At 37.7% G+C, this 52,252-nt stretch carries 47 protein-coding genes; 29 read left to right on the plus strand and 18 right to left on the minus strand.

Annotated features, from left to right (window positions below):
* The 5 genes from ACXAGS_RS15155 to ACXAGS_RS15175 all read left to right on the plus strand — a co-directional run.
* On the plus strand, nucleotides 1-2,875 hold a 2,875-nt coding region (locus tag ACXAGS_RS15155; RefSeq protein WP_474907949.1), incomplete at its 5' end, for a beta strand repeat-containing protein.
* Nucleotides 2,875-4,023: a gliding motility-associated C-terminal domain-containing protein gene (locus ACXAGS_RS15160; RefSeq protein ID WP_474907951.1), complete on the plus strand. Its 1,149-nt coding sequence runs from the start codon at nucleotides 2,875-2,877 to the stop codon at nucleotides 4,021-4,023. The genes ACXAGS_RS15155 and ACXAGS_RS15160, both read left to right, overlap by 1 nt.
* Nucleotides 4,024-4,093: 70 nt before the next feature.
* Nucleotides 4,094-4,825, plus strand: coding sequence for a M15 family metallopeptidase (locus ACXAGS_RS15165; protein ID WP_474907952.1), 732 nt, complete (start codon nucleotides 4,094-4,096; stop codon nucleotides 4,823-4,825).
* A gap of 40 nt (nucleotides 4,826-4,865) precedes the next feature.
* Nucleotides 4,866-5,633 carry a M48 family metalloprotease gene (locus tag ACXAGS_RS15170; RefSeq protein ID WP_474907953.1) on the plus strand — a complete coding sequence of 256 codons (768 nt, stop codon included), beginning with the start codon at nucleotides 4,866-4,868 and terminating at the stop codon, nucleotides 5,631-5,633.
* A 168-nt stretch (nucleotides 5,634-5,801) separates the two neighbouring features.
* Entirely contained in the window at nucleotides 5,802-5,969 is a 168-nt protein-coding gene (locus ACXAGS_RS15175) for a DUF6747 family protein (protein ID WP_176465448.1), read from the plus strand.
* Nucleotides 5,970-6,059: 90 nt separating this feature from the next.
* On the opposite strand, the gene ACXAGS_RS15180 is transcribed toward ACXAGS_RS15175, so the two are convergent.
* Complete coding sequence (locus ACXAGS_RS15180) at nucleotides 6,060-6,443, minus strand: ankyrin repeat domain-containing protein (RefSeq protein ID WP_474907954.1); 384 nt, start codon at nucleotides 6,441-6,443, stop codon at nucleotides 6,060-6,062.
* 211 nt (nucleotides 6,444-6,654) lie between these two features.
* Between ACXAGS_RS15180 and gpmI the strand changes: the two genes are divergently transcribed.
* Genes gpmI through ACXAGS_RS15200 form a run of 4 tightly spaced genes read left to right on the plus strand, consistent with a single transcriptional unit; the run spans nucleotide 6,655 to nucleotide 11,931 of the window.
* Nucleotides 6,655-8,157, plus strand: a complete 1,503-nt coding sequence (gpmI, locus tag ACXAGS_RS15185) for a 2,3-bisphosphoglycerate-independent phosphoglycerate mutase (RefSeq protein WP_474907955.1) — start codon at nucleotides 6,655-6,657, stop codon at nucleotides 8,155-8,157.
* 1 nt (nucleotide 8,158) lies between these two features.
* Nucleotides 8,159-10,291 carry a glycoside hydrolase family 97 protein gene (locus ACXAGS_RS15190; protein WP_474907956.1) on the plus strand — a complete coding sequence of 711 codons (2,133 nt, stop codon included), beginning with the start codon at nucleotides 8,159-8,161 and terminating at the stop codon, nucleotides 10,289-10,291.
* Between the two features lie 52 nt (nucleotides 10,292-10,343).
* Nucleotides 10,344-11,159 (plus strand): type I methionyl aminopeptidase, encoded by an 816-nt coding sequence (map, locus tag ACXAGS_RS15195; protein ID WP_474907958.1) that lies wholly within the window; start codon nucleotides 10,344-10,346, stop codon nucleotides 11,157-11,159.
* A 28-nt stretch (nucleotides 11,160-11,187) separates the two neighbouring features.
* A complete protein-coding gene (locus ACXAGS_RS15200) occupies nucleotides 11,188-11,931 on the plus strand; it encodes a class I SAM-dependent methyltransferase (RefSeq protein ID WP_474907959.1) in 744 nt (247 codons plus the stop codon).
* 7 nt (nucleotides 11,932-11,938) lie between these two features.
* Here the strand turns inward: ACXAGS_RS15200 and ACXAGS_RS15205 are convergent, their stop codons facing one another.
* The 8 genes from ACXAGS_RS15205 to ACXAGS_RS15240 form a co-directional block, all read right to left on the minus strand.
* On the minus strand, nucleotides 11,939-12,949 hold the full coding sequence (locus tag ACXAGS_RS15205; RefSeq protein ID WP_474907960.1) for an FAD:protein FMN transferase: 1,011 nt from the start codon (nucleotides 12,947-12,949) through the stop codon (nucleotides 11,939-11,941).
* Nucleotides 12,946-13,308, minus strand: a complete 363-nt coding sequence (locus tag ACXAGS_RS15210; protein WP_474907961.1) for a Na(+)-translocating NADH-quinone reductase subunit F — start codon at nucleotides 13,306-13,308, stop codon at nucleotides 12,946-12,948. The genes ACXAGS_RS15205 and ACXAGS_RS15210 overlap by 4 nt, the downstream gene beginning before the upstream one ends.
* Before the next feature lie 97 nt (nucleotides 13,309-13,405).
* Nucleotides 13,406-14,713 carry an NADH:ubiquinone reductase (Na(+)-transporting) subunit F gene (nqrF, locus tag ACXAGS_RS15215; RefSeq protein ID WP_474907962.1) on the minus strand — a complete coding sequence of 436 codons (1,308 nt, stop codon included), beginning with the start codon at nucleotides 14,711-14,713 and terminating at the stop codon, nucleotides 13,406-13,408.
* 2 nt (nucleotides 14,714-14,715) lie between these two features.
* Nucleotides 14,716-15,462 (minus strand): NADH:ubiquinone reductase (Na(+)-transporting) subunit E, encoded by a 747-nt coding sequence (nqrE, locus tag ACXAGS_RS15220; protein WP_474907963.1) that lies wholly within the window; start codon nucleotides 15,460-15,462, stop codon nucleotides 14,716-14,718.
* Nucleotides 15,463-15,474: 12 nt separating this feature from the next.
* Nucleotides 15,475-16,122: an NADH:ubiquinone reductase (Na(+)-transporting) subunit D gene (locus tag ACXAGS_RS15225; RefSeq protein WP_010519188.1), complete on the minus strand. Its 648-nt coding sequence runs from the start codon at nucleotides 16,120-16,122 to the stop codon at nucleotides 15,475-15,477.
* A 4-nt stretch (nucleotides 16,123-16,126) separates the two neighbouring features.
* Nucleotides 16,127-16,870 (minus strand): Na(+)-translocating NADH-quinone reductase subunit C, encoded by a 744-nt coding sequence (locus ACXAGS_RS15230; protein WP_474907964.1) that lies wholly within the window; start codon nucleotides 16,868-16,870, stop codon nucleotides 16,127-16,129.
* Nucleotides 16,871-16,872: 2 nt separating this feature from the next.
* Entirely contained in the window at nucleotides 16,873-18,144 is a 1,272-nt protein-coding gene (locus ACXAGS_RS15235; RefSeq protein ID WP_474907965.1) for an NADH:ubiquinone reductase (Na(+)-transporting) subunit B, read from the minus strand.
* Nucleotides 18,145-18,147: 3 nt separating this feature from the next.
* The gene (locus tag ACXAGS_RS15240) at nucleotides 18,148-19,500 is read right to left on the minus strand and encodes a Na(+)-translocating NADH-quinone reductase subunit A (protein ID WP_474907966.1); all 1,353 of its coding nucleotides are present in this window, start codon (nucleotides 19,498-19,500) and stop codon (nucleotides 18,148-18,150) included.
* A 146-nt stretch (nucleotides 19,501-19,646) separates the two neighbouring features.
* Here ACXAGS_RS15240 and ACXAGS_RS15245 point away from each other — a divergent pair, with 146 nt between their 5' ends.
* The 6 genes from ACXAGS_RS15245 (at nucleotide 19,647) to ACXAGS_RS15270 (ending at nucleotide 26,227) form a co-directional block, all read left to right on the plus strand.
* Nucleotides 19,647-20,891, plus strand: coding sequence for a type IX secretion system plug protein (locus ACXAGS_RS15245; protein ID WP_474907967.1), 1,245 nt, complete (start codon nucleotides 19,647-19,649; stop codon nucleotides 20,889-20,891).
* Nucleotides 20,892-20,921: 30 nt separating this feature from the next.
* The gene (locus tag ACXAGS_RS15250; RefSeq protein ID WP_474907969.1) at nucleotides 20,922-22,112 is read left to right on the plus strand and encodes a DUF3667 domain-containing protein; all 1,191 of its coding nucleotides are present in this window, start codon (nucleotides 20,922-20,924) and stop codon (nucleotides 22,110-22,112) included.
* A gap of 3 nt (nucleotides 22,113-22,115) precedes the next feature.
* Complete coding sequence (apaG, locus tag ACXAGS_RS15255; protein WP_474907970.1) at nucleotides 22,116-22,502, plus strand: Co2+/Mg2+ efflux protein ApaG; 387 nt, start codon at nucleotides 22,116-22,118, stop codon at nucleotides 22,500-22,502.
* 73 nt (nucleotides 22,503-22,575) lie between these two features.
* Nucleotides 22,576-24,204 carry an L-glutamate gamma-semialdehyde dehydrogenase gene (gene pruA, locus ACXAGS_RS15260; RefSeq protein ID WP_474907972.1) on the plus strand — a complete coding sequence of 543 codons (1,629 nt, stop codon included), beginning with the start codon at nucleotides 22,576-22,578 and terminating at the stop codon, nucleotides 24,202-24,204.
* Between the two features lie 369 nt (nucleotides 24,205-24,573).
* A complete protein-coding gene (locus ACXAGS_RS15265) occupies nucleotides 24,574-25,137 on the plus strand; it encodes a DinB family protein (RefSeq protein ID WP_474907973.1) in 564 nt (187 codons plus the stop codon).
* An 85-nt stretch (nucleotides 25,138-25,222) separates the two neighbouring features.
* Nucleotides 25,223-26,227 carry a DKNYY domain-containing protein gene (locus ACXAGS_RS15270; RefSeq protein WP_474907974.1) on the plus strand — a complete coding sequence of 335 codons (1,005 nt, stop codon included), beginning with the start codon at nucleotides 25,223-25,225 and terminating at the stop codon, nucleotides 26,225-26,227.
* Nucleotide 26,228: 1 nt separating this feature from the next.
* On the opposite strand, the gene rsmG is transcribed toward ACXAGS_RS15270, so the two are convergent.
* Complete coding sequence (rsmG, locus tag ACXAGS_RS15275) at nucleotides 26,229-26,867, minus strand: 16S rRNA (guanine(527)-N(7))-methyltransferase RsmG (RefSeq protein WP_474907975.1); 639 nt, start codon at nucleotides 26,865-26,867, stop codon at nucleotides 26,229-26,231.
* Nucleotides 26,868-26,971: 104 nt separating this feature from the next.
* Here rsmG and ACXAGS_RS15280 point away from each other — a divergent pair, with 104 nt between their 5' ends.
* Both ACXAGS_RS15280 and ACXAGS_RS15285 read left to right on the plus strand, forming a co-directional pair.
* Entirely contained in the window at nucleotides 26,972-28,072 is a 1,101-nt protein-coding gene (locus ACXAGS_RS15280) for a fatty acid desaturase family protein (protein WP_474907976.1), read from the plus strand.
* Nucleotides 28,073-28,087: 15 nt separating this feature from the next.
* Nucleotides 28,088-29,278, plus strand: a complete 1,191-nt coding sequence (locus ACXAGS_RS15285) for a pyridoxal phosphate-dependent aminotransferase (protein WP_474907978.1) — start codon at nucleotides 28,088-28,090, stop codon at nucleotides 29,276-29,278.
* A 2-nt stretch (nucleotides 29,279-29,280) separates the two neighbouring features.
* On the opposite strand, the gene ACXAGS_RS15290 is transcribed toward ACXAGS_RS15285, so the two are convergent.
* Nucleotides 29,281-30,771: a TrkH family potassium uptake protein gene (locus tag ACXAGS_RS15290; RefSeq protein ID WP_474907979.1), complete on the minus strand. Its 1,491-nt coding sequence runs from the start codon at nucleotides 30,769-30,771 to the stop codon at nucleotides 29,281-29,283.
* Nucleotides 30,771-32,120 (minus strand): Trk system potassium transporter TrkA, encoded by a 1,350-nt coding sequence (gene trkA / locus ACXAGS_RS15295; RefSeq protein ID WP_474907981.1) that lies wholly within the window; start codon nucleotides 32,118-32,120, stop codon nucleotides 30,771-30,773. The genes ACXAGS_RS15290 and trkA overlap by 1 nt, the downstream gene beginning before the upstream one ends.
* A gap of 181 nt (nucleotides 32,121-32,301) precedes the next feature.
* Here trkA and ubiE point away from each other — a divergent pair, with 181 nt between their 5' ends.
* Together ubiE and porT are read left to right on the plus strand one after the other, a co-directional pair.
* Entirely contained in the window at nucleotides 32,302-33,030 is a 729-nt protein-coding gene (gene ubiE, locus ACXAGS_RS15300; RefSeq protein WP_474907982.1) for a bifunctional demethylmenaquinone methyltransferase/2-methoxy-6-polyprenyl-1,4-benzoquinol methylase UbiE, read from the plus strand.
* 4 nt (nucleotides 33,031-33,034) lie between these two features.
* Nucleotides 33,035-33,733, plus strand: a complete 699-nt coding sequence (gene porT, locus ACXAGS_RS15305) for a type IX secretion/gliding motility protein PorT/SprT (RefSeq protein ID WP_474907984.1) — start codon at nucleotides 33,035-33,037, stop codon at nucleotides 33,731-33,733.
* 6 nt (nucleotides 33,734-33,739) lie between these two features.
* Here the strand turns inward: porT and ACXAGS_RS15310 are convergent, their stop codons facing one another.
* Nucleotides 33,740-34,462, minus strand: coding sequence for a TrmH family RNA methyltransferase (locus ACXAGS_RS15310; RefSeq protein ID WP_474907985.1), 723 nt, complete (start codon nucleotides 34,460-34,462; stop codon nucleotides 33,740-33,742).
* 40 nt (nucleotides 34,463-34,502) lie between these two features.
* Here ACXAGS_RS15310 and tamL point away from each other — a divergent pair, with 40 nt between their 5' ends.
* The 3 genes from tamL to accD are packed head-to-tail and all read left to right on the plus strand — an operon-like array spanning nucleotide 34,503 to nucleotide 39,100.
* Nucleotides 34,503-37,076: a translocation and assembly module lipoprotein TamL gene (gene tamL, locus ACXAGS_RS15315; protein WP_474907986.1), complete on the plus strand. Its 2,574-nt coding sequence runs from the start codon at nucleotides 34,503-34,505 to the stop codon at nucleotides 37,074-37,076.
* Nucleotides 37,077-37,129: 53 nt separating this feature from the next.
* Nucleotides 37,130-38,197: a class II fructose-bisphosphate aldolase gene (gene fbaA / locus ACXAGS_RS15320; RefSeq protein ID WP_474907988.1), complete on the plus strand. Its 1,068-nt coding sequence runs from the start codon at nucleotides 37,130-37,132 to the stop codon at nucleotides 38,195-38,197.
* Between the two features lie 24 nt (nucleotides 38,198-38,221).
* Nucleotides 38,222-39,100 (plus strand): acetyl-CoA carboxylase, carboxyltransferase subunit beta, encoded by an 879-nt coding sequence (gene accD / locus ACXAGS_RS15325; RefSeq protein ID WP_474907990.1) that lies wholly within the window; start codon nucleotides 38,222-38,224, stop codon nucleotides 39,098-39,100.
* On the opposite strand, the gene ACXAGS_RS15330 is transcribed toward accD, so the two are convergent.
* The gene (locus ACXAGS_RS15330; protein WP_474907991.1) at nucleotides 39,093-39,851 is read right to left on the minus strand and encodes a hypothetical protein; all 759 of its coding nucleotides are present in this window, start codon (nucleotides 39,849-39,851) and stop codon (nucleotides 39,093-39,095) included. The two genes, accD and ACXAGS_RS15330, sit on opposite strands and share 8 nt — an antisense overlap.
* A 205-nt stretch (nucleotides 39,852-40,056) precedes the next feature.
* Between ACXAGS_RS15330 and rpsO the strand changes: the two genes are divergently transcribed.
* From rpsO to ACXAGS_RS15350, 4 genes are all read left to right on the plus strand, one after another.
* Nucleotides 40,057-40,326, plus strand: a complete 270-nt coding sequence (rpsO, locus tag ACXAGS_RS15335; protein ID WP_010519166.1) for a 30S ribosomal protein S15 — start codon at nucleotides 40,057-40,059, stop codon at nucleotides 40,324-40,326.
* Between the two features lie 183 nt (nucleotides 40,327-40,509).
* Nucleotides 40,510-42,726, plus strand: a complete 2,217-nt coding sequence (locus tag ACXAGS_RS15340) for a polyribonucleotide nucleotidyltransferase (protein ID WP_474907993.1) — start codon at nucleotides 40,510-40,512, stop codon at nucleotides 42,724-42,726.
* Between the two features lie 163 nt (nucleotides 42,727-42,889).
* Nucleotides 42,890-43,753: a sigma-70 family RNA polymerase sigma factor gene (locus tag ACXAGS_RS15345; protein WP_010519164.1), complete on the plus strand. Its 864-nt coding sequence runs from the start codon at nucleotides 42,890-42,892 to the stop codon at nucleotides 43,751-43,753.
* Between the two features lie 246 nt (nucleotides 43,754-43,999).
* The gene (locus ACXAGS_RS15350) at nucleotides 44,000-46,198 is read left to right on the plus strand and encodes a DUF7133 domain-containing protein (RefSeq protein WP_474907995.1); all 2,199 of its coding nucleotides are present in this window, start codon (nucleotides 44,000-44,002) and stop codon (nucleotides 46,196-46,198) included.
* Nucleotides 46,199-46,286: 88 nt separating this feature from the next.
* Here ACXAGS_RS15350 and ACXAGS_RS15355 read toward each other — a convergent pair whose 3' ends face one another.
* A complete protein-coding gene (locus tag ACXAGS_RS15355) occupies nucleotides 46,287-46,520 on the minus strand; it encodes a hypothetical protein (protein WP_474907996.1) in 234 nt (77 codons plus the stop codon).
* 163 nt (nucleotides 46,521-46,683) lie between these two features.
* Here ACXAGS_RS15355 and rpe point away from each other — a divergent pair, with 163 nt between their 5' ends.
* On the plus strand, nucleotides 46,684-47,343 hold the full coding sequence (gene rpe, locus ACXAGS_RS15360; protein WP_474907998.1) for a ribulose-phosphate 3-epimerase: 660 nt from the start codon (nucleotides 46,684-46,686) through the stop codon (nucleotides 47,341-47,343).
* Nucleotides 47,343-48,302: a YpdA family putative bacillithiol disulfide reductase gene (locus ACXAGS_RS15365; RefSeq protein WP_474907999.1), complete on the plus strand. Its 960-nt coding sequence runs from the start codon at nucleotides 47,343-47,345 to the stop codon at nucleotides 48,300-48,302. Before rpe ends, ACXAGS_RS15365 begins: the two co-directional genes overlap by 1 nt.
* Nucleotides 48,303-48,319: 17 nt before the next feature.
* Here ACXAGS_RS15365 and ACXAGS_RS15370 read toward each other — a convergent pair whose 3' ends face one another.
* A complete protein-coding gene (locus tag ACXAGS_RS15370) occupies nucleotides 48,320-48,745 on the minus strand; it encodes a hypothetical protein (protein ID WP_474908000.1) in 426 nt (141 codons plus the stop codon).
* 143 nt (nucleotides 48,746-48,888) lie between these two features.
* Here ACXAGS_RS15370 and ACXAGS_RS15375 point away from each other — a divergent pair, with 143 nt between their 5' ends.
* Nucleotides 48,889-50,052: an MFS transporter gene (locus tag ACXAGS_RS15375; protein WP_474908001.1), complete on the plus strand. Its 1,164-nt coding sequence runs from the start codon at nucleotides 48,889-48,891 to the stop codon at nucleotides 50,050-50,052.
* 143 nt (nucleotides 50,053-50,195) lie between these two features.
* On the opposite strand, the gene ACXAGS_RS15380 is transcribed toward ACXAGS_RS15375, so the two are convergent.
* Both ACXAGS_RS15380 and ACXAGS_RS15385 read right to left on the minus strand, forming a co-directional pair.
* Complete coding sequence (locus tag ACXAGS_RS15380) at nucleotides 50,196-50,855, minus strand: DMP19 family protein (protein ID WP_474908002.1); 660 nt, start codon at nucleotides 50,853-50,855, stop codon at nucleotides 50,196-50,198.
* 213 nt (nucleotides 50,856-51,068) lie between these two features.
* Nucleotides 51,069-52,010, minus strand: coding sequence for an NADP-dependent oxidoreductase (locus ACXAGS_RS15385; protein WP_474908004.1), 942 nt, complete (start codon nucleotides 52,008-52,010; stop codon nucleotides 51,069-51,071).
* Nucleotides 52,011-52,252: the final 242 nt, after the last annotated feature.

Consider the following 52,252-nt stretch of genomic DNA (forward strand, 5'->3'; position numbering starts at 1 on the left):
TTTTTCTGGTGCTTGGGCCGATTTGACAGGTGTTCCGGCCAACTTAGACTTGGACGCTACAGATGACTTTTCTGGAGACTTTGGAGACCTGACCAACATTCCTGTTGGACTTGCCGATGGTGACGATGATACCACCTACTCCGCTGGAGCGGGAATTACCATTACAGGTACAACCATTGCAGCAGATAATTCTACCATTGCGCCTGCATGGGCTAATATTACTGGTATTCCAGCCAACTTAGATTTGGACAGTACTGATGACTTTTCTGGGGCGTGGGCCGATTTGACTGGCGTTCCAGCCAACTTAGATTTGGACAGTACCGATGATTTTTCTGGTGCTTGGGCCGATTTGACAGGTGTTCCGGCCAACTTAGACTTGGACGCTACAGATGACTTTTCTGGAGACTTTGGAGACCTGGCCAACATCCCTGTTGGTCTAGCCGATGGTGATGATGATACCACCTACTCCGCTGGAGCGGGCTTAAGCTTAACGGGAACCGCATTTACAGTGGACAACAGCACTATTGCACCGGTTTGGAGCAACATTACTGGTCTACCGGCTAATCTGGATACCGACTCCTCCGATGATTTTTCTGGTGCTTGGGCTGATTTGACAGGTGTTCCGGCCAACTTAGATTTAGATAGTACTGATGATTTCTCAGGTGACTTTGGTGACTTGACCAACATCCCTGCTGGTCTTACCGATGGTGATGACGATACTACATACTCTGCTGGAGCGGGAATTACCATTACAGGCACAACGATTGCCACGGATAATTCTACCATTGCGCCTGCATGGGCTAATATTACTGGCATTCCAGCCAACTTAGATTTGGACAGTACTGATGATTTCTCGGGTGACTTTGGAGACTTAACCAATGTTCCTGCTGGTCTAGCCGATGGTGATGACGATACCACTTACTCGGCTGGAGCGGGCTTAAGCTTAACGGGAACCGCATTTGCAGTGGACAATAGCACTATTGCACCGGTTTGGAGCAACATTACTGGTTTACCGACTAATTTGGATACCGACTCCACCGATGACTTTTCTGGAGCATGGGCTGATTTGACAGGTGTTCCGGCTAACTTAGATTTGGATAGCACCGATGATTTCTCGGGTGACTTTGGAGACTTAACCAATGTTCCTGCTGGTCTAGCCGATGGTGATGACGATACTACCTACTCCGCTGGAGCGGGAATTACAATTACAGGAACAACCATCGCTACGGATAATTCTACCATTGCGCCTGCATGGGCAAACATAACAGGAATTCCGGCCAATCTAGATACCGATGCCACCGATGATTTTTCTGGAGCATGGAGTGATTTGACAGGTGTTCCGGCCAACTTAGACGTGGACGCTACAGATGATTTCTCAGGTGACTTTGGTGACTTGGCCAACATTCCTGCTGGTCTTGCCGATGGTGATGATGATACCACCTATTCCGCCGGAGCGGGAATTACCATTACAGGTACAACCATCGCTACGGATAATTCTACAATTGCGCCTGCATGGGCAAATATTACTGGCATCCCAACTAATTTGGATACCGATGCTACCGATGACTTTTCTGGTGCGTGGGCCGATTTGACAGGTATTCCAGCCAACTTAGATTTGGACAGTACCGATGACTTTTCTGGTGATTTTGGTGACTTGGCCAACATCCCTGTGGGACTTGCTGATGGAGATGACGATACCACTTACTCCGCTGGAGCGGGAATTACCATTACAGGAACAACCATCGCAGCAGATAATTCCACCATTGCGCCTGCATGGGCAAACATAACAGGAATTCCGGCCAATCTAGATACCGATGCCACCGATGATTTTTCTGGAGCATGGAGTGATTTGACAGGTGTTCCGGCCAACTTAGACGTGGACGCTACAGATGATTTCTCAGGTGACTTTGGTGACTTGGCCAACATTCCTGCTGGTCTTGCCGATGGTGATGATGATACCACCTATTCCGCCGGAGCGGGAATTACCATTACAGGTACAACCATCGCTACGGATAATTCTACAATTGCGCCTGCATGGGCAAATATTACTGGCATCCCAACTAATTTGGATACCGATGCTACCGATGACTTTTCTGGTGCGTGGGCCGATTTGACAGGTATTCCAGCCAACTTAGATTTGGACAGTACCGATGACTTTTCTGGTGCTTGGGCCGACTTGACAGGGGTTCCTGCTAACTTAGACTTGGATTCTACAGATGACTTTTCTGGGGCGTGGGCTGATTTGACTGGCGTTCCAGCCAACTTAGATTTGGACAGTACTGATGATTTCTCAGGTGATTTTGGTGATTTGGCCAATATTCCTCTTGGTCTAGCCGATGGTGACGATGATACCACCTACTCTGCTGGAGCGGGAATTACCATTACGGGAACAACTATTGCGACGGATAATTCAACTTTAGCCAACCTTGCCAATGCAAACTTAACTTTACCGGCTGCTGTTGTACGAACCGTGAATCAAAATGGAAGCGATATTGCTTTTACCGGAACTGGAAATATAGGCATCGGAGACGGGGCAAATCCCCCAACAAGTAAATTAGATGTTGCTGGCGAAATAAAGGCAGAAGGCATAAATATTAGTGGGGCACTGGCAACACCAATAGACGTTACCACCGGAAATTTAACTTTAGACGAAACCCACCACACTATAATCATTGGAGGTAACCATACCATTACCCTTCCCGCCGCTTCTAGCTGCAAGGGTAGAATGTATATTATAAAAAACCCAACTGCCTTAGCCGTAAGCATAAGTCTTTATAAAAATCTTTTAGGAGTAGATATTACACTTGTTCCCTTACAGAAAGTAATTTGGATTCAGAGTGATGGAACTAATTGGCAACTTATAAGTCAGATATAATGAGAACTATTCTTTTAATATTCTTGTTAGGCCTTTATTCAATCAGCGCTCAAGAAGTGCTAAGGCATGATGGTGGCTTACAACTTTTTGAAGAAGCTCAAATTGGTATATTTTCAAATCTTGATAATAATGCCACTTTAGAGCTTAACCAAGGGCTAATTGGTTTTTATGGAAACAACAATCAGACAATCAACGGTTCGTTACCCGTAGATTTTTATGATATGGAAGTTTTCAATCCAGATGGCATTACTTTAAATACATTGTCAACAATTGAAAACAATTTAAATTTTGTTTCTGGAAATATTAATTCAATTGGAACCATTGAGGCGCCTTTACTAACTTTTAATGAAAGTGCCTTTCATACTGGAGCTTCAGACCAATCCAAAGCTATTACTCCCATTCAAAGCCTAGCCAAGTCACAATTTGTACTGCCTTTGGGAACATCAGACTATTACCGGCCAATTGAAGTAGCTTTTTCAGAAACGAGCTTTGATTTAAAAAGTATGTACAAATGGGTTGAAAACGACGATTCTTTTCAGTCTAATTATTCAATAAATCAGAAAGAATCATCCATCAGAACAATAGAAAACCAAGAAATATGGGAAATAGAAAATGCAATGGGTGCATTACAAGTAACATTGCATTGGGATAACAGAACAACTTCTAGCGAGACCATTGAAGATATTGATAATATAATAGTTGTAGGATGGCATCGAGTGGAGCAAGAATGGCATTATTTAGGCAAATCGGGAACCACCGGCACTATGGAAAATGGCACAATAACTTCCTATATATTTGATGGCCCGGATTATACGGCTGTAACTTTTGGCACTATTGCCAATTCAAACCCTAAATTTGAAATTAGCAGTCAATTAATTAGTCCTAACGGAGATGGAATTCATGATGCGCTAACTTTTGAAAACATTGATGAAATGCCCAACAATATTTTAGAAGTATACAATAGATATGGCATTTTGGTCTACAAAATAAAAAATTACACTTCGGACTTTGTTGGGTATGCCAATGTGGAGAACGCCATAACCCGTTCTAAAGGTTTGGCCTCTGGAATTTATTATTATATACTAACCAATAAGGATGATGGAGAAATGTATCAAGGGTTTTTCTATCTAACTCCTATCAATAATTAAAGTTAATTAGCTAAAATATTATCAAAGCATTTAACGTTATTGCTATACCTTCACCGTAAACAAACGATTAATGCAGAGAAGAAGCTTTATAAAACGTAGTTCTATGGCCGGCATGGCACTTACAACCCTACCGACCTTTTTTAACAAACAAGATACGTTTTACACAACAAAAGAGCTTTTAGGACAAGCAGATATAGAATTGTTTGGAAAAGGCATTAACCTCCGCAAAGAGGCGCACGATGCTTTTGTTTTAATGAAAAAGGCAGCCTACCAAGATGGGTTCGATTTAAAGACGGTCTCTAGCTATCGTAGTTATGACCGGCAAAAGGCCATTTGGGAACGCAAGTACATCAAATACACCCAACAAGGCATGAAACCTTTAGATGCCATGGCAAAGATCATAGAATATTCTACAATACCTGGTACCAGTAGGCACCATTGGGGTACGGATATGGATATTATAGATGGCTATGCAAAAGTAACCGGCGATGTTTTGGTTCCTTCCAAATTTGAAGCTGGCGGCCCATTTGAAAAATTTAAATTGTGGTTAGATGAACATGCTCAAAGCTTTGGCTTTCATCTGGTTTATACGGATAGTTATTTTAGAAAAGGTTTTAAATACGAACCTTGGCATTATAGCTACGCTCCCTTATCCAAACCCATGTTAAAGCAATACCGAAAATTAAATATACTAAAGTTACTCTCACAAGCCGAAATGGAAGGCTCCGAGCATTTTACCAGAGGTTTTTTAATGGAATACATACACAATAATATTTTGGATATTAACCCCGATTTGTTGTAACCTGCTTTTTTGTAACTTTCCTTCGCTAAACATTAACATTATGAGAGGTAGAGGAAATTGGAAAATCCGAATCTTAATCGGTCTGGCTATTGTAGCCTTTGCATACTTTAACAAATGCAGTAACACAGAAACCAATCCGTATACGGGTAGGGAACAACACATAACCATGGAACCGGAGCAAGAAATTGCCATTGGTCTGCAAAGTGCTCCCGAAATGGCACAGCAACATGGTGGTTTGTATCCAGATGAGCAATTACAAGCCTTTGTAGATGCCGTGGGCAATAAACTGGTTAGAAACAGCATAGCCAAGGACACACCTTATAAATACGATTTTCATTTGTTGGCAGATGACCAAACCATAAATGCATTTGCACTACCTGGTGGCCAATGTTTTATAACCTATGCTTTGTTTAAGCAATTGAACGAAGCACAATTGGCCGGTGTTATGGGGCATGAAATTGGTCATGTTATTGGTAGGCATTCTGCCGAACGTATTGCGGAGAGCCAATATTGGCAGAATATTGCCATGGGTGCCTCTGTTGGTGCAGATGCAGGTAGCATTGTTGGGGCTATTGGCCAAAATACCTTGTTAAAAAATGGTCGTGGAGATGAATTGGAAAGTGATGATTTAGGCGTTTTGTTAATGATTAAATCTGGATACGATCCATATGAAATGATTGAAGTAATGAAAATTTTAAAGCAAGCTGCCGGTCCTAACCGAGTTCCTGAATTTCAAAGCACCCACCCAGACCCTGCTAACAGAATAGAAAAAATAAAAGAAAGTATTAAAAAATACCAAGGCGCTTAAACAAACGTGACCAACGTCGTTTTTAATAAAATATTATGGTTACAATCGAAGAAAAGTAACATTTCACCGATCATTTGATTTGTTCTATCGAAAATGCGTATCTTTATGTGACCAAATCTTATCGACAGTGACTTAGCCCCTTGTAGCTCAACTAAAAAAAACTACAACATGGGGACACTATTAGACTTTAAAAACGTATACTTCAGGGCATTTGAGAACTGCAAGCCAGAATTTTTGGTAGTGCTTTTAAAAGCATATTCCATATTCTGCGCAGGAATGATTTTTGTTGCAATGTACGCATTCATGTACAGGGCAATAACCGGTTTTAGATTTTAACACGCACATTTCCTTTTACGAGAACACTATAGGAAATAAAAAAACCCGTTGCTTGGCAACGGGTTTTATATTTTTTGATTTTATAAGCTTTTAAGAAGCATTATTCAAAATAGCAATAACCTTGGAGGCATTTGCCATTTCTGCATATTTTTTTACGGTAAACCCTTGATCACAACGCTTTTTAAGATTTGCGCCTTTTTTAATTAATAGTTTCAGAATTTCTGGTCTGTTGTATCGTGCCGCATAATGTAAGGGCGTTTTACCTAAATATTTCTTATCTAAATTTTCCCCTGCATCTATCATTTCTTGAACCCTATTGATATCGCCTTTTATTATCGCTTTACAAAAAGATGCTGCTGCAGCGGAATGTAACGTTACACCTTCAACATTTTTAGAATTTTCGTTTGCGATTGCTGATGGAACTGTGCATAAAAATGCCATGGCCATCCCTAGAGATAGAACTGTTTTTTTCATGATGTTTGTTTTTTATTGATGAATTAATTGATATAACAAAGAGACGGTATAAATCAGTAATTGTTACCGGATTAACAGTTATATAACTAAACTTTAACAAGTTGGCAATTTTAGCACTAGATTATTGTAAATAATGTAGTTAGGAAATACAAGCAATTCCTAGCACTTATAAATACAATGCCCTATTTTTGAAACTCAATTTTTTTTAGACATGAACAACAAAGCAATCTTGATGATATTAGATGGCTGGGGAAAGTCTCCAGACCCTAAAGTTTCTGCAATAGATAAAGCCAATACACCCTTTATTGATTCCCTGTATACCAAATATGCAAACGCTAATCTATTAACAGATGGTACGAACGTTGGTTTACCAGAAGGACAAATGGGGAATAGTGAAGTAGGCCACATGAACCTTGGTGCGGGTAGAATAGTTTATCAAGATTTGGCTAAAATCAATAAAGCGGTAGCAGAGAATACCCTAAAAGACGAGGTTGTCTTACAGGATGCTTTTGCGTATGCTAAAGAAAACAATAAGAAAGTACATTTTTTAGGCTTGTTAAGTGATGGTGGCGTTCATAGTCACATCAATCATTTGAAAGCCTTAGTAACTGCAGCAAATAACGCTGGGGTATCAAAGTCCTATATACATGCCTTTACAGACGGTAGGGATGTAGACCCAAAAAGTGGTAAAGCATTCTTGGAAGACCTTACGTCTTTTATACAAGATAAAAATAGCGCGATTGCTACAGTTGTAGGTCGTTATTTTGCAATGGACCGTGACAAAAGATGGGAACGTGTTAAGAAGGCTTATGACGCATTAGTTAAAGGTATTGGTACCACTTCAGGTGCTATTGGCACTGCCATGCAGCAGTCTTATGACAACAATGTTACCGATGAATTTATAGAGCCCATAATTCTAGATAAGAATGGTTTGGTAGAAAAGGACGACGTAATTATCTTCTTCAATTTTAGAACAGATAGGGGAAGGGAATTGACTATGGCACTGAACCAGCAAGATTTTCCTGAGCAAGACATGCACAAATTAGACCTGTATTACGTTACGCTTACCAATTATGACGAATCTTTTAAGGGCGTTAAAGTTGTTTATGATAAAGACAACATAAAGGACACCCTTGGAGAAACCTTGGCAAACGCGGGTAAAAAGCAAATTAGAATAGCAGAAACCGAGAAATACCCGCATGTTACCTTTTTCTTTAATGGTGGCAGGGAAGAACCTTTTGAGGGCGAAGAACGCATTTTGTGTCCGTCCCCTAAAGTGGCTACCTATGATTTACAACCAGAAATGAGCGCATACGACATTAGAGACGCCATTATACCGGAATTAAAAAAGGGAGAAGCAGATTTTGTATGTTTAAACTTTGCCAACCCAGATATGGTAGGGCATACCGGAGTTATGGAAGCTGCCGTTAAAGCCTGTGAATCCGTAGACGACTGTGCAAGGGATGTTATTACCGCAGCTCTAGAAAATGGGTATAGCACCTTAGTTATTGCAGACCATGGTAATTGTGACACCATGATTAATCCAGACGGAAGCCCAAACACGGCGCACACAACCAACCCTGTGCCGTTAATTTTGGTAGATCCAGATAGAAAATCTATTAAAGACGGAGTACTTGGAGACTTGGCGCCTACAATTTTAAAAATAATTGGTGTGGAGCAACCTGCTGCCATGACACAAAAACCATTAATTTAAAATGAGATTACTTAGTAGCCTTCTATTTTTAGGGATTACATTGTTTGGTTATAGTCAAGAATTAAAGTCGCCAAATGGCGACTTTAAATTTGTTTTTGAACTTGTGGATGGTGTTCCTACCTATGAACTATATCTGGAAAATCAGCACATAATCAAAAAAAGCAAATTAGGTTTTGAGCTAAAAGACCAAGAAGCGCTTTTAGAAAATTTTGAACAAATAGCCGTTGAAACAGCTACTGAAGATAGTAGTTGGGAACCGGTTTGGGGCGAACAAAAATCGATTAGAAATCATTATAACGAAATGTTGGTGGCTCTTAACCAAACTACCACCAACCGTAAAATGAATATCCGGTTTAGGTTGTTCGATGATGGATTAGGTTTCCGATATGAATTTCCTGCTCAAGATAATCTTACCTACTTTGTAATTAAAGAAGAGAAGACCCAATTTGCTATGACCGGAGACCATACCGCATTTTGGATTCCGGGAGATTATGATACACAAGAGTATGATTATACCACCTCCAAACTATCTGAAATTCCTAGTTTAATGCAAACGGCAATTACACCAAATGCCTCTCAGTCTCCATTTTCCGTACCGGGTGTTCAAACTGCGCTAATGCTTAAAACGGCCAATGGCGTTTACATTAATTTACACGAAGCGGCCTTGGTAGAATACCCTTGTATGCATTTACAATTAAATGTGGATGATTATATATTCGAATCGCATTTAACTCCTGATGCCCTAGGCAACAAAGGCTACATGCAAGCGCCAAGAAATACACCATGGCGAACAGTGATAGCCAGCAAAAATGCAGGAGACATTCTATTATCCAACATCACCCTAAATCTTAACGAACCTTCTAAATACACAGATACATCATGGATTAAACCCGTAAAATATATTGGTGTTTGGTGGGAAATGATTACCGGAAAAAGTTCTTGGGCATATACGGATATTCCAAGTGTAAAATTAGGAGAGACGGACTTTACTGCTTTACCGCCCAATGGCAAACATGCCGCAAACACAAAAAAAGTAAAAGAATATATTGATTTTGCCGCTAAACATGGATTTGAGCAGGTATTGGTAGAAGGTTGGAACCAAGGTTGGGAAGATTGGTTTGGCAAATCAAAAGATTTCGTCTTTGATTTTTTAACTCCTTATCCAGATTTTGATATTGTTGCGTTAAGAGAATATGGAAAAAGCAAAGGGGTACGATTAATGATGCACCATGAAACCTCAGGTTCCGTAAGAAATTATGAACGCTTTATGGATAAAGCCTACCAATTTATGGAAGACAATAATTATAATGCGGTCAAAAGTGGTTATGTAGGAGACATTATACCAAGAGGGGAGCATCATTATGGCCAATGGATGGTTAACCATTACCTATACGCTGTTGAAAAGGCCGCGGAGCATAAAATTATGGTTAATGCCCACGAGGCCGTTAGACCTACTGGTTTAAGTAGAACTTACCCCAACCTAATTGGGAATGAATCTGCCCGTGGAACAGAGTATGAAGCATTCGGGGGCAATAAACCAGACCATACCACTATCTTGCCCTTTACACGTTTAGTAGGTGGCCCAATGGATTATACCCCTGGTATTTTTGAGCCAGATGTAAGCCAATACAATCCCAATAATAATTCTTGGGTAAATACCACTATTGCTAGGCAATTGGCCCTATATGTTACCATGTACAGTCCATTACAAATGGCAGCAGATTTACCAGAAACATATAACAAACATTTGGATGCCTTTCAATTTATAAAAGATGTGGCATTAGATTGGGACAAGACTTTGGTTCTAGAAGCAGAACCAAGTGATTTTATTACCTATGCGAGAAAAGAAAAAGGAAGCAACAATTGGTTTGTTGGTCGTACAAATGATGAAGAAGCACGCACATCTTCAATCAACTTTAATTTTTTAGATACGGACAAAACCTATGTTGCTACTCTTTACAGTGATGCAAAAGATGCGCATTATAAAAAGAATCCCAAGGCCTATAACATTACAAAATTTAGGGTCACGCATAAATCGAAATTACAACAAACCTGTGCACCAGGAGGGGGTTATGCAATTAGTATTATTGAAGCAACACAGAAGCAAGACATAAAAGGATTAAAGCGATTGTAATTGCAGATTTGCCTTGATTGAAAAATGCATTAAACCGTGTATCTTTGCGGCTATGGTTAAAATTAAGACAGCAGAAGAAATTGAAATAATGCGCGAAAGTGCATTAGTGGTATCCAAAACGTTGGGTATGTTGGCTTCAGAAATTAAGCCCGGTGCCAACCCGCTTAAATTGGATAAAATGGCAGAGGAATTTATTAGGGAACAAGGTGCCGAACCCGGTTTTCTAGGCATGTACGATTTCCCAAACACACTTAATTGGAGCCCAAATGCGCAGGTAGTTCACGGCATTCCGGATAATACAGAACTTAAAGATGGGGACATTATTTCCGTAGATTGTGGCGCTCTTAAAAATGGGTACTATGGCGATCATGCCTATACCTTTGAAGTTGGTGAAGTGGCACCTGATACCCGAAAATTACTAAAGATTACCAAGGAATCTTTATATGTTGGTATAAGCGAATTTAAAAACGGTAACCGCGTAGGAGACGTTGGCTATGCTATTCAAAAATACTGCGAAGACCAAGGTTACGGCGTGGTAAGGGAGTTGGTTGGCCATGGTTTGGGCACCAAATTACATGAAGATCCGCAGATGCCCAACTACGGTAAACGTGGTAGGGGCAAGAAATTTGCAGATGGTATGGTAGTTGCCATTGAACCTATGATTAATATGGGTACCAAACGTATTAAGCAATTAAAAGATGGCTGGACAATCTTGACCGCAGACGGCCAACCTAGTGCTCATTTTGAGCACAATGTGGCGCTAATTGATGGAAAACCAGAATTGCTTTCTACATTTCAATACATTTATGATGCTTTAGGAATACAATCCGATGAAGAAGCACCTTTTAGATCTGTAAACGTGTCATAAGTTGTTATCTCGGTTATTTAAATTTTTTTTGAATCTGATTCCAAGGCCTTGGCTTATTAAACTGAGCTATTACATTAGGCCTTTGGTTGCCCTAGGTCTTAAGGGCAAAAAATACACAGACCCCATAGATGGTAAGCGTTTTAGAAAATTTTTACCCTATGGGTACGAAAATCCAAGGGAAAACGTCCTATCGCCCTCTACCCTATCCTTGGAAAGACATCGCTTATTATGGCTATTTCTAAAAGAAAAAACGAATTTTTTTTCGGCTCCTCTTAAGGTGCTCCATTTTGCACCTGAACAAGCCTTTTATCATCGTTTTAAAAAATTAGAAAATATAACCTACATCACAACTGATTTGAATTCGCCTTTGGCAGATGTAAAAGCAGATATTTGCAATCTCCCGTTTGAAAATAATGAGTTCGATGTAATTCTTTGCAACCATGTTTTAGAGCATATTCCAGACGATAAAAAGGCGATGAACGAATTATACCGGGTAATGAAAAACGGTGGTTGGGGAATTTTTCAAATACCACAAGACCTTTCTAGACCTACAACTTTTGAAGATGACACCATTACAGACAAGAAAGAAAGGGCAAAAATTTTTGGACAATATGACCATGTTAGAATTTATGGCATAGATTATTTTTCCACACTTGAATCTGTAGGATTCCAAGTTAACCCTGTTGACTTTACCGCTGAATTGGAAGAAGAACTTATAGATCGCTACAGGCTAGCTAAAGGAGAAATAATACCTTTTGTTCGTAAACCCTAAAAACCAATTATTTATCGATTACAGCCTTTGCAAAACCTGTGGTCATAAATTCTTGAGTTTTCCCTTCTTCGTCTAGATAAATAATATAAGCTTCCAATTCTGAATCCTTTAAAAAAGCTTTAGTTTCTTCTAGCTCCATTACCATAAAGGCTGTTGCAAAGGCGTCTGCCGTGGCACAATCTTTAGCTAAGACAGAGGTTGCTAGAATAGCACTATTTTTAGGATAACCTGTTTTAGGATCTAAGGTGTGTACATATTTTTCACCCGTCTTTTCATCAATCCAGAATTTTCTATAATTACCAGAAGATGCCATAGCCTTATCTTTTAGGTATACCGCCTTTTTTATTACCCGAACCTCCAAGCTTTGCGGGTCATCAATTCCAATGGCCCAATTCCTGTTCGTAAGTTTATTATTTCCTTTGGCTAATACCTCACCTCCTACTTCAATTAAATAATTAGCAATACCATGGTTATCCAATACTACTCCTAAACGATCAATAGTATACCCTTTGGCAATACTGTTAAAATCAAACGCAATACCATTTATATGCTTTGATATAGTGCCATCACTATTTAAAGTAACCTTATCAAAGCCAACATAATTTTTAAGACTATCTACCCTTATGCTGTCCATTTTCAACTGTTCTCCGGGACCAAAACCCCATGCATTGGCCAATACTCCCACAGTAGGATCAAAAGCCCCATCGGTAGCTTCAAAAACTTGTTTGCTCAACTTAAAAACATCACGGAACATATGATCCACTACCAATGTACTATCGTCCGCCTGATTAATCTTAGAAATATCAGAATCCGATTGATACGTAGACATGGACTTATTTATAACCAAGAAAACGGAGTCTATTTCTTTGCTCAAATCCATTTCTTCTTGAGATAGGTATGTTATGGCATAAGTGGTGCCCAAAGCACCGCCATTGGTTACATTTCTTACCCACTTATCTTTTGGAGTACAAAAGGTAAATAACAAACCTAATACTGCTAACCCAAAATATTTTTTCATTCGATTTCAATTAATCCCTGATATTCTACAATATATTCTTCATTTAACAACAGCGGATAATCCGCGCCCCGTGCACTAGCAAAACCCACACCCGCATAGTATGTCTTTGCTTCAAACTTTACGGCATGATCTTTAACTTTATGTACCATTTCTTGTTCGTAGAGACTTGGATTATCCGGTAGCAGTGTGTGCCGAACTATGATAAAATGTAGGTTCTTATTTTTTAAACATACAAATTGCGGATTCTTTTTTGGTTTACTATTTATAGCCATAAATTCAAAACCATCTTTTTCTAGCTGCTTACCAACCCAATTCATGGCCATATTATGTAATTCTTGCTCCGTTAATGCTCTACTCATACTACAATAAATTTAGAAATAAAAAAACCGATGCCAGCGCATCGGTTTTTACATATTCTATTCCTCTGTGCTGTACAGGAAGAGGATCATCTTCTAATTATCCACCAAAATCATCAAAACGGATGTTTTCATCTGGGATACCAAAATCCTCACCCATTTTTTGTACCGCTTTATTCATTAATGGTGGACCACAGAAATACAATTCTATATCCTCAGGAGCTTCATGATGGTTTAAGTAATTATCTATTACACAGTTGTGGATAAACCCAACAAAACCATCTCCTTCTTCGTCATTAATATCCTTTTTAACCTTCCAGTTATCCTCTTCTAATGGTTCTGAAAGTGCCAAATAGAATTTAAAGTTAGGGAATTCCTTTTCTAAAGCTCTAAAATGCTCTAGGTAGAATAATTCTCTTTTAGATCTACCACCGTACCAATAAGTAACCTTTCTGTTGGTTTTTAAGGTTTTGAACAAGTGGTATAAGTGTGATCGCATGGGTGCCATACCTGCACCTCCACCAACGTATAACATTTCCGCATCTGATTCGTTGATGAAGAACTCACCGAACGGACCAGAAATAGTTACAGGGTCTCCTGGTTTTAAGTTAAAGATGTATGACGATGCAACACCTGGGTTTACATCCATCCATCCGTTCTTAGAACGATCCCATGGTGGGGTAGCAATACGTACATTAAGCATGATTTCTCTACCTTCTGCAGGATAAGAAGCCATAGAGTAAGCACGCTCTACCAATTCTGGGTTCTTCATGGTCAATGGCCATAAATTAAACTTATCCCATTCTGCTTGGAACTTATCTGGGGTTTCGTGCTCTTCTGGGTGTGCGGTAATATCCATATCTGCATATTTTACCTCACAAGGTGGCACCTCAATTTGAATATACCCACCAGCCTTATAGTTCATTTCCTCAGGAATTTCTACAACAAATTCCTTAATAAAAGAGGCAACATTATAGTTACGAACTACTTTAGCATCCCATTTTTTGATACCAAAAACTTCTTCTGGAATGGTAATTTCCATGTCTTGCTTAACCTTTACTTGGCAAGCTAAACGTGCACCATGGTTTAATTCTTTTTTAGAGAAGTGCGGTGTTTCTGTTGGTAAAGCCTCGCCACCTCCAGATAACACATGGCATTCACATTGAATACAAGTACCACCACCTCCACAGGCAGATGGCAAAAAGATTTTCTTATTACCTAAAGTTGATAACAAAGAACCTCCGGATTCAACTTCCAATTCTTTTTCTCCATTAATTTTGATGGTCACCGGACCAGATGGGGACAATTTTTCTTTTGTGAACAAGAGTAACGCTACCAAAATCAAGGTAAGCGCCAAAAATGCAATAACGGTAATTAAAATTGTACCTCCAGTTGTTGCTAATATCATGTCTACTTGTTTAAAACCTCGTTATAAGAAACTGCTTTATCATCCTCTGCAAGCTCCTTCTTTATATCTTTTTCTTCCTTCTGCTTTACTTCTGCAGTAGTAGGTGCGGATTCTTCTGGCGGTTCGTTATCTCCTGTTAACATACCACCAAAACTTTGGAATCCAATACCCATTAGGCCTGTAATAATAAAAGTAATACCAAGACCTCTTAATGGTGCAGGTACATTGCTATATCTTATTTTCTCACGTATAGCGGCAATAGCCAAAATAGCTAAGAACCATCCAATACCTGAACTAATACCATAATTAAAGGCTAATCCAATATTTGGAATATCTCTAGTTTGCATAAACAAAGAACCTCCTAAAATAGCACAGTTTACCGCAATCAATGGTAAGAAAATACCTAGTGAGTTATACAAAGATGGAGAGAACTTTTCTACTACAATCTCTACTAATTGTACCATTGTTGCAATGGTAGCAATGAATAAGATGAAAGATAAAAAACCTAAATTATAATCTGCATATTCTGGACCCAACCAAGCCAAAGCGCCGTCTCTTAATAAATACTGATCTAATAACCAGTTTAAGGGTACGGTAACACCTAATACAAAGATAACCGCGGCACCTAAACCAACAGCTGTACTAACCTTTTTAGAAACTGCTAAGTATGAACACATCCCCAAGAATACGGCGAATACCATATTATCTATAAAGATGGATTTGAAAAATAATTCTAAATGCTCTAACATAATACTATTCTTTTATGCTTCTTCTATTAAAGCTCTGTTTCTAGAGCGTTGTACCCAAATTATGATACCCACGACAATAAGTGCCGCCGGAGGTATAATCATAAAACCATTGTTTTCGTAACCTAAGGCATAAAGTCCGGTTTTTTCAATAGGATCGCCCAATACAGGATATCCAAACAACGTACCAGAACCTAAAAGTTCTCTAAAGAACCCTACGATTACTAAAATAATACCGTAACCCAAAGAGTTACCAATACCATCCAAGAAAGATCGCCAAGGTCCGTTCCCCAAAGCAAAAGCTTCAAAACGCCCCATGATGATACAGTTGGTAATAATTAACCCAACAAATACACTTAATGTTTTACTTAGTTCATATGCAAATGCCTTTAGCACTTGGTCTACTATAATTACCAAAGTTGCCACAACAATAAGCTGAACAATAATTCTAATCTTAGAAGGAATTACATTACGCATTAAAGAGATAACTACGTTACCTACCCCCAATACGAACATTACACTAATTGCCATTACTACGGAAGCCTTAAGCTCTGCCGTAATTGCCAATGCAGAACATATACCCAATACCTGTATGGTAATAGGATTATTATCTGCTAATGGGTCAGAAATAAGACTAGCATCCTTTTTTGAAAGTAGTGCCATAATATTATTTTAATGTAGTTAAATAAGGTTTGTATAAGGTTAACGCCTCTTTAATCATTGCAGAAACCCCATTACCCGTAATGGTAGCACCTGCCAAGGCATCTACTTGATTATCTTCTTTATCTTGGTTTAAAGGATCGTTATTACCTTTAGCAACCTCAATACCCGCTAAACGTGTTCCATCTTCAATGGATTCACCTTTAAAGTCGTCCATGAAGAAACGTAATTTAATGTTGGCCCCAAGACCAGGAGTTTCTCCTTTATGATCAAAATACACGCCTTGCACTATAAGGTTCTTATCTAAAGAAATATACCCCCAGATAGCATCCCAAAGACCTTTACCATACATAGGAATGATGTAGAATTCCTTACCATCTTTTTCTCCGATGAACAAGGGTAATTTTCCTTCACCTCCTTTTTTGATGATATCTAACTCCTTTTTCATTTCAATTAAATAAGCCTCTTGATCCTCAGTAGTTTTATCGCCTTCAAGGATAATTTGCTTTTTAATGTATTTTGAAAAGGTTTCTTCTACTTTATCCGTAGGAATAAAGGATACGTCTCCATCTCCTTCATTTTCGTTAACACCCATTGCATAAAGGATGTTTTGTTGCTTTTCAAAACGTTCGTTCTCATTAATTCTAGACCTTAACCCTGTAGATAAAAAAGCCAAGATAGAACCTACCACAACCACCATGATAACGGCGAATATAACGGTATACGAATTTTTGTCTGTATTCATTGCCATGACTAAACCGTTTCTGCTTTTAATTGTTCTGCTTCCTCCCCTACATTTGGTAGGATAGTAGCATTTTTCATTCTTTTTAATCGTCTCTTTACATTACCCTGAACCACATAATGGTCAATAGTTGGCGCAAAAACATTCATCAACAAAATTGCCAAGAATACACCTTCTGGGTAACCTGGATTAAAGACACGTATCATTACAGATATAAACCCGATTAAAAAGCCGTAAATCCACTTCCCTTTATTGGTTTGTGAGCCGGTTACAGGGTCTGTAGCCATATAAACAATACCAAAGGCCAAACCACCAACAATTAAATGTTGCCAGAAATCAAAGCTCATTAGACCATAAAACTTACTATACTCAGGTATCCATCCAAATTCTACAACACCATTAAAAATGAGTCCCATTGCCAAGGAACCTAGAACAGCACTTAACATGATTCTCCAACTAGCAATTTTGGTAAAAATCAAAAACAAGCCTCCTAATAAGATTAAGAACGTAGAAGTTTCGCCCACGGATCCAGGAATAAAACCAAAGAACATTTCACTTAAATCATATTTAGCATACATGCCCTCTGTATTACCTTGAGCCAAATACCCCAATACCGTTTCACCAGAAATGGCATCTGTAGAACCGGCCTGTGTAACACCTGCCTTAGCACCATGTACCCAAACCTTGTCCCCACTCATCCAAGTAGGATAAGCAAAGAATAAGAAAGCCCTAATAGTTAATGCCGGATTAAGAATGTTCATTCCCGTACCACCAAAAACTTCTTTGCCAATAACTACACCAAAGATTACCGCCACAGCTAACATCCAAAGTGGTGTATCTACAGGAACAATAAGCGGAACCAACATCCCAGTCACCAAATAGCCTTCTTCTACCTCGTGTCCTTTGATTACCGCAAAAATAAATTCAACAATCAGTCCTACCCCATAAGAAACAATAACCAGCGGTAAGATGGTGGTAACACCAAGAATAAAATTATCCCAATTAATAAAATGCTCAAATAATGAGAATTCCGCAGGAAAACCATTAATTGCTGAATAGTGCTGATAACCCGCATTGAAAATACCAAAAATTAAACATGGCACTAATGCCAAGATTACGGTATTCATGGTTCTTTTTAAATCGTCTACAGCCCTAATGTGACCACCAGAGTGCGTTGTCTCGTTTGGAGCGTATAAAAAAGTATGAAAGGCATTGAAGGCAGGCGCCATTTTTTTGCCTTGATACTTTAATTTTAACTCATGCATCTTTTCTTTTAAACCCATAACCTATCCAATTTCTTGATGTAATAAATCTAATCCTTCGCGTATTATTTGTTGGTGCGGTTGCTTAGAAATACAGATAAACTCTGTTAATGAGAAATCCTCCGGGGCTACCTCATAAAGACCAAGTTGCTCCATTTCATCTAAATCTTTTACCATACAAGCTTTTAGCAACTGTAGTGGATAAATGTCTAATGGAAAAACTTTCTCATATTTACCTGTAACCACAAAAGCCCTATGCTCCCCATTGGTATTGGTATCCAAATCATATTTCTTGTTTGGATTTAACCATGAGAAGGTTAATGCTCTTGTAGAAGAAATTTTATTGAAAACTGGCTTGTTCCAACCAAAGAACTCATAATCGTCCCCTTCTGGAATTGCCGTTACCGTATTGTTATAAAACCCTAGATAACCATCTGGACTCGTCTTGGCACCAGTAAGCACATCACCGTTTATAACCCTAAAATTATCGCCATTTACACCGCTAGCATACAAAAACGTAGATAGCTCGGCTCCAATCTTGGTAGTATAATATTTAGGTGTCTTTACAGATGAGCCTGCCAATGCAACGGTGCGCTCAGCATTAAACTTTCCTGTCAATAAAAACTCACCAATGATTGCCAAATCTTGCGGAGTAACGGTCCAAACCGTCTCTCCTTTATTAATAGGATCAATTTTATTAATCTGTGTACCCACCAAGCCTACAGGATGTGGACCAGAAACTTTATGCAAGGTAACACCCTCTAAAGAAGCAAATGGCGAAGTTGCAGCGTTACCTATTGATACATGAACCTTACCTGGCGTTAATAATTTCAACGCATGGATGGCAGCTTGCAACTCTTTCTCTTTTCCTTTTAGCGCATAATCAAAATCTGCAGCCAAAGGAGCAGAGTTGTATGCCGATATAAAAATTGCCTTAGGCACCCTATCCGGATTGGCGATAATGTCATAGGGACGCTGCTTTATAAAAGCCCAACAACCAGAACCCAACAACAATTCCCTAACAGCTTTCGCATCTGCGGTATTCAAATCCAGCTTATCGCTTTCTTTGTAAACCTGCTCTTTATCCGCAAGGATTTTTAACGTAAGGATACGCCTTCTTGCACCACGTACAATTTCTGCCAATTCTCCACTTACGGGAGAAACAAACAGCATATCCTCTCTGTTTTTGTTGTAGAATAAGGGTTCACCAGCTTTTATTTCAGCTCCCTCTTTAACTAACATTTTGGGAGTTATCCCATGGAAATCTTCTAAGTTCAGGGCGTAGACGTTACTGCTAACGGCTTTTGAAGTTGTTTGTTCCGCTGCCCCGACAAGGTTGATATCCAACCCTTTCTTGATTCGGATGTCTTTGGACATATGTTTTGAGACCTTTAAAAATCGGTCACAAAAATACTACTAAAAAGAACAATTCCGATAAAATTTAACCAGAAATTTGACCAGACATCGATTAGATATACCTAGGCACACTTTTTGTTTACCTTTACCCAAAATTATTGCTGTTTATGCGTGTTTTGATCAAACAATTAGCCCTATTTTTAGTAATCTTTAAAAGTTATGGCCAAGAACAGGTAGAGGTTAATCCGCCAGATTTTATAAAAAGTATTGTTTTTGTTGGCCCAACCCAAGAACAATTCCCAATAATACAGCTGGGAGAAAGTATAAATTTAACGTTTGACGACCTTACAGCAAGCGAACAAGATTACTATTACAAAATAATACATTGCGATTACGATTGGACCCCTTCCCAACTATTAAAATCACAATATTTGAACGGCGCGGATAACCAACGCATCATCAATTATGAAAATAGCTACAACACCTTACAACCCTACAGCAATTACACGTTAACTTTACCCAATGATGAAGTTTCCTTTAAGGTTAGCGGAAATTACATGCTAGAAATTTATAATAGTGCCGGCGACATACAATTTAGCAGGCGTTTTTTAATCTATGAAAACAAAGCAGCGGTAAGTGCCACGGTAAAAAGATCAAGGGATTTTAATTTTCTAAACACCAAACAAGTAATTCAATTTACCATTAACACTTCTAGCGTAAAAGTGGTAAACCCAAAAGAACAAATAAAAACAAGTATTGTTCAAAATTACCAATGGAATACTAGCATTAACAACCTAAAACCACAGTTTACCCTTGGCAACGAATTGGTATATAAATACGATCAAGAAGCATCATTTTATGGCGGCAACGAATATTTAAATTTTGACACAAAGGATTTACGCTCCCCTACATTTGCCATTTCTAGAATTGAATATACAGACGTCTATCATCATTACCTATTTGCCAACCAATTGAGAAGGGACCAAAAGTATACATATTTCCCTGACATAAATGGCGACTTTCAAATAAGGACCCTACAGGGCACTGATGTTTCTAGGGAAGCGGAGTACACTTTGGTTCACTTTAAACTCCCATATACCGCTGAACTAGGCCTTAACAATATTTATGTTACCGGTAAGTTTAACAATTACGACCTTACCGAAGAAAATAAAATGGCCTATAATGAAGAAACCGGTTATTATGAATTAGCCTATCCCTTTAAGCAAGGTTTTTACAATTATAAATATGTAATGGTAAAAGAAGATGGTAGCGTTGAGCCAAATTTCATTAGCGGTGATTTTCATTTTACGGAAAACAACTACTTAATATTGGTATATTTTAGAAATTTTGGAGATGTATATGATAGTTTAATAGGAATAGGCAATACAAACTCAGAAACTATAACCAATTAGTTATCTTTAGGGCACAAACCAACCTAAAAAATGAAACAAGGAAATTGGCCCGCCAATACTGGACGCTACCAATTAAAATACCGTGGTGTTAGCTGCTTAAATTGCGGGCATCCGTTAGATATTAGCGACAAATATTGCCCCAATTGCTCCCAAGCCAACAGCACCAAAAAATTGACACTAAAAGATTTTGTGAATGAATTTCTATCAAGTGTTATAAATTATGATTCCAAACTAGTACGCACCCTATATGTTATGCTCCTAAAACCAGGTAGCATTACTAAAGATTATATTGCCGGTAAAAGAATAGCCTACACCAATCCCTTTAGGTTTCTATTGAGCCTAGCATTTATCTACTTTATACTGGTTAACCTAAATAGTAATTATGATAGCTTTTTAGACCTTGATCTAGAAAACCAGATGAACATTGAAAACGGATTTAGTTTTGCGGATTCTGAAAAGTTCAAAAAATTAGATTCAATTCGCATTTCAGAGACAGAAGCCATTGCCACCACTATAACTGATTCTACAGACCAGTCTGAAATAGAAAAAATAAAAGGGCTGGAGCAACTAGACTCAATTACCAAAAATCTTGATAAAATAATTGAAAAGGAACGACTTTCTGATTCTATAATGGTCAGTAACCCCAAAAAGTATTATTCAGAATTACAAGCTAACGACCCAAGTTTTACGGATAAAATGGAGTTTTTTATGGCCATGATAAAAAGAGACTCCATAAAAAGTTTTAATCAGGCCAAAGAAAAATACAGTGTAAAAGACAATTGGAGCACCAAAATGGCCTTTAACGGATCCAGAAGTTTTTTGCGTGCTTTAGCAGAACCGGACTACTGGATAAACGATACCATTGGCAAGCTCCCATTTGTAATATTCTTCTTTATGCCCATATTTACGGTCTTTATAAAACTCGCTTACATCCGAAAAAATTATACCTATACCGATCATTTAATCTTTAGTTTCCATAACCAGTCCTTAATGTTTATCTTGCTCATCCTTAGCTGGCTAATAGATTGGATTTTTGGCACAAGCAGCATGTGGTTATTTATTCTTTTATTCTCCATATACCTGTTTCAGGCCATGAGAAAATTTTACAGCCAAGGAGTTCTTAAAACAATTATAAAGTACTTGTTTCTAAACACGGTATTTTTATTTTTAGCAACAATAAGCATTGTGCTTTTATTTACTGGAAGCGCTATTACATATTAAAGTATGATTACGCAAGTCACCAATGGTATTAAAATTTCTGTAGAAACTTCATTTGAAGGCACATTCTTTAAGAACTATAAAATGCATTACGCTTTTGGTTATACCATTTCTATCGAAAATCAAACCAATGCATCCGTTCAATTAATAACAAGACATTGGGATATTTTTGATGCACTTAAAGACTTAGAAACGGTAGACGGAGAAGGTGTTATAGGCAAAAAACCAGTAATCTTACCTGGCAAAACACATTCCTACAGTAGTGGCTGCTTACTAGCTTCACCTATAGGCGCCATGAAAGGTTTTTATACCTTAATAGAATTGGTATCTGGCGAAACCTTTGAGGCAGAAGTACCTACCTTTAAGTTTGCTGCTCCGTTCGCTATGAACTAATTAAGTTTATATTTCACAAACCATAACCCTTTTGCTACCTTTGTTGTAATCATAAATTCTAATTACAACAACTATGGGTAAAGGATTCTTTCAAGTTCCTACAGCTATAAACGAACCTGTAAAAAGCTATGCTCCGGGAAGTCCAGAGCGCGAAGCAGTTTTAAAGCAATACAAAGCATTTTATAATAGTCAGGTAGAAGTTCCGCTATATATTGGCAGCGAAGAAATACAAACGGGCGACACCCAAACTATGTCCCCACCACACGACCATAAACATATTGTTGGAACTTTTCATAAAGCCACTAAGAGCCATGTAGAAAAAGCAATTCAAAACAGCTTAGATGCAAGGGAAAAATGGGCCAATTTAACCTGGGAGCAAAGAGCCGCCATTTTCTTAAAGGCTGCAGATTTAATTGCCGGTCCATATAGAGCAAAAATCAACGCTGCAACAATGATTGCGCAATCCAAAACAATTCATCAAGCAGAAATAGATGCCGCATGTGAACTGATTGACTTTTTAAAATTCAATATTGAATTTATGAGTCAAATTTACCAAGAGCAACCAGAATCTGCAGAAGGATTATGGAACCGAGTAGAATACAGACCGTTAGAAGGTTTCATATATGCAATAACCCCTTTTAACTTTACAGCAATTGCCGGTAATTTACCTGCAAGCGCCGCAATGATGGGTAATGTTGTACTTTGGAAACCAAGTGACAGTCAAGTATATTCTGCCAAAATTATCATGGATGTATTTAAAGAAGCTGGGCTACCAGACGGCGTTATCAATATGGTAATGGGTGATCCCGTAATGGTTTCTGATGTAGCACTATCTAGTCCAGACTTTTCCGGACTTCATTTTACTGGTTCTACCCATGTTTTCAAAAATCTTTGGAAGCAAATTGGAAACAATATTGATAAATATAAAACCTATCCTAGAATTGTAGGAGAGACAGGTGGAAAGGATTTTATAATAGCACACCCGTCAGCAGATGCCAAGCAGGTAGCAACCGCTATTACACGTGGAGCTTTTGAATTTCAGGGACAAAAATGTAGTGCTGCTTCTAGGGTTTATTTACCAAAGTCTTTAGCAACTGACGTCTTAGATTATGTTAAGGCCGATTTAGAAAGCTTTAACCAACCTGGTTCACCGGAAGACATGAGTAATTTTATTACTGCAGTTATCCACGAAGGCTCTTTTGATAAGCTAGCCAAATTTATAGACCAAGCCAAAGCAAGTTCTGAAGCAGAAATAGTTGCTGGTGGAAATTATGATAAAAGCACTGGCTATTTTGTAGCGCCAACGGTTATCTTAACTACAAACCCACACTACGAAACCATGGAAACAGAATTATTTGGGCCCGTGGTTACCGTTTATGTATATGAAGATCAAAATTGGAGCAACACGCTTAAATTAGTCGACAACACATCTATCTATGCTTTAACAGGAGCTGTTCTTTCAAGAGATCGTTATGCCATTGACGAAGCTACAAAAGCATTACAAAACAGTGCTGGTAACTTTTATATAAATGACAAACCAACAGGTGCCGTAGTTGGTCAGCAGCCATTTGGCGGTGCTAGAGCCTCTGGAACAAATGACAAGGCAGGATCTGCTCAAAATTTATTACGTTGGGTTTCTCCAAGACTTATCAAAGAGACTTTTGTTACCCCAGTAGATTACAGATATCCGTTTTTAGGTTAAAAAACAATCCTAATTAATATTAAGTAAAAGCCTTGCGTTTGCAAGGCTTTTCTTTTTTAGCCGGTCTGTAAATACTATTGTATGTAAATTTAACGTTAATTAATTGTGTTTTAAATGTTATTTACAGAACTTAGTGCTTTAAACGTATTGATTATGAAGGATGCAGTAGAAAGATTGTTTATTAAAACGAAACTGAAATTTGAAGATATTTGGGACTATATAAAAATTTTTGCGGAAAAATATCGCACATCCTATTATTACAACCTATTTCATTAATATTCAAAGAATTAAATTCGCCTAAATTAAATAAGGCTATTGGTTTTATTGTTAACTTTCCTTAATAAAATTAGAAACTAACAATTTACCACTATGAAAACCGTACTTGGAATTTGCATTAGCATGTTTTGCTTTTTTGCCACGGCGCAGAATACACCAACCAAATTAAATAATGTTGCCTTAGCCAGTAATGAGAACCAACTTGTACAAGAAACCTTAAAGGGGATGCTTAGTATGGTTCAAGGACAAGTAGAACAATTAGCAAATGCTTTTGATGAAAAGCAATATGATTGGAAACCAGCAGAGGGAATACGCTCTGTAAGAGAATCCATTTTACATGTTGCTGCTGCCAATTATTTTTTAGCCACTAAAATGGGCTATACACCCCCTGCCGATACCGATTTTATGACTATGGAGGCGAACATAAAAGGGAAAGAGAACGTACTAGCTGCATTGAAAAAATCCAACGAATTTATTTTATCCAAAATTACAGAGGAAAAGGCAGAAAATTTTGGTTCAGAGGTAGATTTTGGTTTTGCAAAGTTTAATAGACTTGCTGGTTTGTTAATCATATTAGAGCACGCAGGGGAACATAAAGGCCAATTAATTGCTTATGCCAGGTCTAACAATGTTACGCCGCCATGGAGCCAACAATAATTGAAGAACACCCCGTTTTCAGGGGTGTTTTTAATTGCAATCTTTTCTAATTTGCACCGTTACTAATTAGATTAATTGCACCATCATGAAAAAACGTATTGGTAATTTCATCCTAGGCTTAGCACTTTACCCCTTTACTTTTTTATTAAATAGTTGCAGCCCTATTGGCAAACCGGTAAACCCAGAAATTTCTAAAAACCATTATTATAACAAAAACAAAACAGGAATTATCTGGAGCCGACAAGGCAATTGGTTTGCGCTAGGAAAAACCCCAATGAAGGCGGACGTATCTTCGTTTAAAGTACTTAATCCCTACTTAAGTAAAGACGATAACCAAATTTATTATTTTGCCGATGCTATTAACATGAATACCATTTCTATAGAAAAATTTTATACTAAAGAAGGCTACCTAAATTATTATATTGGATTTGACGATAAACATGTATATACGTTTACGAATACCAATACACCTGACTTAAAAGAATATACCGCTACCATAATTAATGATGCCGACCCAAATAGTTTTTCATATTATGAGATAGATTGGGCAAAGGATAAAGCACATTATTTTTACCGGAATGCACTGGTAGATGTAAACTTTGAAAGCTTTGAACATTTAAATGAGCACTACAGTAAGGACAAAAATTCTGTTTACACACACATTAACGGCAATTTTTATACCTTACCATTAGCGAGCGTAGAAAATTTTGATGTCTTTAAAGACAGCTACTATGCTTATGACAATGAGCATATTTATTACTTAAATCAACCAGGGGACACCACGATTACCTCCCCTATAACTACAATTAGAGCCAACACTGCAATAAGCACCCGGTTATTAAATAAAGAATATTTAAGATGTGGCGAGCATATTTTCTTTGCCGGAAAGCCTTTAAAGAACGTAGATAGCGAAAACTTTGAGATTGTTGGGGTTTGGTACGGTAAAGACAAAGAAAATGTTTACTACAAAGACCAACTAATAACCGGAGCAGATGCGGCAACATTTACCTTACAAAAGGTTGGGTATGGTGTAGAAGATAAGCATGGCACTTATAATGGGGGCGAATTAGCACCCAACCCCGCAAACTAAACTATTTACCGTTATACTTTTGGGGCAGATAAACTACTTTTTTGGTTTCGAAAAAATCATCATCAAAAAAAATACTTAGGTTAAACTCTTCTATATTTCGATAACCTTTTAATTCTTCGGTTAAATCACCACCTTTTAAGTAAAGAATACCATTTCTACGTTCATGAACTGAATCTTTTTTGATTTTACCTTTGGTCCAATGCACAAAAGTTGGCATAGCGGCTACCGCCCTGCTCACTATAAAATCAAACTGACCTGGTAATTCTTCCACTCTAGTATGATGAGCAGCAACATTGGCCAATCCAAGCCCATCTACCACCTCTTTAACCACTTTTATCTTTTTCCCTATGGCATCTACCAATGTAAATTTAACATTGGGAAACATAATTGCTAACGGTATACCCGGAAAGCCACCGCCAGTACCAACATCTATAATTTCTGCACCATCCTTAAAATCTTGAACCTTTGCAATACCAAGGGAATGTAGTACGTGCCTTAAATACAACTCATCTATATCTTTACGGGATACCACATTTATCTTCTGATTCCAATCCTTGTACAACTCCTCTAACTGCCCAAACTTTACCTTTTGATCGTCTGTGAGTTTCGTAAAATATTTATAAATGATATCGGCTTTCATGCAAACAAGATTTATTTTGGAGCAAAAGTAGTATTTTTAAGCACTTAAAATTGGATACATGCAATTAAGAAATTTTAGAACTGAAGGTATCCTAAAACAATATTATGCAGCAAGATTCAATACGTTTTCCACGCAGGGACGCCACTAATTTTTTTAGAACACTAAACAAACGCGTAAATCAATATTTTAAAGAGCAAAAGTTAAAGAAAACAGGGAATTGGCAACTTCACCTTAAAACATTAATCATGTTTGCCATATTTTTAACTCCCTACTTTTTAATGCTATCCTTAAACTTACCCACTTGGGCACAGTTTTTACTTACCATTGTCATGGGCGTAGGAATGGCAGGTGTAGGTATGAATGTTATGCACGATGCCAATCATGGTTCTTACAGCCAAAAAAGTTGGGTTAACAAAATGATGGGTAGCAGCATGTACCTCTTAGCAGGTAATGTATATAATTGGCAAGTACAGCATAATGTATTACACCATACCTATACCAATATACATGAACATGATGAAGATATGGAAGCGGGTAGGATCTTGCGCTTTTCTGAACACGCCGAATGGAAAAAACACCATAAATTCCAACATTGGTACAGCATTCTACTGTATGGGTTACTCACTTTTAATTGGGCTATAACAACAGATTTTAAACAAATGTATAGCTATACCAAGAGAAAATTATCTTACGGTAAATTACCAAACCCGGTCTTAAATTGGAGTACCCTTGCTATAACCAAAGCCTTGTATTTTACCATATGGATTTTACTACCTATCCTATTTTTTGATATTCCTTGGTGGCATGTATTAATTGGTTTTTTTGTAATGCATTACACCGCCGGTTTAATCTTAAGTGTAGTCTTTCAGTTAGCCCACATAGTAGAAGAAGCAGAAACACCACTACCGGATGAAACAGGCAACATGAAAAACACTTGGGCAATCCATCAATTGTTTACTACGGTTAATTTTGGTACTAAAAATAAAATTATCAACTGGTTTACAGGAGGCTTAAATCACCAAGTAGAGCACCATATTTTCCCGAACATAAGCCACATACATTACACAAATATTGCCAAAATTGTGAAAGAGACCGCTTCAGAATTCAATTTGCCGTATAACGAATACCAAACCACTAGAAAAGCTATAATTTCGCACTTTAAACATTTAAAAGAGTTAGGTAAAGAACCTACTTTACAATATTAGTAAACGGATAAATTCATGAGCAACCAGCAACTATCAGACAGGATTAACAGCTTAGTACCATCTGCTACATTAGAGATGGCGGCAAAGGCAAGATCTTTAAGGGCTGAAGGAAAAGACGTAATAGGTTTAAGTCTTGGAGAACCAGATTTTAACACTCCAGACTATATTAAAGAAGCAGCTAAAGCGGCAATAGACCAAAACTATAACTCCTATACCCCAGTAGACGGTTATGCCGATTTAAAGCAAGCTATTATTACTAAATTTAAAAGAGATAATGGTCTTACTTACGAGCCTTCTCAAATAGTTGTTTCTACGGGCGCCAAACAATCGCTTTACAATGTTGCACAAGCAGTATTAAACAAAGGAGACGAAGTTATCTTACCTTGCCCTTATTGGGTTAGCTATAGCGATATTGTTAAGCTAGCAGACGGGGTACCCGTAGAAGTACCTACTACAATAGCTTCTAATTTTAAAATGACCCCGGAGCAACTAGAGGCGGCTATAACCCCAAAAACCAAAATGATTTGGTATAGCTCTCCGTGCAACCCAAGTGGGTCTATTTATAGTAAAGAAGAACTACGTGCCCTAGCCGATGTTTTACAAAAACACCCACAAATTATTGTGGTAAGCGATGAAATTTATGAGCACATAAATTACGGTGTTACGGCGCATGCCTCAATGGCTCAGTTTGAAGATATGTACGACAGAACCGTGACGGTAAACGGAGTTGCAAAAGCATTTGCTATGACCGGTTGGAGAATTGGTTACATAGGCGCGCCTAGTTACATAGCTAGAGCCTGCAACAAACTACAAGGACAAGTTACCAGTGGTGCCAATTGTATTGCGCAACGTGCTGTAATTACTGCTTTAGAAGAAAGCCCCGAACGCATCCAATATATGGTAGATGAGTTTAAGAATAGAAGAAAATTAATTCTTGAACTTTTAAATGACATTCCTGGTTTTGAATGCAACGAACCAGACGGGGCGTTCTATGTGTTCCCAAATATTTCGAGCTATTTTGGAAAAGAGCTAAACGGAACAAAAATTAACAACGCATCTGACTTTGCTATGTATATTTTGGAAAATGCAAACGTAGCAACCGTTACTGGAGATGCCTTTGGAAATCCAAATGGCATTCGTATTTCCTATGCTGCAAGCGTTGATGAAATTAAAGAAGCGGTAGCTAGGATTAAAGCAGTACTTTAGGTTTATACCTTTTTCCAGAAATAAGGCACAAATATTATTAGGACGGTGAATAACTCTAGCCGTCCTAATAACATTAGAAAACAGCACCATAACTTACCCACATCTGGAAGCTCACTAAAATTCACCACCGGATTTAAATCGCCCAAGGCCGGACCTACATTACCCAACGAAGAAGCAGAACCACCAATTGCTGATTCAAAATCCAAACCTAAATAACTTAACACTAAGGCTCCTATTATAAATAGCAGCATATAGAGTACAAAGAAGCCAATTATATTGTATACAATATGTTCGCTCACGGATTTGTTGTTAAACCGAACAGGAATAATAGCATTGGTATGCAAAGACCGTTTAAACTCCAATAAACCGTTTTTGATAATTAGAAGGTGGCGCATTACTTTGATTCCACCAGAAGTCGAACCAGCACAACCACCCAAAAACATTAAACCAAAAAAGAATACCGTTAAAAAAGGAGTCCAATTGGTAAAATCCGCGGTAACAAATCCAGTAGTTGTAATTATAGCCACTACTTGAAAAAGTGAGTGTCTAAAAGCGCTTTCCGCTTCGCCCCAAACCATAGGATGGTAGTCAGAGACAGGCACATCTGCCTGCAACCACACAATAAAACCAGAGATTAAAGTAAAACTTATAGTAAAGATTGCGTATACCTTAAATTCTTCGTCTTGCAATACGCGCTGAATTTTGCCCGTAAAGGCAAAGTAACTCATCACAAAGTTAGTACCCGCCAGAAACATAAATATGATAATAATGTACTGTATAACCGGGCTATAATTATAAAAGGCTACACTGGCATTTTTTGTTGAAAAACCTCCGGTACTCAAGGTTGCCAAAGCATGGTTTATTGCATCAAAAAAAGTCATACCTGCAGCCCAGAGCAATAAGGTTTCTGCCAAGGTATATCCAACATAGATATACCACAATCGTTTTGCAGTATCCGTAATTCTAGGGTGTAACTTGTCACCGCCCGGACCGGGAGCTTCGGCAGAAAACAACTGCATTCCCCCAATACCCAATAACGGTAATATGGCGATAGCCAATACAATTATACCCATACCACCTATCCAATGAGTAAGACTGCGCCATAATAGAATACCTTCCGGTAAAACTTCAATATCGTTTAAAATTGAAGACCCAGTTGTAGTATATCCAGAAATGGTTTCAAAAAAAGCATCGGTTAAGGAGGGAATGGAACCCGAAAATATATAGGGCAATATCCCAGAAATTGACATGATTAACCATCCAAAAGTAACAATAAGATAGCCTTCTTTCTTCTTTACTTCCTTTCTATGCCCTCTGGTATAAAACATTGCCATAACACCTACAAGCATGGTAACTATAGCCGCTGAAAGAATCTCCATGGTTGCGCCATCTTTATAGATACCGCTAACAATACCGGCCAAAAGCATAAAAGAACCATTGCACAATAGCAATAGCCCCATTATGTGTAAAATGATCCTAAAATTGAATCGCATTATAAAAACAGCTTTTCTATTTTGGCAATTGCCTTAGGTAATGCACAAACTACCACCTTATCGCCTGTGGTTATTCTAAAATCCCCTAACGCAATTATACCTTCTCCTTTTCTGATTACCCCGCCTATTATGGCTTCCCTAGGAAAATCTAATTCTTTTATTACTTCACCGTTAACGTAAGAGCCGGGTTTTACCTCAAACTCTAACAACTCGGCATTTAAGTTATTTAACCTGGTTAAGGCCAATACCTCTCCCCTGCGTACAAACCTGAATATATTGTTGGCCGCTAAAAGTTTTTTATTGATTAAGGTATCTATACCTATAGATTGGGATAACTGAAAATAATCCATGTTCTCTACCAAAGCTATGGTCTTTTTAATACCCTTGGATTTTGCCACCAAACAGGACATGATATTGGTTTCAGAATTACCGGTAACCGATACAAAAGCATCCATGGATTCCAAGCTTTCTTCTTCTAGTAATTCTACATTACGCCCGTCTCCATTAATTACCAAGGCATTGGGCAGATTCTCTGCCAAATCCATTGCTTTTTCTTTGTTCTTTTCAAAAATCTTTACGTTGAATTTTTTTGAACAAAGATCCCTGGCCGTTTTAAACCCAACTTTACTACCACCAAGAATCATCACGTTTTTAATCTCACGCTTTTGCATTCCAGTAAGCTTTAAAAGCTCTTCTACCCCATTTTGGCAAGTAACAAAATATACTTGGTCTCCTTCTTTAAAAACAGTATCCCCACGAGGTATCAGCGTATATTGGGTTCCCATACGCTGTAAGGCTATGGGCATAAAATGTAATTCTGGAAATACACGTGCTGCCTCTTTAACAGATTTCCCCACAAATGGGGCACTCTTTGGCAAAAATACCCCTACCATGGTTAGCAATCCATTTTCAAACTCATAAGTATCGCTAAAGGCAGACTTATTTAACAACAACTGAATTTCTGAAGCCGCTAACTGCTCTGGGGAAATTAATTCGTCTATACCAAGCTCGTTAAAGCGAAGAATATCTTGATTGTATATAAACTCTGTATTGGAAATTCTAGCAATGGTTTGTTTGCAACCTAATTGCTTGGCCAGCATACAAAGGGTAATATTCGTTGTTTCAGATGCGGTAACTCCAATTACCAAATCCGAAGCTTCTACCTTGGCATCTTGCAAGACCTCAATAGAGGTTGCATCTCCGCGTAACACCCTAATATCCAGATGCGTATCTGCATAACCCAGACTTTCCTTATCTGTATCTATTAATGTTATTTCTTGTGATTCATAAGACAACAATTTTGCCAAATGAAATCCTACCTCACCAGCACCTGCAATGATTATTTTCATTACCTATCTTCTAATTAAAAAATCTAAGTTTTATGGGAAAGTTTTTTTGGGTTGGTTTACAAAACACTTTATCCCAAGGATTTAATTCTTTTATGGCAGCAAAAGTAATCAATTTATTATTGCAATTAACTTATCTGCTACCTAGGTTTGGTTATTGTATCTTTGCCAATAAAATTGTTTTATGGCGCAGCACGTAAATCCGTACAAGGATAGTGATTTAGGCAAGAAAGCCCAAGTAACCAAGATGTTCGACACCATTTCTAAGAATTACGATGGCTTAAACCGAGTTATTTCTTTGGGCATAGACGTAAAATGGCGAAATAAGGTTGTTAAAATTGTTGCCGAGACCAATCCTGAAAAAATATTGGATATAGCTACAGGTACCGGAGATTTGGCCATAAACTTAAACAGAACCGGAGCCAAACAAATAATTGGATTAGATATATCTCCAGGCATGCTTGCCGTTGGTAAAGAAAAGGTAACAGAAAAAAAGCTAGACCAAACTATAGAGATGGTTCTAGGAGATAGCGAGAACCTTCCTTTTGAAGACAATACTTTTGATGCCATAACAGTTGCCTTTGGAGTTAGAAATTTTGAAAATCTAGAAAAAGGCCTAACCGAAATTAATCGGGTTTTGAAACCAGGCGGAACCTTTGTGGTTCTTGAGACTTCCGTACCTACTAAATTTCCTTTTAAACAAGGCTATCAATTATACAGCAGATACATTTTACCAACTATTGGCAAACTATTTTCTAAAGATAAAGTTGCGTACAAGTACCTATCAGAATCTGCAGCTGTTTTTCCATTTGGCGAGGCTTTCAACAATATTTTGAAGAAAACGGGGTTTATACGTGTAGAGAACAAACCTCAAACATTAGGGGTGGCAACTATATATGTAGCCTCAAAATAAGCAAATGAAAAAACAACTTCTACTAAGTAGTTTTCTGTTATTCACGGCCTTTTGCCAAGCACAACTATTTGGCAAAGACCCTATTATTAACATACAAAACGAAGACAAAGCGTTTTTAAACTACGGCTATTACCTTGGTTTTAACCAGTACGATTTTAAGTTTGAATACAAGAACGATATTGGGCAAGACGTATTAGTGAACAAGGGCATTGGATTTAACGTTGGCCTTATTGGAGAAATGCGCATTAACGAATTTGTAGACCTTCGTTTTGAGCCTGGACTACTTTACGCCCAAAGAGACCTAGGTTTTCCAGGGTTTACCACTACACAAGATGCCATTAGGGAAGTACGCTCTACCTACATTCGATTTCCACTCTTAGTAAAATTAAGCACCAAAAGATATAACAATATAAAACCTTTTATAACCGCTGGTGGTTACAGCGCCATTAACCTTGGTGCAAAAGAAGATAGTTTAGATGATAATTCTTCTGGAGAATTTAGAATGAAAAAGAATGTTTACGGTTACGAACTTGGTTTTGGAATTGATATTTATACCGAATTTTTCAAATTCACGCCTTCCATAAGAGGCGTTTTTGCCCTAACCAATGAAATTATTCCAGATAACGACCCTAACAGCCCTTGGACGGGAAACATAGAAAGTATGAGAACAAGGGGAATCTTTGTAAATTTTACTTTTGAGTAGCCAAAACTAAGGCCTTCTAAGTTCGTTCAATAAAATAGCGGTTGCCGTAGCCACATTAAGGCTTTCCGTATGCGGACTACCGAATTGCGGTATACAAACCCTTTTACTACAAAAGGCCTCAACTTCTTTACTTATACCATTTGCCTCATTACCCATAACCAAAACACCTTTATTTGGTAAACTTTCTTTGTAAACAGATGCCCCATCCATAAAGGCACCATAAACCGGTAATGTGTTCGCATTAAAAAAGGAGGTTAAATCTGCATATTCTACTTGTACCCTAGCAATTGAACCCATAGTGGCCTGTAACACCTTTGGATTATAACAGTCTACGGTTTGTCCGGAACAAACCAGACGTTGAATCCCAAACCAATCGCATAATCTTATAATGGCACCTAAATTGCCCGGATCCCTCACATCATCCAGAACCAACGTCCAATCAACTTCTTTGATTTTTACTACGGAAGGCATTTTAAAAATAGCAAGCACACCACTGGGCGTTCTTAATGCGCTTATTTTTTTTAAATCTACCGACGTAATTTCGTCGTATTCATAATCCTTGAATTCATCACTATGTTCAGCGGTTACCAAGAGTTTTTCTAGACTATAATTAGATTGTAATAGCTCTTTTACCGTTTTAATTCCTTCAACAAAAAAAAGTTCAAGTTCATTTCGGTATTTTTTTTGATGTAATCGCTTAACATCTTTTAACCACTTTTTGCTCACCATGGCAAATCACGTTATTTTTGAATTCTTAATACAAGTATAGGTGCTAAAAAAAGGAAGGGCAAATTTAGTTTTAATATTGGTAGCAATTGCCTTATTCTCTTGTAATGCGGTAAAAAAGGTAGGCGAAGACGAATATTTGCTTACCGAGAATGAGATTTTGATAGACAGCGTAAAAACCAAAGACCCAGTCATAAAAAATCTTATTTCCCAAAAACCCAATAGTAATATTTTAGGATACCCACTTAGGTTAAACTTATACAATCTAGCAAAGGACAATCCAGATTCGCTCTACAATGCATGGTTAAACAAAAAGCCAAAACGCAAAGAAAGGCTAACTAATTTTTTATCGGCTAAACAAGTAGAACGATTGGGCAATTCTTTTTTGGTAACCGGTTACAATGAATTTTTAAAAAACACAGGCGAAGCACCAGTTGTTATTGACACCTCCAAAGCAAGAAAATCTGCCGAAAGGCTTGCTGCCTACTATGCTACTAAAGGTTACTTTAATGCAACCGCCCAATATACGGTAGCACCTAGTAAAAAAGAAAAACGGGCAAGCATAACCTATAAAGCCACTTTAAGAAATCCTTACTTTATAGACAGTCTTGACACCAAAATAGCAACCTCGGAATTAGATTCTATCTACAGAAAAAACGCAGACAGCTCTAAAGTAAAGGTTAAGCAACAGTTTGATCTGGACAAATTTAACAAAGAAAGGGAACGCCTAACCACTTTGTACAGGAATAGCGGCATCTACAATTTTCAAGAAAGCTCTATTAACTTTGATATTATTAGAGATACCATTAAAGGTAATGATGACCAAAAAATGGACATTACCCTTAACGTTAATAACCCTAGAAGCAACAACGATTCCGTAACGGCAAAGCCTTATAAAGTACATCGGTTCAACAAGATCAATATTTATCCAGATTATTCTTATGATACGGACACAAACAGCCTAGACTCCATACAGCATGAGAATTATACCATATACTTTAAAGACAAACTAAAATACAGCCCCAAAGCCCTAACAGATGCTATCTTTTTTGAAAAAGACAGCATTTATAGAGATTTGGATTACATACGCACCAACAGGCAGGTTACCAATTTAAATACGTTTAGATATCCTAATATAGAATTAACCCCTATAGATACTACAGGTCTTTTAACTGCAGACGTTTATTTGGCAGCAAGACCAAAATATTCTTTAGATGCATCCTTTGAGCTTACGCGCTCTAACATACAGCAACTTGGCATTGGCTTTGGCGGATCTGTTATTACAAGAAATGTATTTGGCGGCGCAGAAACATTAAGTTTATCCGCTAGAGGTTCTATTGGATTTTTGGATAGTGATATTTCCAACGAAAGTATAAGTTCAGAATTGGGAGGCGATATAAACCTAACCTTTCCGAGAATTTGGTTCCCTTTTAACACGGAAAAAGTAATACCCTATTACATGCTACCGCAAACAAGACTTTCTGTAGGTACATCTTTTCAGAATAATATTGGACTGGACCGCCAATCTTTAAACTCAGTACTTTCCTATTCTTGGTCGCCAACAACTTTAAAAAAGCACAATATTGAATTATTGAATATTGAATTTGTTAGAAATACGGATGTAAACGATTTTTTTAATGTGTACAACAACACCTATGATCGCTTAGACGAAATTGCCAACTTATACCAAGACCCTAACGAATATCCTGAACTTGCAAACTCTTTTGAAGCTTTTGATAGTGAAATTGATAGCTTGCGTTTGCTTATTCCAAAAGGAACAGAAGACTTTATAGATATTGTTACAACACCAGGTTTTGATATTACCCAAGACAATTTAGAAACCGTGCGAAGTATACAGGAACGTAAAGACCGTTTAACCAGTAACAACTTAATTTTTACCACCAACTATACATTTTCGCAAAACAATAGGGAAAACCTTACGGACAATACCTTCTACTCTTTTAGAGCATTAATAGAGAGTGCCGGTAATTTACTTTCGCTTACAGAAAACATAATTCCGTTTGAACAAAAAAACGACCAAGGACTAGTTTTTGGCGTACCTTATTCACAATACATAAAAGGAGAATTAGATTACATTAAACATTGGGAACTAAACCCAGACAATGTAATTGCCTTTAGAGGATTTGTTGGCTTAGCGGTACCTTATGGCAATGCTAACAGCATCCCTTTTGTACGTAGTTATTTTGCCGGTGGCTCTAATGATAATAGGGCTTGGAATGTATATTCTTTAGGCCCAGGCAAAACAGATGATGTTAATGATTTTAATGAAGCAAACTTTAAAATTGGACTGAATTTAGAATATCGCTTTCCCATACTTGGCGATATTAAAGGAGCTTTATTTGCAGATGCCGGTAATATCTGGAACGTATTTGACAATGTTACGGACCCAGATGCGCAATTCAACGGCATTAATTCTTTAGGAGATATGGCCTTGGGTAGTGGCTTTGGCCTCCGTTATGATTTATCATATTTTGTTATTCGATTAGATTTAGGTTTCAAAACCTACAATCCTGCCTTGGATTATACCGATCGCTGGTTCACAGATTTTAACTTGGGCGAAGCAGTTTGGAACATAGGAATCAATTATCCTTTCTAAGCCTAAATATTTTAGTACATTTACCACCTGATAAAAACAAGAAACCGACTAAAATGGCACATAACATTAAACCTGGAGTTGCTACAGGAGATCAAGTACAGGAAATTTTTAATTATGCTAAAGAGAAGGGCTTTGCTTTACCAGCGGTAAACGTAATTGGCACCAACACCATGAACGCAGTAATGGAAACGGCTTCCGCCCTAAATGCGCCAGTTATTATCCAATTTTCCAACGGAGGTGCTCAATTTAATGCAGGTAAAGGCTTATCTAATGAAAACCAAAGAGCTGCCGTATTAGGTGCAGTGGCCGGTGCAAAACATGTGCACGAAATGGCAGAGGCTTACGGAGCTACTGTAATTTTACACACAGACCACTGTGCTAAAAAATTACTTCCATGGATAGATGGTCTTTTAGATGCTAGTGAAAAGCACTTTAAGGAAACCGGGAAACCTCTTTTTTCTTCTCATATGATAGATCTTTCCGAAGAGCCATTAGAAGAAAATATAGCCATCTGTAAAGAATACCTAGAGCGTATGGCCAAAATGGACATGACTTTAGAAATTGAATTAGGTGTTACCGGTGGTGAAGAAGACGGTGTAGATAATACAGATGTTGACAGCTCTAAGCTTTACACACAACCAGAAGAGGTTGCTTACGCTTACGAAGAGCTTTCTAAGGTAAGCCCAAAATTCACCATTGCAGCTGCCTTTGGCAACGTACATGGGGTATACAAGCCTGGTAACGTAAAACTTACACCAAAAATCCTTAAGAATTCACAAGAATACGTAACAGAGAAATACGGTGTTGAAGAAAACAATATAGATTTTGTTTTCCACGGCGGTTCTGGATCTACTGTTGAAGAAATAAGGGAAGCTATTGGTTACGGGGTAATCAAAATGAACATTGATACCGATTTGCAATATGCTTTCTTAAGCGGTGTACGTGATTATGTACAAGGCAAAAAAGATTATTTACAAGGACAAATTGGTAACCCAGAAGGAGACGATGTTCCTAACAAGAAATTTTACGATCCTCGTGTATGGTTAAGAGAAGGTGAAAAAGCTTTTTCTGACCGATTGAAAAAGGCTTTTGAAGACCTTAACAATACAAATACACTATAATTATTAATTAATTTCCCCCGGCATATGACAGCTTGGTTTAAAAGAAAAGAAAAGGGAATACAGACCCGGACGGAAGAAAAAAAAGACACTCCAAAAGGCCTTTGGTATAAATCACCAACAGGTAAAATTGTTGAATCTGACGAGTTAGCAAAAAATTTCTATGTTAGCCCAGAGGATGATTATCATGTACGAATTGGTAGTAAGGAATATTTTGAAATTCTTTTTGATGATAAGTTCAAAGAGTTAGATGAAGACCTTACGGCAAAAGACCCTTTAAAGTTTGAGGATACCAAAAAATATACCGATAGATTAAAAGCTGCTAAAGAAAAAACTGGTCTAAAAGATGCAGTTAGAACAGCAGTTGGCAAATCTATGGGTAAAGATTTGGTAGTAGCCTGTATGGATTTTAGCTTTATTGGCGGTTCCATGGGTGCGGTAGTAGGTGAAAAAATTGCTCGCGCAATTGACCATGCCAGAAAAAAGAAATTACCATTTTTAATGATTTCTAAATCTGGTGGTGCCCGTATGATGGAAGCAGCGCACAGCTTAATGCAAATGGCAAAAACTTCTGCAAAACTAGCCCAATTAGCAGATGCAGGACTTCCATACATTTCTTTATGTACAGACCCAACAACTGGTGGTACAACCGCTTCTTACGCCATGCTAGGAGACATTAATATTTCAGAACCGGGCGCCTTAATAGGTTTTGCCGGCCCACGTATTGTAAAAGATACCACCGGTAAAGAATTGCCAGATGGTTTTCAAACAGCGGAATTTGTAAAAGAGCACGGTTTCTTGGATTTTATAGTCCATAGAAGGGATTTAAAGAAAAAAGTGAATTTGTATATCGATTTGATTTCAAATCAACCTTTAAGAACATTAGAAGAAGAGCCTGTTAGTTAACAGGTTCTTTTTTTATCTCAAAAATTCCTATCAGTAGTTTCTTTTTAGCACCAGCTACATTTGGTTTTACTAAAACCTTGTAATCCTGATACCCTTTTACGGCCTTAGCCGTTTGGTTTTTTGCCAAAGTAAACTCCTTCAGCACTTTATTTTTATGCATCAAAAATTTTTGGTCGGGTGTTCTTAAAAACCCCAACGAGTCTCCTTTAATAAAGTTTAACTCATAATCCATAGTCTCCGGTGCAAAATAGGGATTGGCCTTGTAATTAGCCACGTGGCCATTAGCATTTGTAACAGCCTCTACCTCTAGTACTTTAAAAGTATAGACATCGCCAATAGTTGGGGCCGCTACCAAAGTTTCCTTATCAGAAATTCTAGCACTAGTACGTTGTTTCTTATTAAAATCATGTTTCAATTCTGTCCCTGCATTGAAAATAAACCACCCAAATACCAGTAAAATAGGTAGGGCTATTAAAAAAGAACCGGTGTAACTCCAAAAAGGTGCCCTAAGTTTTAATAATTTCAAATTAATAGCCGTTCGTAAACCGGCAGATGTTTCCGTTATTAAATTATTGGTATCCTTACTTTTTACACGGTAGTGCTTTTCAGCAGGGAAAATAGGTATGTACCATACGTGAAACACCCGCTGCAAAAACTCCACCTTAATATTGTTATAGTCTTTATCTAACCCTAAATCTTTAGCAAAAAGTGTTTTAAACTTTATACTGTATGCACCTAATCTAATACGCATTCATCGTACTTTAATCTAGCTAACGTACTTTAGCATGGCTAATTGCAAAAACTGGTTTATTTATTGCAAGCTATTAACCAACTTGTATTTTTTGGACCATACCGATATTTTACGTTTTAAAAATGCTGTTTCAAAAAAAGCATTATCTTTGCCGCCTGATTGAAAGCCAGTCAGGTACATAAAAATCATTTAAAACAATATTGGAATGTATTTAAGTAAAGAGGCTAAAGCCGAAATTTTCAAGAAACACGGTGGTTCCGAAGGAAACACAGGTTCTACTGAAGGACAGATTGCATTGTTCACTTACAGAATTAACCACTTAACACAGCACTTAAAAAGAAATCATAAAGATTTCAATACAGAGCGTTCTTTGGTTAAATTGGTAGGTAAAAGACGTAGTCTTTTAGATTATCTTAAAAAGAAAGATATTAATAAGTACCGTGCCTTAATTAAGGATTTAGGTATCAGAAAATAAATTTTATTTGGGGGAAGCTTTGCTTCCCCTTATTTTTACCACGTCTTTTATAGACAAGCACAAAAAGCTGCACACAGTTTTTCATTGGTCGCAACACACAACAACACAACCCGACCGTCCGGAAGACGGTAGACCAATTAGTAATTAGTCCTTATACAACTTAAAGGGCAATACGTATTATTTATGATTCCAAAAACATTTAAAGAGGTCATAGACCTAGGAGACGGTAGGGAAATCTCTATCGAAACCGGAAAATTGGCCAAGCAGGCCCACGGTTCTGTTGTAGTACAGTCCGGAAAATGTATGTTACTATGTACAGTAGTATCCAATTACAATGCTGCAGACGTAGACTTTTTACCACTTACGGTAGACTACCGTGAAAAATTTGCCGCTGCAGGGCGTTACCCAGGCGGTTTCTTTAAAAGAGAAGCTAGACCAAGTGATGGCGAAGTATTGACCATGCGTTTGGTAGACCGTGTTTTACGTCCATTATTCCCAAAAGACTACCACGCAGAAACTCAGGTAATGATTCAATTAATGTCTCATGACCCAGAGGTAATGCCAGATGCAATGGCTGGTTTGGCAGCATCTGCAGCATTACAATTAAGCGACATTCCATTTGAATGTGCTATTTCCGAAGTGCGTGTAGGTCGTGTAAACGGTAATTTAATTATTAACCCTACCCTAGAACAATTGGCAGCATCTGACATTGATATGGTTATTGGTGCTTCAGAAGATTCTGTAATGATGGTAGAAGGTGAGATGGATGAAATTTCTGAAGAAGAAATGGTAGAAGCCATCAAATTTGCCCACGAGGCAATTAAAGTACAGTGCGAGGCACAACGCAAGTTGGCCGAAGCATTCGGAAAAAAAGAAACACGTGAGTACGAGCCTGAAGCTGCTGATGAGGAATTAGCACAAAAAATTTATGACATGGCCTATGATAAAGTATATGCCGTGGCCAAACAAGGCTCTTCCAAAAAAGAAAGAAGTTTAGCTTTTTCTGAGATTAAAGAAGAAATTAAAGCCACTTTCTCAGAAGAAGAATTAGAAACCTACGGTGGTTTAGTTTCTAAATACTACCACAAGGCAGAAAAAGAAGCCGTACGTAACCTTACCTTAGAAGAAGGTTTACGTTTAGATGGTAGAAAAACAGATGAAATTAGACCAATTTGGTGCGAAATCGATTATTTACCATCCGTACACGGTTCATCTATTTTTACAAGAGGTGAAACCCAAGCATTAGCTACGGTAACCTTAGGTACTTCTAGAGAAGCTAACCAAATAGACATGCCATCTTTTGAAGGTGAAGAAACATTCTATTTACACTACAACTTCCCTCCTTTTTCTACAGGAGAGGCAAGACCAATACGTGGTACATCAAGAAGAGAGGTAGGTCATGGTAACTTGGCACAACGTGCACTAAAGAAAATGATTCCTGCAGATTGCCCTTACACAGTTCGTGTGGTTTCAGAAATTTTAGAATCCAATGGTTCTTCTTCTATGGCTACCGTTTGTGCAGGAACTATGGCTTTAATGGATGCCGGTGTGCAACTTAAAAAGCCTGTTTCTGGTATAGCTATGGGATTAATCACCAATACAGAGAACGGAAAGTTTGCTGTTCTTTCTGATATTTTGGGTGATGAAGACCACTTGGGAGACATGGACTTTAAAGTAACAGGAACCGAAGATGGTATTACCGCATGCCAAATGGATATTAAAGTAAAAGGATTGTCCTACGAAATTTTGGTAAAAGCATTAATGCAAGCTAAAGATGGTAGAATGCACATTTTAGGCAAGCTTACAGATACTATTGCTACACCAAAAGCAGAAGTAAAATCTTACGCTCCAAAAATTGTAACCAAGATTATCCCTGGAGAATACATTGGTGCGGTTATTGGTTCTGGTGGTAAGGTTATCCAAGAATTACAAAAAGAAACCAATACTACTATTGTTATTAATGAAGACCCAGTAACAGAAGAAGGTATTGTAGAAATACTAGGTACGGACCAAGCTGGTATAGATGCCGTTATTGCTAAAATTGACGCAGTAATGTTTAAGCCAGAAGTTGGTAGTGTTTATGAGGTTAAGGTAATTAAGATGCTAGATTTTGGCGCTGTTGTAGAATATATGGACGCACCAGGAAACGAAGTCTTGTTACATGTTTCTGAATTGGCATGGGAACGTACCGATAAGGTTACAGATGTAATTAACCTAGGTGATATTATAGATGTTAAATACTTTGGTGTTGACCCTAGAACTAGAAAAGAAAAAGTTTCTAGAAAAGCACTATTGCCAAAACCAGAAGGGTACAAAGAAAGACCACCAAGAAATGATAAAGGTGGTGACCGTAGAGGTAACAATAGAGATAATAGAGACAGAAAACCAAGAAGGGACTAAATTCTCACTTATCCCAATAATAACAAGCCCTGACCTTTGGTTGGGGCTTTTTAGTTACAAAATTTTTTTGAATTTTATTTTACCTAAATGTAACTTTTTTGCTCTTTTTACGTATAAGTATATGGGTAGTCCCCACAAAATTAAAAGAAAGGGATAATTTTAGATGAGACAGTTAAAGATTACAAAACAGGTTACCAATAGGGAAACCGCGTCTTTAGACAAGTATTTACAAGAGATTGGAAAGGTAGATTTAATTACTGCCGATGAAGAGGTAGAATTGGCCCAACGTATAAAAGCTGGGGATCAAGTAGCCTTAGAAAAATTAACTAAAGCTAACTTGAGATTCGTTGTTTCTGTTGCTAAACAATATCAAAACCAAGGTTTAACCCTACCTGATTTAATTAATGAAGGTAATCTAGGTCTTATTAAAGCGGCACAACGTTTTGATGAAACCCGTGGTTTTAAATTTATTTCCTACGCCGTATGGTGGATTCGTCAATCCATATTACAAGCGTTGGCAGAGCAGTCTCGTATTGTTCGTTTACCATTGAACAAAATTGGTAGCATTAACAAAATCAATAAAACTTTTGCTTTTCTAGAACAAGCACACGAACGTGTGCCTTCTGCAGAAGAAATTGCAAAAGAATTAGATATGACCGTAGAGGATGTAAAACAATCTTTGAAAAACTCTGGTCGTCACGTATCCATGGATGCTCCTTTAATCGACGGGGAAGACTCTAACCTATACGATGTACTTAAAAGTGGTGAGTCTCCAAACCCAGACAAAGATTTGTTGCACGATTCTTTACGCACGGAAATTGAGCGCGCTTTGGAAACCCTAACGCCAAGAGAAGCAGATGTTATTCGCTTGTATTTTGGATTAGCAGGGCAACACAGTATGACTTTAGAGGAAATTGGCGAAACTTTTGATCTTACTCGTGAGCGTGTAAGACAAATTAAAGAAAAAGCTATACGTAGGTTAAAGCACACCTCTAGAAGTAAAATCTTAAAAACTTATTTGGGATAATACCCTAACCAAAGTATGGTTTTGGCAATAACAACATTGCTTTTTAATAAAGAAAATTGTACTTTGCATTACTATAACAGTTTATCATGACTGTTCGTTTTTTGATTGATGAATAAACTCCGGCTGATTACCGGAGTTTTTTTGTGCCTATTCCTAAAGTTTTAAGAATACTATTCAACAATCGGCAATTCTTAGTTAACTTTAAGCAGGATTCCCTAAGTTTCCCAAACAGAATAGACCCAAAGAATGACCAAGATTTTTTACACACTAGTAGTAGTGTTTTTATGCCTTTCCTGTACCAAGGAATACCCAGAAACCCAATTAGACCAAACCAAATACCAACTTGCCACCCCATTACAATTAGAGGCAATTGCCGCAGAACCGCTGTTAGAAGCCCCGGTAGCTATAAGTTTTGACGACAACGGCCAACTTTGGGCGCTAGAATTAATTGGCTATATGCGCAATATAGAAGGCACACAAGAAGAAGATCCTGTGGGCCGAATTGTTATGCTAGAAGATAAAGATGAAGATGGCATAATGGACCACACTAGGGTATTTCTAGATAGTTTAAAATTAGCACGTGCTTTTAGTCATGTTTATGGTGGTCTTTTATATGCAGAACCCCCTTTTCTGTATTTCACGGAAATAAAACCAAACAATACTCCTGGAAAAACCACTGTGGTAGATTCATCCTATGTTTTAGGCGGTAATGTGGAGCATCAACCCAACGGATTACTTTATAATTTGGATAACTGGATCTACAACGCCAAATCCAACAAAAGATACCGTTTAAAAGATGGGAAATGGCAAACTGAAACCACTAGTTTTAGGGGGCAGTGGGGCATTACCCATGATGACATGGGGCGCTTGCTTTATAATGATAATTCTAATCAACTTAGAGGTGATTGGGTGCTACCCAATATGCTAAATAGAAATCCGAAAATCAGTAACCTTAAAGCACTTGGAGCTACTATTGTGGCCGATCAAAGTGTATACCCCGTACAAGCAACCTCCATTAATAGAGGCTATTTGCCCAATATGTTAGACGAGAATCAAAAAGTAAAAAGTTTTACCAGTGCTTGCGGACCACTTTATTTTGAAGGCACCAATCTACCTATTGAATTTCAAGGCAATGCTTTTGTTAGTGGACCAGAGGCAAATTTGATAAAGCGAAATATATTAGAAAACAAAGCCCTTAAATTAAACGGAAAACAAGCTTATGCCAATAAAGAGTTTTTAATAAGTACAGACGAAAGCTTTAGACCAGTAAATAATTTTAATGGTCCGGATGGTTCTTTGTTTGTTGTAGATATGCATCGTGGGGTTATTCAGCACAAAACCTATATGTCTGGGTATTTACGACAAGAATATTTAAAAAAAGGGCTAGATACGGTGGTTGGCATGGGTAGAATCCTTAGAATAGGCAAAAGCTTAAAACCATTAAAAAACCTTAAAATAGCTAAATGGACAAATCAGCAATTAATAGATTCATTGGCTTCCAAAAACATTTGGATAAGAACTAGGGCACAACACCACCTAGTTGCAAAGGGCACGCCAAAAACTATAGCATTAGTACAAAAAAAAGCTAGAGAAAGTAAAAACAGACAGCAACTTATACATCTACTTTACACCTTAGATGGTCTTGATTCATTTACAAGCAATCTTTTTGACATAACAACACTATACCAATACCCTAAAGCCGCTGCGGTGGCTATAAAATTAGCAGTAGACCATAAGCTTATTCTTAGCCCAGAACACTTAGACGCTTTGTTGGGTGTGCAGCATACTATGGTAGATTATTACTTAGGTTATTATTGGTCCCAGCAGAATAATAAAGTTTTAGCTGAAAGATGGCTAACTCTAATTCATAAATACCAAGAAGAAGATTGGTTTATGGAACCTGCTGTTGCAAATAGTTTAGGGCAAGAGCAGCGCTATTTACAAGAACGTTACGCAGATGTGCTACCAAATACCCAAAAACAAATAGACTCCTTTAGCCAGCTACCTTTGCCTAAAGCTGAAAGTGCCCTATATCATGACGACAATCTTACCCGAGGGCGTACATTATTTAGTCAACATTGTGCTACCTGCCATGGACCAGACGGTAGGGGTATTAGCAACTTAGCACCTCCCCTACAAGAATCAGAATATGTAACTGGGCCCAAAGAGCGTTTTTTAGCAGTAATGCTTTACGGATTAAACGGACCTATTACCGTTAATGGAAAAGAATACAACAATGGTATTGCCATGCCAGGGATAGGAGGAAACTCAGAAATAACCGATGAAAATATTAAGGATATTGGTAATTATATTAGGAATGCGTTTACCCATAAAGCCCAAAGGGATGTTGATTTAGAGACCATAAAAGAACTAAGACAATTAAATCGCAAAACGGACCAGTCCTTTACGGAAGAAGAACTTTTTCAACTGTTTAAAGCCAATTAAACAAGTAATAGCTTCATATAAACTGAAAAAATTGATACCATTAAAAAAGGAGCATTTTGCTCCTTTTTTAATCTGAATGCATCGTATTTTAAGCAACCTTTTTTAGGGCTTTTTTAGCTGTTACCGCTTTTTTAGAAGCTTTTCTTACGGCCATTTTTTTAACCTTAGCCGTTGCTATTGCTTTTTTAATTGCCTTTTTCTTTGCTTTTTTCTTCTTTAACTTTTTTAAAGACTTCAAAGCTTTTAAAAGACCTTTCTCTTTTTTGGCAACTTTCTTTTTGGCACTTTTAAACTGTTTTTTCAGTTTTTTCTTTTTGGACATGTTATTCAATTTTATATCGCAAAGTTAATAAATTGTTACGTAAACTTTAATTTAATAATTTGTTACTTTTCCATGATTACGTTAAGGCTATTCTAAATCCGCTTTTAATAGGCTTCTTTAGTAGTACAATGCGTATTTTTACAGGGTATAATCAACTAGAGACATGCAAACAAAATTAGTAGCACCTTCCTTATTGGCAGCAGATTTTGGTAATCTGCAAAGAGACATAGAACTTGTCAATAAAAGTGAGGCAGATTGGTTTCATATAGACATAATGGACGGTGTTTTTGTTCCCAACATTTCTTATGGAATGCCCGTATTAAAAGCAATGGCCAAACATGCCAATAAACCGCTAGATGTGCATTTGATGATAATAGATCCAGACCGCTATATTAAAACATTTGCTGGTTTAGGAGCAGATAACCTTAGCGTACATCTAGAAGCCTGTACCCATCTACACCGTACCCTACAAGCCATAAAAACAGAAGGGATGAAAGCTGGTGTCGCCCTAAATCCGCATTCGTCCGTTTCACTTTTACAAGACACCATCCAAGATATTGATTTGGTTTGTTTGATGAGCGTAAACCCTGGTTTTGGCGGCCAATCTTTTATCGAAAATACGTATGCCAAAATTAGTGCGCTAAAAGACCTGATTATTCAAAAAAATGCTTCAACCTTAATTGAAATAGATGGGGGTGTATCTGGTAAAAATGCCAAGAAATTGGTAGAAACCGGTGCCGATGTTTTGGTTGCGGGCAGTTTTGTTTTTGGTAGCGATAACCCAACGGAAACCATTAGTAAATTAAAAGAAGAAATAGCTTAATGCAACAATATGACTTGGTAATTATTGGAGGAGGACCTATTGGAATAGCTTGTGGTTTAGAAGCTAAAAAAAGAGGTGTAGACTATGTTATTTTAGAAAAGGGACCCATTGTAAACAGTCTCTTTAACTACCCCGTAAACATGCAATTTTTCTCTTCTTCAGAAAAGTTAGAAATAGACAATATTCCTTTTATTAGTAAAGAAGCAAAGCCAAAACGAGACGAGGCTTTAGAGTATTACAGACGTATTGTAACCAATAACGAACTTAATATTAGATTGTTTGAAAAGGTTGAGGCGGTAACTAAAAAGGGAGATAAATTTACCGTTACCAGTACCAAAGAAACCTATTCTAGTAGCCAAGTTATAGTAGCCACCGGATTTTATGATATTCCTAATACCATTGGTGTTCCCGGAGAAGAATTGCCCAAAGTGGCCCATTATTATAACGACCCACATTTTTATGCCAGTCAAAAATTAGCGGTCATAGGCGCCAGCAACTCAGCAATAGATGCAGCCTTAGAATGCTACCGTAAGGGCGCGGAAGTAACCTTGATAATACGTGGACCAGAAGTTGGGCAACGGGTTAAATATTGGGTAAGACCGGATATCATCAACAGAATAGAAGAAGGCAGTATAAAAGCATATTATAATTCTGAAGTTTTAGAAATAAGACCCAAGGAGTTGATAGTAAAAACCCCGGAGGGTAAAATTACCTTGGCCAACGATTTTGTTCTTGCACTAACAGGTTACAAACCCAATTTTGAATTTTTGCTGCAAATGGGGGTAACACTGTCTAAGGATGAAAAACGGTTACCGCACTATAACCCAGAAACCATGGAAACCAATGTAAGTGGGTTGTTTTTAGCAGGTGTTATTTGTGGGGGAATGGAAACCCATAAATGGTTTATAGAAAACAGTAGGGTACACGCCAAAATGATACTGGATACTATTACCAAATAATAACTATCTTACCATACTTAATCCTCAATCAGGGTATACCTATAGCTGCAACCTTCTATACAGGTGGGACCACTAGCGGGGGTTAGAATAAAAAAATTGGCACCAAAAGCTATGGCATAGGTAATAAACCCATCCTCATCTATTGCATTATTTTCAAAATCTGGACAATTGTATAGCAATTGTAAAACATCATCAGCTATAACATAAGTACCTGTAGAACAGCTTTCATAATGGGTAGAGGTAAAGGTTCCATTACCGGTAAACACAAACTCGGGCCCATTTTCCACTACCTGCCAATCCGTTTCCCCTCCCGTGCCTAGATAAGATTCCGTAAGCTTAAATGTACCTTCAATCTGTATGGGACCATCTGTTACCAAAGGGATATCACTTGATGGGGAACACCCCAACAAAACCAACATAATAAAAACAAAAAAGCCACGCATAGACAAGGTATTTACCTATAAGATTAACTAAGCAAAAAAGGTTGCTTCATCTTAAAAACCTTTTGCATTTACCTTTTGTGGCCATACGCAAGTTTTACGTTATAAAAATTTAACTTTAGCTGCTGTAACAGACACCAAATCCTATGCCCACCAACCGCACGGTACTTCTTGTTATTGTATTTGCCCAGTTTTGCTGTACCTCGTTATGGTTTGCCGGTAATGGGGTTATCCATGATTTATTGTTGGCTTACCACTTAATGCCTAGCGCCTTGGCCCATTTAACGGCCTCCGTACAATTTGGATTTATAACAGGTACCTTGGTTTTTGCCCTACTTAGTTTTGCAGACCGTTTTTCGCCCTCCAAAGTATTTTTGGTGAGTGCGTTGCTAGCCGGGATTTCTAACTTGGGATTGCTCTATAACGGCAATACACTATTCTCTTTAATCGGTTTTAGATTTATTACGGGATTTTTCTTAGCTGGAATTTATCCTGTTGGCATGAAGATAGCTGCAGATTATTTTCAACAAAGCTTAGGAAAATCACTAGGCTTTTTAGTTGGGGCATTAGTACTAGGAACGGCCCTACCCCATTTATTAAAAGACCTTACGGCCACCATTTCTTGGACAAGCGTAATTTGGAGCACTACGCTCCTATCCGTTTTAGGTGGCAGCCTTATGGCACTACTAATACCTGATGGCCCTTTTAGGAAAAAAGGGAGTAAACTTAAGTTACAACAATTGGGCAGCCTTTTTAAGCATAAAGACTTCCGTGCGGCCGCATTTGGTTACTTTGGCCATATGTGGGAGCTCTATACTTTTTGGGCCTTTGTACCGGTAATGCTACTTACTTATTATCAAAAAACTGAAGCAACGGCTACACAGACCAGTCTGTTGGCATTTAGCATTATTGCCACCGGTGGTTTGGCTTGTGTATTTAGTGGTTATGCCGCCCAAAAATTCGGAACTAAAAAAATAGCCGGTTTAACACTTGCTTTATCTGGCGTGTGTTGCTTGGTTTCACCGCTACTTTTTACAACCAATAATCCATTTCTTTTTATTGGTTTTCTTTTTTTCTGGGGTGCGGTAGTGGTTGCAGATTCTCCCTTATTCTCTACATTAGTGGCCCACAATGCCGATGCCAAGACGAAAGGCACGGCGCTAACATTGGTAAACTGCTTAGGGTATAGTTTAACCATTGTAAGTATCCAGTTGATAGCATACCTAAGCACGCATATACCTACCGAGTTTCTTTTTATGATTTTAGGCGTGGGCCCGGCTTTTGGGTTAATTGCACTATTTAGAAAGTGAGGGAAAAAGTAATCCTTGCTCTGTTGACCACCTTTATCTATTTAGACAAAAAAATGGGTAGAAACTATAGGCCTTACGTAATTATCTTGGCTTGTTTTATGGTAAAACAGCTATTATTTACGCTGCTTTTATAAACCTATTTTTTAATAACTGTATTTTTTCTGAATTTCTTCCCATAGTTCATCCCCATTACTTTCAATATAATCCAATTTTAATTTAGATAGATTTTCTTTATTTGCGTAAAACTCCGTGTCCAATTTGTTCATCTCTTCTAAAAGCTCATCGTTTTCATAAAAGTCAGATGAACTAAAAGTTTCATAAATCACTTTACTATTTAACTTTTCATTTAAGTTTTCTGGTGATAGGCTAAACTTCGTAAGAACCTCAAGCGCTTTTTCTAGTAGATACTTATTATGTTCCGCACCAATTAACGCTAAAGCGTCTAAAGTTTCTTTTACGTATTGTCCAGATGAATTTGTGAAAAATTGTAGATAACCTCCATTATTTATTTCGCTATTCAATTCGTTAACTAGATAAACTATTTGGAGTACTTTGGGCATTGTTTTAAAAGACGCCTCATCATAATTATCCGTTTGTCTTATTTTGTGAGTAAAATAGTATAAAAGCTCTTCTTTTTCTTCATTATCGGCAGTTTCAAATAGCTGTTGGTTCAACTTAGCAAATTTCACTTTCAACTCCCACTCACTTTTATTTTTGCTTTTTTGGGGCTCACCAAATTTTACAAGATAAGGTACGAGATATCTAAAGCCTACAAGTATTGCTATAAGGATAGTAAGTTTCATTTTTAAATGGTTTGAGTATTAGATATTGGTTACGGTTACCGTCTCATTGTTAGCGCCAGATACTATGCTATTAAATAAAATTAAGAGAAAATAACTTGTTAAAAGGCTTTTGCCATTGCAAAAACCGAAATACCTTAGGATGAGAAATATATGTCGAAATTGAACTAAAGAAACTTGTTTTTTACCTCAGTTCTTCATTGTGCGTACGTATTTTTAAATTTTTATTGCAATTTTACCGACGGTTTTTCCAGTTTCCATTGCTAAATGGGCTTGGTCCATTTCGTTGAAATCATAAATCTTGCTCACGTGAGGTTTTATAATTCCATTTTCAATTAACTCAGCCAACCGCCTCATATCCTCTCCGTTAGAATCTACTAAAGAATAACTAATTTTTACATTTTTGTCTTTTGCTTTTTTCTTTATCTCTTCTCCAATCATTGGCAAAAGGCTTATAATTACACCTCCACTTTTTGTTAGTCTAAGTGACTTTTCTAAATTTTCCTTAGCAAATGGGTCAATTACTATATCTACATTATTTACTAATTCTGTTACTTCTTGCTTATCGTATGAGATATATTCATCGGCACCTAAAGAAAGGACAAAATCTTTATTCTTGGATGAGGCGAGACCAATGACATAAGCACCGAAATGTTTTGCTATTTGAACTGCAAAATGTCCAACTCCACCAGAAGCTGCCAAAACAAGGATTTTGTCACCTTTCTTTATTTTGGCATCATTAATTAAAAATTGCCAAGCCGTTAATGCAGCCAAAGTTGCTGTAGCCGCCTCTTCAAAACTTATATTTTTAGGTTTCTTTGTTATGTGATTTTCAGAAGCGGCAACATATTCAGCATAACCTTTACCGTGCCCAAGAAAATTTACCATTCCAAAAACGGCATCTCCAGTTTTAAATTTTGAAACTTGTTTCCCAACTTCTACAACTATTCCAGCAACATCCCACCCTAAAATTAATGGCATTTCTTTTTTTAGGAACGCTGCCATAGCGCTTCCCGATCTTGTGCGTACGTCAACAGGGTTTATACTAATAGCTTTAACCTCGATTAAAACTTCTGTTTCTTCAATTTTTGGTCTATTTATTTCTTTTAGAAGCAGGTTATCCACACCTCCAAATTCATTTAATATATATGCTTTCATTTTTATATTCTCTTTTTTTCAATATGGATGCAAAGCAGTCATGACCATGATTTGTTACATGGTTTAGCACTTAACGCTACAAGTACACGCCAAGCTATAAATCCTCTCGGATTTTCAGAAGTAGACGAGAACAAGCAATTACTTATAGCCGTCTTAAGTTTGATTCTTTTTAAATTGATGTAATAATAAGAAAGAACAAAAGAGAGGAATAAGGTCAATATAGCCATAGGAACTATCGATTC

The sequence above is a fragment of the Croceivirga sp. ABH4_376 genome, from assembly GCF_056160685.1.

What these genes read in the sequence shown, in the direction of transcription:
- gpmI (WP_474907955.1), top strand. Translation starts at nt 6,655, where the DNA reads ATGAACAACAAAGCAATCTTGATGATATTAGATGGCTGGGGAAAGTCT.
- ACXAGS_RS15225 (WP_010519188.1), bottom strand. Translation starts at nt 16,122, where the DNA reads ATGGCACTACTTTCAAAAAAGGATGCTAGTCTTATTTCTGACCCATTA.
- ACXAGS_RS15285 (WP_474907978.1), top strand. Translation starts at nt 28,088, where the DNA reads ATGAGCAACCAGCAACTATCAGACAGGATTAACAGCTTAGTACCATCT.
- ACXAGS_RS15350 (WP_474907995.1), top strand. Translation starts at nt 44,000, where the DNA reads ATGACCAAGATTTTTTACACACTAGTAGTAGTGTTTTTATGCCTTTCC.
- trkA (WP_474907981.1), bottom strand. Translation starts at nt 32,120, where the DNA reads ATGAAAATAATCATTGCAGGTGCTGGTGAGGTAGGATTTCATTTGGCA.
- ACXAGS_RS15230 (WP_474907964.1), bottom strand. Translation starts at nt 16,870, where the DNA reads ATGGCAATGAATACAGACAAAAATTCGTATACCGTTATATTCGCCGTT.
- ACXAGS_RS15180 (WP_474907954.1), bottom strand. Translation starts at nt 6,443, where the DNA reads ATGAAAAAAACAGTTCTATCTCTAGGGATGGCCATGGCATTTTTATGC.
- ACXAGS_RS15245 (WP_474907967.1), top strand. Translation starts at nt 19,647, where the DNA reads ATGCGTGTTTTGATCAAACAATTAGCCCTATTTTTAGTAATCTTTAAA.
- ACXAGS_RS15380 (WP_474908002.1), bottom strand. Translation starts at nt 50,855, where the DNA reads ATGAAACTTACTATCCTTATAGCAATACTTGTAGGCTTTAGATATCTC.
- ACXAGS_RS15365 (WP_474907999.1), top strand. Translation starts at nt 47,343, where the DNA reads ATGCAACAATATGACTTGGTAATTATTGGAGGAGGACCTATTGGAATA.
- ACXAGS_RS15205 (WP_474907960.1), bottom strand. Translation starts at nt 12,949, where the DNA reads ATGAAAAAATATTTTGGGTTAGCAGTATTAGGTTTGTTATTTACCTTT.
- apaG (WP_474907970.1), top strand. Translation starts at nt 22,116, where the DNA reads ATGATTACGCAAGTCACCAATGGTATTAAAATTTCTGTAGAAACTTCA.
- map (WP_474907958.1), top strand. Translation starts at nt 10,344, where the DNA reads ATGGTTAAAATTAAGACAGCAGAAGAAATTGAAATAATGCGCGAAAGT.
- nqrE (WP_474907963.1), bottom strand. Translation starts at nt 15,462, where the DNA reads ATGTTAGAGCATTTAGAATTATTTTTCAAATCCATCTTTATAGATAAT.
- ACXAGS_RS15170 (WP_474907953.1), top strand. Translation starts at nt 4,866, where the DNA reads ATGAGAGGTAGAGGAAATTGGAAAATCCGAATCTTAATCGGTCTGGCT.
- ACXAGS_RS15165 (WP_474907952.1), top strand. Translation starts at nt 4,094, where the DNA reads ATGCAGAGAAGAAGCTTTATAAAACGTAGTTCTATGGCCGGCATGGCA.
- pruA (WP_474907972.1), top strand. Translation starts at nt 22,576, where the DNA reads ATGGGTAAAGGATTCTTTCAAGTTCCTACAGCTATAAACGAACCTGTA.
- ACXAGS_RS15190 (WP_474907956.1), top strand. Translation starts at nt 8,159, where the DNA reads ATGAGATTACTTAGTAGCCTTCTATTTTTAGGGATTACATTGTTTGGT.
- ACXAGS_RS15290 (WP_474907979.1), bottom strand. Translation starts at nt 30,771, where the DNA reads ATGCGATTCAATTTTAGGATCATTTTACACATAATGGGGCTATTGCTA.
- porT (WP_474907984.1), top strand. Translation starts at nt 33,035, where the DNA reads ATGAAAAAACAACTTCTACTAAGTAGTTTTCTGTTATTCACGGCCTTT.
- rpe (WP_474907998.1), top strand. Translation starts at nt 46,684, where the DNA reads ATGCAAACAAAATTAGTAGCACCTTCCTTATTGGCAGCAGATTTTGGT.
- fbaA (WP_474907988.1), top strand. Translation starts at nt 37,130, where the DNA reads ATGGCACATAACATTAAACCTGGAGTTGCTACAGGAGATCAAGTACAG.
- rpsO (WP_010519166.1), top strand. Translation starts at nt 40,057, where the DNA reads ATGTATTTAAGTAAAGAGGCTAAAGCCGAAATTTTCAAGAAACACGGT.
- ACXAGS_RS15355 (WP_474907996.1), bottom strand. Translation starts at nt 46,520, where the DNA reads ATGTCCAAAAAGAAAAAACTGAAAAAACAGTTTAAAAGTGCCAAAAAG.
- ACXAGS_RS15370 (WP_474908000.1), bottom strand. Translation starts at nt 48,745, where the DNA reads ATGCGTGGCTTTTTTGTTTTTATTATGTTGGTTTTGTTGGGGTGTTCC.
- ACXAGS_RS15240 (WP_474907966.1), bottom strand. Translation starts at nt 19,500, where the DNA reads ATGTCCAAAGACATCCGAATCAAGAAAGGGTTGGATATCAACCTTGTC.
- ACXAGS_RS15175 (WP_176465448.1), top strand. Translation starts at nt 5,802, where the DNA reads ATGGGGACACTATTAGACTTTAAAAACGTATACTTCAGGGCATTTGAG.
- ACXAGS_RS15270 (WP_474907974.1), top strand. Translation starts at nt 25,223, where the DNA reads ATGAAAAAACGTATTGGTAATTTCATCCTAGGCTTAGCACTTTACCCC.
- ACXAGS_RS15345 (WP_010519164.1), top strand. Translation starts at nt 42,890, where the DNA reads ATGAGACAGTTAAAGATTACAAAACAGGTTACCAATAGGGAAACCGCG.
- ACXAGS_RS15340 (WP_474907993.1), top strand. Translation starts at nt 40,510, where the DNA reads ATGATTCCAAAAACATTTAAAGAGGTCATAGACCTAGGAGACGGTAGG.
- ACXAGS_RS15375 (WP_474908001.1), top strand. Translation starts at nt 48,889, where the DNA reads ATGCCCACCAACCGCACGGTACTTCTTGTTATTGTATTTGCCCAGTTT.
- nqrF (WP_474907962.1), bottom strand. Translation starts at nt 14,713, where the DNA reads ATGATATTAGCAACAACTGGAGGTACAATTTTAATTACCGTTATTGCA.
- ACXAGS_RS15160 (WP_474907951.1), top strand. Translation starts at nt 2,875, where the DNA reads ATGAGAACTATTCTTTTAATATTCTTGTTAGGCCTTTATTCAATCAGC.
- rsmG (WP_474907975.1), bottom strand. Translation starts at nt 26,867, where the DNA reads ATGAAAGCCGATATCATTTATAAATATTTTACGAAACTCACAGACGAT.
- ACXAGS_RS15310 (WP_474907985.1), bottom strand. Translation starts at nt 34,462, where the DNA reads ATGGTGAGCAAAAAGTGGTTAAAAGATGTTAAGCGATTACATCAAAAA.
- ACXAGS_RS15250 (WP_474907969.1), top strand. Translation starts at nt 20,922, where the DNA reads ATGAAACAAGGAAATTGGCCCGCCAATACTGGACGCTACCAATTAAAA.
- ACXAGS_RS15210 (WP_474907961.1), bottom strand. Translation starts at nt 13,308, where the DNA reads ATGAGTAGAGCATTAACGGAGCAAGAATTACATAATATGGCCATGAAT.
- ACXAGS_RS15385 (WP_474908004.1), bottom strand. Translation starts at nt 52,010, where the DNA reads ATGAAAGCATATATATTAAATGAATTTGGAGGTGTGGATAACCTGCTT.
- ACXAGS_RS15235 (WP_474907965.1), bottom strand. Translation starts at nt 18,144, where the DNA reads ATGGGTTTAAAAGAAAAGATGCATGAGTTAAAATTAAAGTATCAAGGC.
- ubiE (WP_474907982.1), top strand. Translation starts at nt 32,302, where the DNA reads ATGGCGCAGCACGTAAATCCGTACAAGGATAGTGATTTAGGCAAGAAA.
- accD (WP_474907990.1), top strand. Translation starts at nt 38,222, where the DNA reads ATGACAGCTTGGTTTAAAAGAAAAGAAAAGGGAATACAGACCCGGACG.
- ACXAGS_RS15280 (WP_474907976.1), top strand. Translation starts at nt 26,972, where the DNA reads ATGCAGCAAGATTCAATACGTTTTCCACGCAGGGACGCCACTAATTTT.
- ACXAGS_RS15265 (WP_474907973.1), top strand. Translation starts at nt 24,574, where the DNA reads ATGAAAACCGTACTTGGAATTTGCATTAGCATGTTTTGCTTTTTTGCC.
- ACXAGS_RS15330 (WP_474907991.1), bottom strand. Translation starts at nt 39,851, where the DNA reads ATGCGTATTAGATTAGGTGCATACAGTATAAAGTTTAAAACACTTTTT.